At 71.1% G+C, this 57,671-nt stretch carries 45 protein-coding genes, 1 tRNA gene and 4 pseudogenes (2 of these 50 running past the window's edge); 28 read left to right on the top strand and 22 right to left on the bottom strand.

Annotated features, from left to right (window positions below; translation table 11 throughout):
- Positions 1–804, bottom strand: partial view of a LacI family DNA-binding transcriptional regulator gene (locus ACYVMZ_RS04850; protein WP_461075736.1) — the 5' portion only. The gene continues 249 nt to the left of window position 1, outside the view; only the first 804 of its 1,053 coding nucleotides appear in the window; it begins with the start codon at positions 802–804; the stop codon falls past the left edge of the window.
- A 251-nt stretch (positions 805–1,055) separates the two neighbouring features.
- Here ACYVMZ_RS04850 and recD2 point away from each other — a divergent pair, with 251 nt between their 5' ends.
- On the top strand, positions 1,056–3,335 hold the full coding sequence (gene recD2 / locus ACYVMZ_RS04845; protein WP_461075734.1) for an SF1B family DNA helicase RecD2: 2,280 nt from the start codon (positions 1,056–1,058) through the stop codon (positions 3,333–3,335).
- A gap of 251 nt (positions 3,336–3,586) precedes the next feature.
- A complete protein-coding gene (locus tag ACYVMZ_RS04840; protein ID WP_461075732.1) occupies positions 3,587–4,876 on the top strand; it encodes a citrate synthase in 1,290 nt (429 codons plus the stop codon).
- 545 nt (positions 4,877–5,421) lie between these two features.
- On the opposite strand, the gene ACYVMZ_RS04835 is transcribed toward ACYVMZ_RS04840, so the two are convergent.
- Positions 5,422–7,665 carry a heavy metal translocating P-type ATPase gene (locus ACYVMZ_RS04835; protein WP_461075730.1) on the bottom strand — a complete coding sequence of 748 codons (2,244 nt, stop codon included), beginning with the start codon at positions 7,663–7,665 and terminating at the stop codon, positions 5,422–5,424.
- Between the two features lie 151 nt (positions 7,666–7,816).
- Positions 7,817–8,056: a heavy-metal-associated domain-containing protein gene (locus ACYVMZ_RS04830; RefSeq protein ID WP_461075728.1), complete on the bottom strand. Its 240-nt coding sequence runs from the start codon at positions 8,054–8,056 to the stop codon at positions 7,817–7,819.
- A 382-nt stretch (positions 8,057–8,438) separates the two neighbouring features.
- On the opposite strand from ACYVMZ_RS04830, the gene ACYVMZ_RS04825 reads away from it, so the two are divergent.
- Positions 8,439–9,482, top strand: a complete 1,044-nt coding sequence (locus tag ACYVMZ_RS04825; RefSeq protein ID WP_461075726.1) for a zinc-dependent alcohol dehydrogenase family protein — start codon at positions 8,439–8,441, stop codon at positions 9,480–9,482.
- A 99-nt stretch (positions 9,483–9,581) separates the two neighbouring features.
- On the opposite strand, the gene ACYVMZ_RS04820 is transcribed toward ACYVMZ_RS04825, so the two are convergent.
- Positions 9,582–9,782 carry a helix-turn-helix transcriptional regulator gene (locus ACYVMZ_RS04820; protein ID WP_461075724.1) on the bottom strand — a complete coding sequence of 67 codons (201 nt, stop codon included), beginning with the start codon at positions 9,780–9,782 and terminating at the stop codon, positions 9,582–9,584.
- Positions 9,783–10,202: 420 nt separating this feature from the next.
- On the opposite strand from ACYVMZ_RS04820, the gene iolC reads away from it, so the two are divergent.
- From iolC to ACYVMZ_RS04780, 8 genes and pseudogenes are all read left to right on the top strand, one after another.
- Positions 10,203–11,153, top strand: a complete 951-nt coding sequence (iolC, locus tag ACYVMZ_RS04815; RefSeq protein ID WP_461075722.1) for a 5-dehydro-2-deoxygluconokinase — start codon at positions 10,203–10,205, stop codon at positions 11,151–11,153.
- Positions 11,150–12,031, top strand: a complete 882-nt coding sequence (locus tag ACYVMZ_RS04810) for a Cgl0159 family (beta/alpha)8-fold protein (protein ID WP_461075720.1) — start codon at positions 11,150–11,152, stop codon at positions 12,029–12,031. The genes iolC and ACYVMZ_RS04810 overlap by 4 nt, the downstream gene beginning before the upstream one ends.
- A gap of 40 nt (positions 12,032–12,071) precedes the next feature.
- Positions 12,072–12,185: pseudogene (locus ACYVMZ_RS04805) on the top strand (5-deoxy-glucuronate isomerase); the annotation flags it as partial.
- A 158-nt stretch (positions 12,186–12,343) separates the two neighbouring features.
- Positions 12,344–14,227 carry a 3D-(3,5/4)-trihydroxycyclohexane-1,2-dione acylhydrolase (decyclizing) gene (gene iolD, locus ACYVMZ_RS04800; RefSeq protein ID WP_461075718.1) on the top strand — a complete coding sequence of 628 codons (1,884 nt, stop codon included), beginning with the start codon at positions 12,344–12,346 and terminating at the stop codon, positions 14,225–14,227.
- Positions 14,228–14,241: 14 nt separating this feature from the next.
- A complete protein-coding gene (gene mmsA / locus ACYVMZ_RS04795; RefSeq protein ID WP_461075716.1) occupies positions 14,242–15,744 on the top strand; it encodes a CoA-acylating methylmalonate-semialdehyde dehydrogenase in 1,503 nt (500 codons plus the stop codon).
- 240 nt (positions 15,745–15,984) lie between these two features.
- Entirely contained in the window at positions 15,985–17,385 is a 1,401-nt protein-coding gene (locus tag ACYVMZ_RS04790) for an APC family permease (RefSeq protein WP_461075714.1), read from the top strand.
- Between the two features lie 113 nt (positions 17,386–17,498).
- Positions 17,499–20,162 carry a CocE/NonD family hydrolase gene (locus tag ACYVMZ_RS04785; RefSeq protein WP_461075712.1) on the top strand — a complete coding sequence of 888 codons (2,664 nt, stop codon included), beginning with the start codon at positions 17,499–17,501 and terminating at the stop codon, positions 20,160–20,162.
- A complete protein-coding gene (locus tag ACYVMZ_RS04780) occupies positions 20,159–21,031 on the top strand; it encodes an ABC transporter permease (protein ID WP_461075710.1) in 873 nt (290 codons plus the stop codon). The genes ACYVMZ_RS04785 and ACYVMZ_RS04780 overlap by 4 nt, the downstream gene beginning before the upstream one ends.
- Positions 21,032–21,594: 563 nt before the next feature.
- Here the strand turns inward: ACYVMZ_RS04780 and ACYVMZ_RS04775 are convergent.
- Positions 21,595–22,794, bottom strand: a complete 1,200-nt coding sequence (locus ACYVMZ_RS04775) for a S8 family peptidase (RefSeq protein ID WP_461076347.1) — start codon at positions 22,792–22,794, stop codon at positions 21,595–21,597.
- A 778-nt stretch (positions 22,795–23,572) separates the two neighbouring features.
- Here ACYVMZ_RS04775 and ACYVMZ_RS04770 point away from each other — a divergent pair.
- Positions 23,573–23,920 carry a hypothetical protein gene (locus tag ACYVMZ_RS04770; protein WP_461075708.1) on the top strand — a complete coding sequence of 116 codons (348 nt, stop codon included), beginning with the start codon at positions 23,573–23,575 and terminating at the stop codon, positions 23,918–23,920.
- Between the two features lie 566 nt (positions 23,921–24,486).
- Here ACYVMZ_RS04770 and ACYVMZ_RS04765 read toward each other — a convergent pair.
- Both ACYVMZ_RS04765 and ACYVMZ_RS04760 read right to left on the bottom strand, forming a co-directional pair.
- Positions 24,487–24,641 (bottom strand): annotated as a pseudogene (locus ACYVMZ_RS04765) (IS256 family transposase); the annotation flags it as partial.
- Between the two features lie 25 nt (positions 24,642–24,666).
- Positions 24,667–25,074: pseudogene (locus ACYVMZ_RS04760) on the bottom strand (winged helix-turn-helix domain-containing protein); the annotation flags it as partial.
- Positions 25,075–25,744: 670 nt separating this feature from the next.
- Here ACYVMZ_RS04760 and ACYVMZ_RS04755 point away from each other — a divergent pair.
- The 3 genes from ACYVMZ_RS04755 to ACYVMZ_RS04745 all read left to right on the top strand — a co-directional run bounded on the left by ACYVMZ_RS04755 (position 25,745) and on the right by ACYVMZ_RS04745 (position 27,600).
- Positions 25,745–26,131, top strand: a complete 387-nt coding sequence (locus ACYVMZ_RS04755) for a hypothetical protein (protein ID WP_461076345.1) — start codon at positions 25,745–25,747, stop codon at positions 26,129–26,131.
- A 210-nt stretch (positions 26,132–26,341) separates the two neighbouring features.
- Entirely contained in the window at positions 26,342–26,644 is a 303-nt protein-coding gene (locus tag ACYVMZ_RS04750; RefSeq protein ID WP_461075706.1) for a hypothetical protein, read from the top strand.
- Positions 26,645–27,387: 743 nt separating this feature from the next.
- The gene (locus ACYVMZ_RS04745) at positions 27,388–27,600 is read left to right on the top strand and encodes a hypothetical protein (protein WP_461075704.1); all 213 of its coding nucleotides are present in this window, start codon (positions 27,388–27,390) and stop codon (positions 27,598–27,600) included.
- A gap of 673 nt (positions 27,601–28,273) precedes the next feature.
- On the opposite strand, the gene ACYVMZ_RS04740 is transcribed toward ACYVMZ_RS04745, so the two are convergent.
- Both ACYVMZ_RS04740 and ACYVMZ_RS04735 read right to left on the bottom strand, forming a co-directional pair.
- On the bottom strand, positions 28,274–28,672 hold the full coding sequence (locus tag ACYVMZ_RS04740) for a hypothetical protein (protein ID WP_461075702.1): 399 nt from the start codon (positions 28,670–28,672) through the stop codon (positions 28,274–28,276).
- Positions 28,665–29,225, bottom strand: a complete 561-nt coding sequence (locus ACYVMZ_RS04735; protein WP_461075700.1) for a hypothetical protein — start codon at positions 29,223–29,225, stop codon at positions 28,665–28,667. Before ACYVMZ_RS04735 ends, ACYVMZ_RS04740 begins: the two co-directional genes overlap by 8 nt.
- Before the next feature lie 614 nt (positions 29,226–29,839).
- Between ACYVMZ_RS04735 and ACYVMZ_RS04730 the strand changes: the two genes are divergently transcribed.
- The gene (locus tag ACYVMZ_RS04730; protein WP_461075698.1) at positions 29,840–31,075 is read left to right on the top strand and encodes a glycoside hydrolase family 26 protein; all 1,236 of its coding nucleotides are present in this window, start codon (positions 29,840–29,842) and stop codon (positions 31,073–31,075) included.
- Between the two features lie 29 nt (positions 31,076–31,104).
- Here ACYVMZ_RS04730 and ACYVMZ_RS04725 read toward each other — a convergent pair whose 3' ends face one another.
- Genes ACYVMZ_RS04725 through ACYVMZ_RS04690 form a run of 8 tightly spaced genes read right to left on the bottom strand, consistent with a single transcriptional unit; the run spans position 31,105 to position 40,500 of the window.
- Positions 31,105–32,229, bottom strand: a complete 1,125-nt coding sequence (locus ACYVMZ_RS04725; RefSeq protein ID WP_461075696.1) for a GNAT family N-acetyltransferase — start codon at positions 32,227–32,229, stop codon at positions 31,105–31,107.
- Positions 32,226–32,882, bottom strand: a complete 657-nt coding sequence (locus tag ACYVMZ_RS04720) for a YveK family protein (RefSeq protein WP_461075694.1) — start codon at positions 32,880–32,882, stop codon at positions 32,226–32,228. Before ACYVMZ_RS04720 ends, ACYVMZ_RS04725 begins: the two co-directional genes overlap by 4 nt.
- Positions 32,879–34,054, bottom strand: coding sequence for a glycosyltransferase (locus ACYVMZ_RS04715; protein WP_461075692.1), 1,176 nt, complete (start codon positions 34,052–34,054; stop codon positions 32,879–32,881). The genes ACYVMZ_RS04720 and ACYVMZ_RS04715 overlap by 4 nt, the downstream gene beginning before the upstream one ends.
- Positions 34,055–34,063: 9 nt before the next feature.
- Positions 34,064–34,831, bottom strand: a complete 768-nt coding sequence (locus ACYVMZ_RS04710) for a polysaccharide deacetylase family protein (protein WP_461075690.1) — start codon at positions 34,829–34,831, stop codon at positions 34,064–34,066.
- Positions 34,815–36,458, bottom strand: a complete 1,644-nt coding sequence (gene murJ / locus ACYVMZ_RS04705; RefSeq protein WP_461075688.1) for a murein biosynthesis integral membrane protein MurJ — start codon at positions 36,456–36,458, stop codon at positions 34,815–34,817. Before murJ ends, ACYVMZ_RS04710 begins: the two co-directional genes overlap by 17 nt.
- Positions 36,455–37,813: an O-antigen ligase family protein gene (locus ACYVMZ_RS04700; RefSeq protein ID WP_461075686.1), complete on the bottom strand. Its 1,359-nt coding sequence runs from the start codon at positions 37,811–37,813 to the stop codon at positions 36,455–36,457. Before ACYVMZ_RS04700 ends, murJ begins: the two co-directional genes overlap by 4 nt.
- Positions 37,814–37,819: 6 nt before the next feature.
- Positions 37,820–39,292 (bottom strand): exopolysaccharide biosynthesis polyprenyl glycosylphosphotransferase, encoded by a 1,473-nt coding sequence (locus ACYVMZ_RS04695; RefSeq protein WP_461075684.1) that lies wholly within the window; start codon positions 39,290–39,292, stop codon positions 37,820–37,822.
- Entirely contained in the window at positions 39,289–40,500 is a 1,212-nt protein-coding gene (locus ACYVMZ_RS04690) for a glycosyltransferase (RefSeq protein ID WP_461075682.1), read from the bottom strand. The genes ACYVMZ_RS04695 and ACYVMZ_RS04690 overlap by 4 nt, the downstream gene beginning before the upstream one ends.
- A 381-nt stretch (positions 40,501–40,881) precedes the next feature.
- On the opposite strand from ACYVMZ_RS04690, the gene ACYVMZ_RS04685 reads away from it, so the two are divergent.
- The 4 genes and pseudogenes from ACYVMZ_RS04685 (at position 40,882) to ACYVMZ_RS04670 (ending at position 44,499) form a co-directional block, all read left to right on the top strand.
- Positions 40,882–41,154, top strand: coding sequence for a hypothetical protein (locus ACYVMZ_RS04685; RefSeq protein ID WP_461075680.1), 273 nt, complete (start codon positions 40,882–40,884; stop codon positions 41,152–41,154).
- A 933-nt stretch (positions 41,155–42,087) separates the two neighbouring features.
- Complete coding sequence (locus tag ACYVMZ_RS04680) at positions 42,088–42,510, top strand: tyrosinase cofactor (protein ID WP_461075678.1); 423 nt, start codon at positions 42,088–42,090, stop codon at positions 42,508–42,510.
- Positions 42,494–43,360, top strand: coding sequence for a tyrosinase family protein (locus ACYVMZ_RS04675; protein WP_461075676.1), 867 nt, complete (start codon positions 42,494–42,496; stop codon positions 43,358–43,360). The genes ACYVMZ_RS04680 and ACYVMZ_RS04675 overlap by 17 nt, the downstream gene beginning before the upstream one ends.
- A gap of 50 nt (positions 43,361–43,410) precedes the next feature.
- Positions 43,411–44,499, top strand: a pseudogene (locus ACYVMZ_RS04670) (IS630 family transposase).
- 259 nt (positions 44,500–44,758) lie between these two features.
- On the opposite strand, the gene ACYVMZ_RS04665 reads toward ACYVMZ_RS04670, so the two are convergent.
- The 3 genes from ACYVMZ_RS04665 to ACYVMZ_RS04655 all read right to left on the bottom strand — a co-directional run bounded on the left by ACYVMZ_RS04665 (position 44,759) and on the right by ACYVMZ_RS04655 (position 46,134).
- Entirely contained in the window at positions 44,759–44,884 is a 126-nt protein-coding gene (locus ACYVMZ_RS04665) for a hypothetical protein (protein WP_461075674.1), read from the bottom strand.
- A gap of 168 nt (positions 44,885–45,052) precedes the next feature.
- Positions 45,053–46,018 (bottom strand): D-2-hydroxyacid dehydrogenase family protein, encoded by a 966-nt coding sequence (locus ACYVMZ_RS04660; RefSeq protein ID WP_461075672.1) that lies wholly within the window; start codon positions 46,016–46,018, stop codon positions 45,053–45,055.
- Between the two features lie 40 nt (positions 46,019–46,058).
- Positions 46,059–46,134: transfer RNA gene (locus ACYVMZ_RS04655), tRNA-Arg, on the bottom strand.
- 321 nt (positions 46,135–46,455) lie between these two features.
- Between ACYVMZ_RS04655 and ACYVMZ_RS04650 the strand changes: the two genes are divergently transcribed.
- The 7 genes from ACYVMZ_RS04650 (at position 46,456) to ACYVMZ_RS04620 (ending at position 55,623) form a co-directional block, all read left to right on the top strand.
- Positions 46,456–48,063: a dynamin family protein gene (locus tag ACYVMZ_RS04650; RefSeq protein ID WP_461075670.1), complete on the top strand. Its 1,608-nt coding sequence runs from the start codon at positions 46,456–46,458 to the stop codon at positions 48,061–48,063.
- 183 nt (positions 48,064–48,246) lie between these two features.
- Positions 48,247–50,151, top strand: a complete 1,905-nt coding sequence (locus ACYVMZ_RS04645) for a YfjP family GTPase (RefSeq protein WP_461075668.1) — start codon at positions 48,247–48,249, stop codon at positions 50,149–50,151.
- A 275-nt stretch (positions 50,152–50,426) separates the two neighbouring features.
- Positions 50,427–50,897, top strand: a complete 471-nt coding sequence (locus ACYVMZ_RS04640; RefSeq protein WP_461075666.1) for a single-stranded DNA-binding protein — start codon at positions 50,427–50,429, stop codon at positions 50,895–50,897.
- A 265-nt stretch (positions 50,898–51,162) separates the two neighbouring features.
- Complete coding sequence (locus tag ACYVMZ_RS04635) at positions 51,163–52,572, top strand: Cys-Gln thioester bond-forming surface protein (RefSeq protein WP_461075664.1); 1,410 nt, start codon at positions 51,163–51,165, stop codon at positions 52,570–52,572.
- A gap of 275 nt (positions 52,573–52,847) precedes the next feature.
- Positions 52,848–54,512 carry an energy-dependent translational throttle protein EttA gene (gene ettA / locus ACYVMZ_RS04630; RefSeq protein ID WP_461075662.1) on the top strand — a complete coding sequence of 555 codons (1,665 nt, stop codon included), beginning with the start codon at positions 52,848–52,850 and terminating at the stop codon, positions 54,510–54,512.
- Between the two features lie 2 nt (positions 54,513–54,514).
- Positions 54,515–54,952, top strand: coding sequence for an acyl-CoA thioesterase (locus ACYVMZ_RS04625; RefSeq protein WP_461075660.1), 438 nt, complete (start codon positions 54,515–54,517; stop codon positions 54,950–54,952).
- A complete protein-coding gene (locus tag ACYVMZ_RS04620) occupies positions 54,949–55,623 on the top strand; it encodes a hypothetical protein (protein ID WP_461075658.1) in 675 nt (224 codons plus the stop codon). Before ACYVMZ_RS04625 ends, ACYVMZ_RS04620 begins: the two co-directional genes overlap by 4 nt.
- A gap of 169 nt (positions 55,624–55,792) precedes the next feature.
- Here the strand turns inward: ACYVMZ_RS04620 and ACYVMZ_RS04615 are convergent, their stop codons facing one another.
- Complete coding sequence (locus tag ACYVMZ_RS04615) at positions 55,793–56,206, bottom strand: globin (protein WP_461075656.1); 414 nt, start codon at positions 56,204–56,206, stop codon at positions 55,793–55,795.
- Between the two features lie 98 nt (positions 56,207–56,304).
- Here ACYVMZ_RS04615 and ACYVMZ_RS04610 point away from each other — a divergent pair, with 98 nt between their 5' ends.
- Positions 56,305–57,291, top strand: a complete 987-nt coding sequence (locus tag ACYVMZ_RS04610) for a methyltransferase domain-containing protein (protein WP_461075654.1) — start codon at positions 56,305–56,307, stop codon at positions 57,289–57,291.
- 3 nt (positions 57,292–57,294) lie between these two features.
- Here the strand turns inward: ACYVMZ_RS04610 and ACYVMZ_RS04605 are convergent, their stop codons facing one another.
- Positions 57,295–57,671, bottom strand: the 3' end of a protein-coding gene (locus ACYVMZ_RS04605; protein ID WP_461075652.1) for an FHA domain-containing protein. Its footprint extends 931 nt past the window's final position; the window shows 377 of its 1,308 coding nt (coding positions 932–1,308); the start codon falls outside the window, past its right edge; the stop codon is at positions 57,295–57,297.

Raw genomic sequence — 57,671 nt, 5'->3', positions numbered from 1 at the left:
CGCGATGTCGTCCGGAACGCGCAGCCCGCGCGCGCGGATCGCGTCCAGCGCCCCCAGGGCCATCAGGTTGTCCGCGGCGAAGACGACCTCGGGCGGCTCGGGCAGGTCCAGGAAGCCCTCGGTGACCCGGCGGCCGCTCTCGGCCTGGAAGTCGCCCTGGCCGATGTATGCGGCCGGGAGGGCGAGGCCGTGGGCGCCGAGAGCCTCCCGGAAGGCCTCCACGCGCTCCCGGCCGGTCGTGGTCGCCGCCGGGCCCGCGATGATCGCGAGCCGCCGGTGCCCGAGCCCGTACAGGTGCGCCACGAGGTCCCGCACGGCCGCCCGCCCGTCCGCCCGGACGACCGGCACGTCCACGCCCGGGATCCACCGGTCCACGAACACCATCGGCGTCCCCCCGCGCGCGGCGTCCAGCATCAGCGGCGAACCGCCGTCGGTGGGGGAGACCAGCAGACCGTCGATACGGCGGTCCAGCAGGGTCCGTACATGGTGGTCCTGGAGGCCGGGCCGCTCGTCGGCGTTGCCGATGATGACGCTGTAGCCGAGCGCGCGGGCCTCCTCCTCGACGGAGCGGGCCAGCTCGTTGAAGTAGGGGTTCATCACGTCGCTGATGACCAGGCCGAGGGTGTGGGTCTGGTCGGTGCGCAGGGAGCGGGCGACGGCGTTCGGGCGGTAGCCCAGGGCCTCGACGGCGGCCAGCACGCGCGTGCGTGCCTCGGCGCTGACCGACGGATGGTCGTTCAGGACGCGCGAGACCGTGGCGACGGAGACACCCGCCTCGGCAGCGACGTCCTTGATGCTCGCCATCGCCGCTCCACCTCCTTGTGGAATCGATGCGCGGATCGTCGGGAATCGATCCGCGGGTCGTCGTGGAATCGTTTACATCGACGACACGGAGGATTGGAATCGATTACACCCGCGTTAATCAAGCCCTCAACGACATCCCGAGACCGGATCGTGACGAACCTCCGGCCCGCAGCCGCGTCGGCCGAGCGCCGCCGGGCCGCCTTGTCCACAGGTCCCGGCCGCCTGTCGGTGCCGGGCGGTACCGTCGGATCATGTCCAACCAGGCGGGGAGTCCCCCACAGGCGGGGAACGGGGAGCGACGACTGGCCGTACTCGAAGGCGTCCTGGAACGCATCACGTACGCCAACGAGGAGAACGGCTACACGGTCGCGCGCGTCGACACCGGCCGGGGCGGCGGCGACCTCCTCACGGTCGTCGGCGCGCTGCTCGGCGCCCAGGTCGGCGAGTCCCTGCGCATGGAGGGCCGCTGGGGCTCGCACCCGCAGTACGGCAAGCAGTTCCTGGTCGAGAACTACACGACGGTCCTGCCGGCCACCGTCCAGGGCATCCGCCGCTACCTCGGCTCGGGCCTGGTCAAGGGCATCGGACCGGTCTTCGCCGACCGCATCACCCAGCACTTCGGCCTGGACACCCTGAAGATCATCGAGGAGGAGCCCAAGCGGCTCATCGAGGTGCCCGGCCTCGGCCCCAAGCGCACCAAGAAGATCGCCGACGCCTGGGAGGAGCAGAAGGCGATCAAGGAGGTCATGCTCTTCCTCCAGACCGTCGAGGTCTCCACGTCGATCGCGGTGCGCATCTACAAGAAGTACGGCGACGCCTCGATCTCCGTCGTGAAGAACCAGCCCTACCGGCTGGCCGCCGACGTCTGGGGCATCGGCTTCCTCACCGCCGACAAGATCGCCCAGTCCGTCGGCATCCCGCACGACAGCCCGGAGCGCGTCAAGGCGGGTCTGCAGTACGCGCTGTCGCAGTCCACCGACCAGGGCCACTGCTTCCTGCCCGAGGAGCAGCTGATCAAGGACGCGGTCAAGCTGCTCCAGGTCGACACGGGCCTCGTCATCGACTGCCTGGCCGAGCTGGCCGGGCCCCCGGAGGACGGCGAGGACCCCGGCGTCGTACGGGAGAAGGTGCCCGGCCCGGACGGCGGCCCGGAGCCCGTGACGGCCGTCTACCTCGTCCCGTTCCACCGTGCCGAACTCTCCTTGTCCGCCCAGCTGTCGCGCCTGCTGCGCACCGAGGAGGACCGTATGCCGGGCTTCCGGCAGGTGGACTGGGGCAAGGCCCTGGGGTGGCTCAGGGGGCGTACGGGGGCCGAGCTCGCCCCCGAGCAGGAGGCGGCCGTCAGGCTGGCGCTCACCGAGAAGGTCGCCGTGCTCACCGGCGGCCCGGGCTGCGGCAAGTCCTTCACGGTCCGCTCGATCGTGGAGCTGGCCCGCGCCAAGCGGGCGAAGGTGGTGCTGGCCGCCCCGACCGGCCGGGCCGCCAAGCGCCTGTCCGAGCTCACCGGCGCCGAGGCCTCCACGGTCCACCGCCTGCTGGAGCTCAAGCCCGGCGGCGACGCCGCCTACGACCGGGACCGGCCGCTGGACGCCGACCTGGTGGTGGTCGACGAGGCGTCCATGCTGGACCTGCTGCTCGCCAACAAGCTGGTCAAGGCGGTGCCCCCGGGGGCTCATCTGCTGTTCGTCGGGGACGTGGACCAGCTGCCCAGCGTCGGCGCGGGGGAGGTCCTGCGGGACCTGCTGGCCGACGGCAGCCCGATCCCCGCCGTCCGCCTCACCCGGGTCTTCCGCCAGGCCCAGCAGTCTGGCGTGGTCACCAACGCGCACCGCATCAACGCCGGGCAGCACCCGGTCACCGACGGCATGAAGGACTTCTTCCTCTTCGTCGAGGACGACACGGAGGCCGCGGGACGGCTCACGGTGGACGTGGCGGCCCGGCGGATCCCGGCCAAGTTCGGGCTCGACCCGCGCCGGGACGTGCAGGTGCTGGCGCCGATGCACCGCGGCCCGGCCGGCGCGGGCACCCTCAACGGCCTGCTCCAGCAGGCCATCACCCCCGGCCGCCCCGACCTGCCCGAGAAAAGGTTCGGTGGACGTGTGTTCCGTGTCGGCGACAAGGTCACTCAGATTCGCAACAATTACGAGAAGGGCAAGAACGGTGTCTTCAACGGCACCGTGGGCGTGGTCACCTCGCTCGACCCGGTCGACCAGCGTCTGACGGTGCTGACGGACGAGGACGAGGAGGTTCCGTACGAGTTCGACGAGCTCGACGAGCTGGCCCACGCGTACGCCGTGACCATCCACCGCTCCCAGGGCAGCGAGTATCCGGCGGTCGTCATCCCGGTGACCACGGGCGCCTGGATGATGCTCCAGCGGAACCTGCTGTACACGGCGGTCACCCGCGCCAAGCGGCTGGTCGTCCTCGTCGGTTCGCGCAAGGCGATCGGACAGGCGGTGCGCACGGTGTCGGCGGGCCGGCGCTGCACGGCACTCGACTTCCGGCTCGCACCCCGCCCCCTCGGGGACTGAGCACCCTGGAGACAGGCCTCACGGACGCTACGCGACTGACATCCCAAAAAATGATCGATCAAACGAGTCGCAAAGGTCACAAGGCACTTCCAGTTGGGGAACGCAACGGGCAGGATGAGCAAGTTGGCGGCACTGAGTGCCGCCAGTAGGCCCGATGGTCGACCCCGAGTGCACTCTCCTGAGCCAAGTGGGGGATGGTAGAGACAGTCAGGGCACCTCGAAGATGAGGCACAACGTCGGTGAGGGAAGACGTGAGCGACAACTCTGTAGTACTGCGGTACGACGGCAACGAGTACACCTACCCGGTGATCGACAGCACCGTCGGTGACAAGGGCTTCGACATCGGCAAGCTCCGCGCCCAGACCGGTCTGGTGACGCTGGACAGCGGCTACGGCAACACCGCCGCCTACAAATCCGCCATTACCTACCTGGACGGCGAGGCCGGCATCCTCCGGTACCGCGGCTACCCGATCGAGCAGCTGGCCGAGCGCTCCACGTTCCTGGACGTCGCCTACCTGCTGATCAACGGCGAGCTGCCGACCGTCGACCAGCTCACCGCGTTCCGGAACGACATCACGCAGCACACCCTGCTGCACGAGGACGTCAAGAACTTCTACAAGGGCTTCCCGCGCGACGCCCACCCGATGGCCATGCTGTCGTCGGTCGTCTCGGCGCTGTCGACGTTCTACCAGGACAGCCACAACCCGTTCGACGAGCGCCAGCGCAACCTCTCCACGATCCGTCTGCTCGCCAAGCTCCCGACGATCGCGGCCTACGCGTACAAGAAGTCGATCGGCCACCCGTTCGTCTACCCGCGCAACGACCTCGGCTACGTCGAGAACTTCCTCCGCATGACCTTCTCCGTCCCGGCGCAGGAGTACGAGCTCGACCCGACCGTGGTCTCGGCCCTGGACAAGCTGCTGATCCTGCACGCGGACCACGAGCAGAACTGTTCGACGTCCACGGTCCGCCTGGTCGGCTCCTCGCAGGCGAACATGTTCGCCTCGATCTCCGCCGGTATCAACGCCCTGTGGGGCCCGCTGCACGGCGGCGCCAACCAGTCCGTGCTGGAGATGCTGGAGGGCATCCGCGACTCCGGCGGCGACGTCGACTCCTTCATCCGCAAGGTGAAGAACAGGGAGGACGGCGTCCGCCTGATGGGCTTCGGCCACCGGGTCTACAAGAACTTCGACCCGCGCGCCAAGATCATCAAGGCCGCCGCGCACGATGTGCTGTCCGCCCTCGGCAAGTCCGACGAGCTGCTGGACATCGCGCTGAAGCTGGAGGAGCACGCGCTCTCCGACGACTACTTCGTCTCGCGCAGCCTCTACCCGAACGTGGACTTCTACACCGGCCTGATCTACCGGGCCATGGGCTTCCCGACCGAGATGTTCACGGTCCTGTTCGCCCTCGGCCGGCTGCCGGGCTGGATCGCCCAGTGGCACGAGATGATCAAGGAGCCGGGCTCCCGCATCGGCCGCCCGCGCCAGATCTACACGGGCGTGGTGCAGCGGGATTTCGTCCCCGTCGAGGAGCGTTGATCTCCTAGCCGGCACCGGGCCTGCCGAACGGCAGGCCCCAGGTACAGCAGAAGGCGCCCTGGCGCCGGTCCCCCCACGGGCCGGCGACCAGGGCGCCTTCCCATGTCCCGGTGCGGATTCCCCCCACGGGATCCGGCCGGGCGTCTGTGAGGACAGCGCCTGAATCGCTGTGAGCCAAACGAGCAAAACTCGTCGCACTCGGGTACTGCTGTGCGGTCTGCCGGGACAGCGCACGTCGGGAGGGCCGCTCAAAGCTTCCCGGTGCACGTGTCCCGGCAACGCATCTCTGAGGAAGTCCCCCAAGACATCCCCAGATGCCAGGAAGCGCCCCCCAAGACGCTGCCCGACATCGCCAACTTAGACCTTCGAACCCCTTCGATGGTTACGTTCATATCACTGTGATCTGCGTCTCTTGCATATGTCCGTTAGGTGCGCAAGAGCCCGGATACACCGAACGAGGCTCAAGCGTAAGGATGATGCGCGAGGCTTGTGAAGAGCTTATGTGAGGGTCGTACCGGACTCCAGAGGGGCTCCCCCTGCAAACCTCAGCGAAACGCCCGGAGCCGGAGGCTGTTCGTCACCACGAACACCGAGGAGAACGCCATCGCGGCGCCCGCGATCATCGGGTTCAGCAGCCCGGCGGCGGCCAGCGGCAGCGCGGCCACGTTGTAGCCGAAGGCCCACACGAGATTGCTCTTGATCGTCGCCAGGGTCTTCCGGGACAGCCGGATCGCGTCGGCGGCCACCCGCAGGTCGCCGCGCACCAGCGTCAGGTCGCCCGCCTCGATCGCCGCGTCCGTGCCGGTGCCGATCGCCAGGCCCAGGTCGGCGGTGGCGAGCGCGGCCGCGTCGTTGACGCCGTCGCCCACCATGGCGACGCACCGCCCCTCGGCCTGGAGCCGCCGTACGACGTCGACCTTGTCCTCGGGCAGCACCTCGGCGATCACATCGCCGGAGTCGATGCCGACGGTCCGGGCCACCGCCTCGGCGACCGCCCGGTTGTCCCCGGTCAGCAGGACCGGCGTGAGCCCCAGGGCACGCAGTTCGCGCACGGCCTCGGCGCTGGTCTCCTTGACCGCGTCCGCGACGGCGAGGACGGCTCGGGCCGTCCCGTCCCAGCCGACCAGGACGGCCGTACGTCCGCCGCTCGCGGCCTCGTCCCGGGCCCGGGCCAACTCCTGCGGGACCACGTCGAAGAGGCGCCCCACGGCCACCTCGCGGCCTTCCACGCGTCCGCGTACGCCCCGGCCGGGGACGTTCTCGAAGTGCTCGGCCTCCGGCAGCACCCCGACCCGCTCCTCGGCGCCCGCGGCGACGGCCCGGGCGACGGGGTGTTCGGAGGCGTGCTCCAGGGCGCCCGCGAGCCGCAGCACCTGCTTCTCGTCGACGCCCTCGGCGACGTGGACCTCCTGGAGCGTCATGCGGCCGGTGGTGACCGTGCCGGTCTTGTCCAGGACGACCGTGTCGACACGGCGCGTGGACTCCAGGACCTCCGGGCCCTTGATGAGGATGCCGAGCTGGGCGCCGCGCCCCGTGCCGACCATCAGCGCGGTCGGTGTGGCCAGGCCCAGCGCGCACGGGCACGCGATGATCAGCACCGCGACGGCCGCGGTGAACGCGGCGGCCGCGTCACCGGTGAGGCCGAGCCAGGCCCCCGCCGTGCCGGCCGCGATCAGCAGCACGGCGGGCACGAAGATCCCGGCGACCCGGTCGGCGAGCCGCTGCACCTCGGCCTTGCCGTTCTGCGCGTCCTCCACCAGCTTCGCCATTCGCGCGAGTTGCGTGTCGGCGCCCACGCGCGTGGCCTCGACGGCGATCCGGCCGCCGGCGTTGACCGTGGCGCCGGTGACCGGGTCCCCGACCGCCACGTCCACCGGCACCGACTCGCCGGTCAGCATGGAGGCGTCCACCGCCGAGGAGCCCTCCACGACCGTCCCGTCCGTGGCGATCTTCTCGCCGGGCCGTACGACGAACCGGTCGCCGACGGCCAGCCGGTCCGCCGGGATCCGCACCTCACGCCCGTCCCGCAGGACGGCCACGTCCTTGGCGCCCAGCTCCATCAGCGTCCGCAGGGCCGCTCCCGCGCGGCGCTTGGAACGGGCCTCCAGATAGCGGCCGAGCAGGATGAAGGCGGTGACTCCGGCGGCGACCTCCAGGTAGATCGTCGAGGCGCCGTCCGCACGGGAGACGGTGAGCTCGAAGGGGTGCCGCATGCCCGGCATGCCCGCGTCGCCGAGGAACAACGCCCACAGGGACCAGCCGAACGCCGCCAGCGTGCCGAGGGAGACCAGCGTGTCCATGGTGGCCGCGGCGTGGCGCGCGTTGGTCCACGCGGCCCGGTGGAAGGGCAGGCCGCCCCAGACGACCACCGGCGCGGCGAGGGTGAGGGAGAGCCACTGCCAGTTGTCGAACTGCAGGGCCGGGACCATGGCCAGCAGGACGACGGGCACGGCGAGCAGCGCCGAGACGGCGAGGCGCCGGCGCAGGGCCGACAGTTCGGGGTCTTCCTCGGGTGTTTCCCGGCGTGGCTCCTCCCGGGCGGGCTCCTCGGCGGTGTAGCCCGTCTTCACGACCGTGGCGATCAGGTCGGCGACCTCGGTGTCCACCGGGTAGGTGACCCTGGCCTTCTCCGTCGCGAAGTTGACCGTGGCGCTGACGCCGTCCATGCGGTTGAGCTTCTTCTCGACGCGTGCCGCGCAGGAGGCGCAGGTCATCCCGCCGATGAGCAGCTCGACCTCACGGACCTGCGGCGCCGTGTCCGTCGGTGCCCGGTCGGTGGTGCTGGTCATGTCCGTACTCCAGGAAGTGCAGGAACGCCGGGAACGCTGGAACGCCGGGAACGCTGGGAAAGCAGGGACCGCCGGGAAGCGGACCGGGCCGTACGGGCCGGTGCCGGCCGGTACGACCCGACATCACGCCACGCGGCCCGCCCGCGCCGGCTCAGGCCTTGCCGACGAGCTCGAAGCCGGCCTCGTCGACGGCGGCGCGCACGGCCTCCTCGTCGAGCGGGGCGGCGGAGACCACGGTGACATCTCCGGTCGCGGCGACGGCCTTCACGGAGCTGACGCCGGGGATCTCGGAGATCTCGCCGGAGACGGCACCCTCACAGTGTCCGCAGCTCATCCCGCTCACCTTGTAGACGGTGGTGACGGGGCCCTGGGTGTCGGTCTGGGCGGTCATGTCGTTCTCCTCGTCGAGGCATGCGGGGCTGAGGGGGCCCACGGGGGCCAACCAATCCAGACTATACCCCTAGGGGGTATAAGTCCACGACGGGCCCGTGATGGGCGGTGCGGGTCTCCTCGCAGTACCCGGCATCGGGTCGACCAGTGGTTCGAGGCAGCGGAAGACCGCGTTCTTCAGCTCCTGAACATACGCCTCGCGCTCGGCGCCCTCGCCGGCGAGGACGAGTTCCAGGTCGGCCTTGTGGATAACCCGATCCGTTGATCACTTGATCGGGAGCGGACCGGCTAGCGTTCCCCTGCGGAGCCGGAGACGCCCGGGGTCTATGGCGTCCGGAGCCCCGGACAGGAACAGACCGGACAGGAACAGAAGGGGGCCGCCGATGCGGGCCGTGGTGTTCGAGCGATACGGGGAACCGGCCGAGATGCGGGACGTGGCGGATCCCCGGCCCGCCGAGCACGGGGTGGTGGTGCGCGTCGAGGCGACCGGGCTGTGCCGCAGTGACTGGCACGGGTGGCAGGGACACGACCCGGACATCACCTTGCCGCACGTGCCGGGGCACGAACTCGCCGGTGTCGTCGAGGCGGTCGGGGAACGCGTGACCGGCTGGCGGCCCGGCGACCGGGTCACCGTGCCGTTCGTCTGCGCCTGCGGCAGCTGCCCGGCCTGCGCGGCGGGCGACCAGCAGGTGTGCGAGCGGCAGACCCAGCCCGGCTTCACCCACTGGGGCTCCTTCGCCCAGTACGTGGCGCTGGGCCACGCCGACGTCAACCTCGTCGCCGTCCCCGAGGAGCTGTCCTTCGCGACGGCGGCCTCGCTGGGCTGCCGGTTCGCCACGGCGTACCGCGCGGTGGTGCAGCGGGGCCGCGCCGCGGCGGGGGAGTGGGTCGCGGTGCACGGCTGCGGCGGAGTGGGCCTGTCCGCGGTGATGATCGCGGCGGCGTCGGGGGCCCGGGTCGTCGCCGTCGACGTGTCGCCCCAAGCCCTCGATCTGGCCCGGAAGTTCGGGGCGGCACAGTGCGTGGACGCGTCGCGCACCGAGGACACGGCGGCGGCCGTCCGTGACCTCACCGGCGGCGGCGCCCACCTCTCCCTGGACGCCCTCGGCTCACCCGCCACCTGCGCCGCCTCCGTCAACGGCCTGCGCCGCCGGGGCCGCCACGTCCAGGTCGGCCTGCTGCCCTCGTCCACGGGGACGACCCCCGTGCCGATGGCCCGCGCGACAGCCCTGGAGCTCGAACTCCTCGGCAGCCACGGCATGGCCGCGCACACCTACCCGCCGATGCTGGAGCTGGTCCGCGCGGGCGTGCTGCGCCCCGACCTCCTGGTGACGTCCACGATCCCGCTGGACGCGGTCCCCTCGGCGCTGGCGGCGATGGCGACGGCACCGGGGGCGGGGGTGACGGTCATCGAGCCGTGGCGCTGAAGGCCGTACGACGACCGTGCCCCACTCGCCGGGAGTGGGGCAGGTGAGCCCGTGGGCAGCGGGGGACGGAAGCCGGCAGCCGGAGGCCGGCGACTGGGATCAGTCCTCTCTGCGGCCCCGCTTGCTGGGCCTGGACGCCACCCAGGCGCGGATCGTGTCCGCGTACCAGAACAGTTTGCCGCCCTCCACGTGGTCGGGGGGCGGCAGTAGCCCGTGCTTGCGGTACGACCGCACGGTGTCCGGCTGCACCCGGATGTGTGCCGCGATCTCCTTGTAGGACCAGAGCACTCGGTCGGTCATGAGTTGCACCTCCCTGCGCGCACCGCGGCGGCGGCCGGGGGCGGCCGTCCGGGGGAGCCGGGCGCTGCGCTGGCGATCACCAAGCCATGTGCCCGGTGAACGACGCAGGGCGACGGGAGGGCAGGGGCTGCGCGAGGGGTGTGACGGAAGACCCGCGTACACGGGACATGTGTGACACGAAGAGGGCATTTGTGACAAAGGTGAGGCAAAGGCGTATGCCGGTCCGTCGGCGGGGCGCGTTGACGCGGCCCGCCAACGGACCACAGCCCGACGGTCTGACGGCACGGCGGACGGCGGAAGGACACCCCACGCTTCCGGAAAGCGCTGTCACGATGTGGTCCGAATGTCCGGACAAAACATTGACAGGGCTTCGCGTCCGGGACTACAAAGCCGGGGAGAGCCGACACCGAAGGGAACGCGATGGCGTACGACCTGATCACCATGGGGCGGATCGGCGTGGACCTCTACCCGCTCCAGACGGGCGTTCCGCTGCCGCAGGTCACGTCCTTCGGCAAGTTCCTCGGCGGCTCGGCGACGAACGTCGCGGTCGCCGCGGCCCGCCTCAGCCGCCGTACGGCGGTCATCACGCGCACCGGTGACGACCCGTTCGGCACCTACCTGCACGAGGCCCTGCGCGGCTTCGGCGTCGACGACCGCTGGGTCACGCCGGTGCCCGGCCTGCCGACCCCGGTCACCTTCTGCGAGGTCTTCCCGCCGGACGACTTCCCGCTGTACTTCTACCGGCAGCCCAAGGCGCCCGACCTGGAGATCGACGCCCATGAGCTCGACCTTGACGCCATCCGCGACGCCCGGATCTTCTGGATGACCGGCACCGGCCTGAGCGAGGAGCCGAGCCGTACGGCGACCCTGGCCGCCCTCGCCCACCGCGCCAAGTCCGGCACGACGGTCTTCGACCTCGACTGGCGCCCCATGTTCTGGCGTGACCCCGACGAGGCCCGCCCCTTCTACCGGGAGGCCCTGCGCCACACCACGGTCGCCGTCGGCAACCTCGACGAGGTGGAGGTCGCCACCGGGGTGCGAGAGCCCCACGCCGCCGCCCGGGCCCTCCTCGACGCGGGTGTCGAACTCGCCGTGGTCAAGCAGGGCCCGAAGGGCGTCCTGGCCGTCAGCAGCGGGGGCGAGCAGGCCGAGGTGCCGCCCCTGCCGGTGAACGTCCTCAACGGCCTGGGCGCCGGCGACGCCTTCGGCGGTTCGCTGTGCCACGGCCTGCTCGCCGGCTGGGACCTGGAGACGGTCATGCGGCACGCCAACGCCGCCGGCGCCATCGTCGCCTCCCGTCTGGAGTGCTCCTCCGCGATGCCCACCCAGGACGAGGTGGAAGCCGCGCTCACCGCGGGAGCCGTCACGTGACCGTCGACATCGCGGAACTCGTCCGCACCCGCGCCCGCCGCCCCGAGGCGATCGCCGAGGCCGCCGCCCGCCGCACCCGCAGGCCGCTGCTGGGCGACACCGGCCGGCTGATGATCGTCGCCGCCGACCACCCGGCCCGCGGCGCCCTCGGCGTCGGCGACCGGCTCCTGGCCATGGCACACCGCGCCGACCTCCTCGAACGCCTCTGCCTGGCCCTGTCCCGCCCCGGCGTCGACGGCGTGCTGGCCACCGCCGACATCCTCGACGACCTGCTCCTCCTCGGTGCCCTGGACGGCAAGGTCGTCATGGGATCCATGAACCGCGGCGGCCTCCAGGGCGCCTGCTTCGAGCTCGACGACCGTTTCACCGGCCATCGCCCCGAGGACATCGAGCGCCTCGGCTTCGACGCCGGCAAGCTGCTCCTGCGCATCGACTACGCCGACCCGGGCTCCCTGACCACCCTGGAGTCCACCGCCCGCGCGATCGACGCGATGGCGGCCCGCCGGCTGCCCGTCTTCGTCGAGCCGTTCCTCAGCCGCCGCACCCCCGAGGGCAGGGTCGTCAACGACCTGTCCGCCGAGGCCGTCACCAAGTCGATCGCCATCGCCTCGGGGCTGGGCGGCACCTCGGCCTACACCTGGCTGAAGGTCCCGGTCACCGAGAACCCCGACGACATGGCCGAGGTCATGGCGGCCTCCACGCTGCCCGTCGTCCTCCTCGGAGGGGAGGTCGGCGACGACCAGGCCGCCGCGTACGAGAAGTGGCGCGGCGCCCTCCAACTGCCCACCGTGCGCGGCCTGGTGGTCGGCCGGTCGCTGCTGTACCCGGCGGACGGCGACGTGGCCGCCGCCGTGGACACGGCCGTGGGACTGCTGTGAGGGCGGCCGCATGACCGCCACCGTCCCACCCCCGGGCAGCCCCCGCGCCGCCCGGCCCCAAATCGCCTCCGGCGCGGGAGCCCCCTTCGCCCTGGCAGGAGCGAAGTGCGAGCGACGACTCCCCGCCCGCCACGGCCCCGCGCCGGAGGTCCCCCGCCCGAACGGTCACGGCGCGTACCGAAGCCCGCACATCGAGCTTCCTTGCGCGGACCGTCGAGACATGCGGCACGGTGGAGCCGTACGGGAGTTGCGGATCCGCGTCCACCGGATCCGCTTCCACCCGGACCACTCAGAACGCGCAGGGGGTTACCGATGACCTCAACGACGAGGCTCACGGTCGCACAGGCACTCGTCCGCTTCCTGTCCGCCCAGTACACGGAGCGGGACGGCGTACGGCGCCGACTGATCGGCGCGACCTGGGGCATCTTCGGCCACGGCAACGTCGCGGGCATCGGCCAGGCCCTCGTCGAGTACGCGGACGTCATGCCCTACCACCAGGGCCGCAACGAACAGGCCATGGTGCACGCGGCGGTCGGCTACGCCCGCCAGTCCAACCGGCTGTCCACCCACGCGGTGACCACCTCCATCGGCCCCGGCGCGACGAACCTGGTCACCGGCGCCGCCCTGGCGACCATCAACCACCTCCCGGTCCTCCTGCTCCCCGGCGACGTCTTCGCCACCCGCCCCGCCGACCCGGTCCTCCAGCAGCTGGAGGTGCCGTACGCGGGCGACGTGTCGGTCAACGACTGCCTGCGCCCGGTGTCGAGGTACTTCGACCGCATCACGCGTCCCGAGGCCCTGATCCCGTCGGCCCTGCAGGCCATGCGCGTGCTCACCGACCCCGTCGAGACGGGCGCCGTCACCCTGGCCCTCCCGCAGGACGTGCAGGCCGAGGCGTACGACTGGCCGGAGGACTTCTTCGCCGAGCGCGTCTGGGTCGTACGACGTCCGGGCGCGGACCCGACGGAACTCGCCGAGGCGGTCCAGGCGATACGGGCGGCGCGCCGGCCGCTGGTCGTCGCGGGCGGCGGCGTCCACCACAGCCGCGCCGAGGAGGCGCTCGCCGAGTTCGCCGAGACCACCGGCATCCCGGTCGCCTCCACCCAGGCCGGCAAGGGCTCCCTGCGCTACGACCACCCCCAGGACGTCGGCGGCATCGGCCACACCGGCACCGCGACGGCCGACGAACTCGCCCGCACCGCCGACCTGGTGATCGGTATCGGCACCCGCTACACGGACTTCACCACCGCCTCCGGCACCCTGTTCACCGGCGAGAACGTCCGCTTCCTCAACCTCAACATCGCCCCCTTCGACGGCCACAAGCTCGCCGGGATGCCGCTGGTCGCGGACGCCCGCAGCGGTCTGCAGGAGCTGACCGAGGGCCTTCAGATGCACGGCCACCAGGTCGCCGACTCCTACGCCCGCGAGTACACCGAGGACAAGGAGCGCTGGGAGCAGCGCGTCGACGCCTGCTACGAGGCCGACGAACCCGACGTCCGGCCGACCCAGCCGCAGGTCCTGGGCGTCCTGGACGCGCTGGTCGACGAGTCGGACATCGTCATCAACGCGGCCGGCTCCCTCCCCGGCGACCTGCACAAGCTGTGGCGGACGCGCTCGTACGACCAGTACCACCTGGAGTACGGCTACTCCTGCATGGGCTACGAGATCCCGGCCGCGATCGGCGTGAAGCTGGCCGCGCCCGACCGCCCGGTGTGGGCGCTGGTCGGCGACGGCACCTACCTGATGATGCCGACGGAGCTGGTGACCGCCGTGCAGGAGGGTATCGCCATCAAGGTGGTCATCGTCCAGAACCACGGGTACGCGTCCATCGGAGGCCTGTCCGAGACGGTGGGCGGCGAGCGGTTCGGCACCGCGTACCGGCACCGGTCCGACGACGGCACGTTCACGGGCGCGCCGCTGCCCGTGGACCTCGCCGCCAACGCGGCCAGCCTCGGCATGCGGGTGCTGCGCGCGAAGACCGTTCGGGACCTGCGGGCGGCGCTCGCCGAGGCGCGGGCCGCCGACACTCCCACATGTGTCTACGTGGAGACCCAAACGGCAGACACTGTGTCGGGCGCGCCGCCCGCCCAGGCCTGGTGGGATGTTCCCGTGGCCGAGACCGCGACACGGCCGTCGGCGGTCAAGGCACGTGAGCTGTACGAACGGCACGTCTCCACCCGACGCCGCCATCTGTGAAGGAGTTCCCCGGCATGACGAAGATCGTCAACCACTGGATCGGCGGCAAGACCGCCGAAGGCGCCTCGGGTACGTACGGGCCGGTGACGAACCCGGCGACCGGCGAGGTCACCACCAAGGTCGCGTTCGCCTCCGTCGACGAGGTGGACGCGGCGGTCGCGGCGGCCAAGGAGGCCTTCGCCACCTGGGGCCAGTCGTCCCTGGCCCAGCGCACGTCCGTCCTCTTCACGTTCCGCGCGCTGCTGGACGCCCACCGCGACGAGATCGCCGAGCTGATCACCGCCGAGCACGGCAAGGTGCACTCCGACGCCCTCGGCGAGGTCGCGCGCGGCCTGGAGATCGTCGACCTGGCGTGCGGCATCAACGTGCAGCTGAAGGGCGAGCTGTCCACGCAGGTCGCGAACCGGGTCGACGTGGCCGCGATCCGGCAGCCGCTGGGTGTCGTCGCGGGCATCACGCCGTTCAACTTCCCGGCGATGGTGCCGATGTGGATGTTCCCCATCGCCATCGCGTGCGGCAACACCTTCGTGCTGAAGCCGAGCGAGAAGGACCCGTCGGCGTCGATCCGTCTCGCCGAGCTGTTGGCGGAGGCGGGTCTGCCGGACGGCGTCTTCAACGTCGTCCACGGCGACAAGGTGGCCGTTGACCGCCTCCTGGAGCACCCGGACGTCAAGGCCGTCTCCTTCGTCGGCTCGACCCCGATCGCCCGCTACATCCACACCACGGCCTCCGCGAACGGCAAGCGCGTCCAGGCCCTGGGCGGCGCCAAGAACCACATGCTGGTCCTGCCCGACGCCGACCTGGACGCGGCGGCGGACGCGGCCGTCTCGGCGGCCTACGGCTCGGCGGGCGAGCGTTGCATGGCGATCTCCGCGGTCGTCGCGGTCGGCGCGATCGGCGACGAACTGGTGGAGAAGATCCGCGAGCGCGCCGAGAAGATCAAGATCGGCCCGGGCGACGACCCGGCCTCCGAGATGGGCCCGCTGATCACCAAGGCCCACCGCGACAAGGTGGCGTCGTACGTCGAGGGCGCGGCGGCCGAGGGCTGCGAGGTCGTCCTGGACGGCACCGGCTACACCGTCGAGGGCCACGAGGACGGCCACTGGATCGGCATCTCGCTCCTCGACAAGGTGCCGACCAGCGCGAAGGCGTACCAGGACGAGATCTTCGGCCCGGTGCTGTGCGTGCTGCGCGCCGAGACGTACGAGGAGGCCCTGGACCTCATCAACGCCTCGCCGTTCGGCAACGGCACCGCGATCTTCACCCGGGACGGCGGCGCGGCCCGCCGCTTCCAGCTGGAGGTCGAGGCCGGCATGGTCGGCGTGAACGTCCCGATCCCGGTCCCCGTCGGTTACCACTCCTTCGGCGGCTGGAAGGACTCGCTCTTCGGCGACCACCACATCTACGGCAACGACGGCACGCACTTCTACACCCGCGGCAAGGTCGTCACCACCCGCTGGCCGGACCCGGCCGACGCCCCCGCGGGCGTGGACCTGGGCTTCCCGCGCAACCACTGACAGCCCCGAAGAGGCCGTCCGCTATGCGGACGGCCGCATTTTTTTACGGACGGGCCCTGCGGTTCCCGTAGGGCGCCAAGAAACCCGATCTGACTGACCTGTTGTGGCCAGATGGATATTGAGAGCGCCTTGTAACTGCGGATTCCGTAGGTAAACGACCATTGACGTAACGGTTTTCGTCGGGGTTCCATGCAGCGCAATCCCGCTGCACCAGTCGCACGAGTCGATCGGAACCGCCGCATGACCGACACGCTCCGCCCTGTCGCCACCGACGTCGCCGAGGCAGAGGACCACAGTCCCCGGAAGCTCAAGCGTTCCATCGGCGTGGTCGGCGGCACCCTGCTGACGCTGTCGTGCGTGACGCCCGCCTCCACGCTGTTCGTGGTCGTCCCCGACCTCTTCGGCTCGCTCGGCACCGCGACCGCCCTGACGATCGCCATCGGCTCCCTCCTCTGTGTCGCCGTCGCGTTCTGCTACTCGGAGCTCGGCACGCTGATCCCCAGCGCGGGCGGCGAGTACGCGATGGTGTCGACGCTGGCCGGGCGGCTGGCGGGCTGGCTGGTGTTCGTGCTGTCCCTGCTGGTCGTCATGATCGTTCCTCCGGTCATCGCGATGGGCACGGCCGACTACCTGGCGCCGGTCGTGCACCTCGACCCGTCGGTCGCGGGCGCCGGCGTCATGCTGCTCGCCACCCTGGCCGGTCTGCTCGACCTGCGCGCCAACGCCTGGATCACTGGCGTCTTCCTGGTCCTGGAGGTCGTGGCCGCGGCCGTGGTGGCGGTGCTGGGCTTCGCGCACGCCGAGCGCGGCCCCGGCAGCCTGACGTCGATGCAGGTGGCCGGGGTGGACGGCGGTACGGACACCGTGACGGCCCTGCTGGTCGTCTCCGGGCTCGCCATCGCCCTCTTCGTCACCCAGGGCTTCTCGACCGCCGTCTACCTCTCCGAGGAGCTGGAGAACCCGCGCCGCACGGTCGCCCGCACGGTGCTGGCCACCCTCGGCATCTCCGCGGTGATCATCCTGGTGCCGGTCATCGCCATCACCCTGGGCGCCTCGGACCTCCAGGAGCTCACCAGCGGGGACATCGGCGGCATGGTCACCGCCTGGTCCAACTCCGCCGTCGGCACCTTCGTCAGCCTCTGCGTGGCCCTCGCCATCGTCAACGCGGGCATCGTCATGGTCATCCAGAACTCGCGCGTGCTGTTCGCCTCGGCCCGCGACAAGGCCTGGCCCGAGCCGGTGAACCACCTCTTCGCCAAGCTCGGCCGCTTCGGCTCCCCTTGGGTCTCCACCCTCGCGGTGGGCGTGCCCGGCGCGGCCCTGTGCTTCGTCAACCTGGACACGCTGTACGGCGTCACGGGCGTCTCCGTCACCGGCATGTACCTGCTCGTCGCGGTCGCCGCCCTGCTCGCCCGGCGCGGTACGCACCGGCACGCGCGCGCGTGGCGGATGCCGCTGTGGCCCGCGGCACCGGTCCTGCTGATCGCCGTCCTCACGTACATCCTGAGCCGACAGGAGACGGAGTACCTGCTGTGGACCGGCGGCATCACGGCCGCCGCCACCCTGTACTGGGCGCTCTACCTGCGCCCGCGCCGCGCCACCCGCTGGCTGGTGACCGTCCCGGAGGACGCGCGGGTCTGAACCCGGTACCACGAACGCGGTAGGGAGCGGCAGCCCCGTACTCCCCTGGGAGGGGCATGGGTTCAGTCTCCGGTCGACACGTCATCGACAGGTTGACCCTCTACCGTTGACGCATGGATCTTCGACTGCCCGGATGGCGAGGGCTGCTTCGGGGGCCGCGACGGCTGGGCGCCGCCGCGGCCGCCGTCGTCGTGCTCGCCGGTGCCGGTACGTGGACGGTGGGGTCGGCCGTCGCCTCCGACGACGCGCCCCCGGTGCACCGCGCCGACCGGGTCATGTCCGTCGGCGACGGAGTGCGCATCGACACCTCGTACTTCACCTCCGGCCCGGGCGGCCGCCGCCCCGCCGTCCTGCTGGGGCACGGCTTCGGCGGCAGCAAGGATGACGTACGGCAGCAGGCGGAGGACCTCGCCCGGGACGGGTACGCGGTCCTGACCTGGTCGGCGCGCGGCTTCGGCAGGTCCACGGGGAAGATCGGGCTGAACGACCCCAAGGGCGAGGTCGCCGACGTCTCGAAGCTGATCGACTGGCTCGCGAAGCAGCCCCAGGTCGAGCTCGACAAGCCCGGCGACCCGCGCGTGGGCATGGCCGGGGCCTCCTACGGCGGCGCGATCGCGCTCCTCGGGGCGGGACACGACGACCGGGTGGACGCCATCGCCCCGGCGATCACGTACTGGAACCTCGCCGACGCGCTGTTCCCGAACGGCGTGTTCAAGAAGCTGTGGGCCGGCATCTTCGTCAACTCCGGCGGCGGCTGCGACAGATTCGAGCCCGCGCTGTGCCGGATGTACGAGCGGGTCGCCGAGTCCGGGAAGCCGGACGCGGCGGCGCGCAGGCTGCTCGAGGAACGCTCGCCGTCCGCCGTCGGCAACCGCATCAAGGTGCCCACGCTGCTGATCCAGGGCCAGTCCGACTCCCTCTTCCCACTGGATCAGGCCGACCAGGCGGCGAAGGCCATCCGCGCCAACGGCGCACCGGTCGCCGTCGACTGGATCGCCGGCGGACACGACGGCGGCGACATGGAGACGAGCCGCGTCCGGGCCCGCGTACAGGCCTGGTTCGACCGCTACCTGAAGGACGACAAGGGCACCGCCACCGGTCCCGCCTTCCGGGTCACCCGGACCCTCGGCACCGGCTCCGGGGACGGCGAACCCCGGCTCAGCGGTGTGACCGACGACCGCTACCCCGGCCTCGAGAGCGCCCCGCGCGCCATCTCCCTGACCGGGCGGCCCGAGCAGCGTCTCGGCAACCCGGCCGGGGCCTCCCCACCCGCCGTCTCCGCCCTGCCCGGCCTCGGCGCCGCCGGCGGCCTGTCCCAGCTGTCCTCGCTCGGCATCGGCGTGTCCCTCGACTTCCCCGGACAGTTCGCCGCGTTCGAGTCGGCGCCCTTCCGTGACGACACGCAGATCACGGGCTCCCCGACGGTCACGATCCATGTGAAGTCGACCGGCGACGACGCCGTGCTCTTCGCGAAGCTCTACGACGTCGGCCCCGGCCGCTCGCAGCCGGTGCTGCCCTCCCAACTGGTCACGCCCCTGCGTGTCGAAGGTGCCAAGGCAGGCAAGGACGTCCGCATCACCCTCCCGGCGATCGACCACGAGGTGGACGACGGCCACCGGCTGCGCCTGGTCCTGTCCTCGACGGACCTCGGCTACGCCTCCCCGGTGACCCCGGCGACGTACACGGTCTCCCTCAAGGGCGACCTGGAGGTCCCCACCCCGCTCGCCGGGACGAACACCCAGGGCCCGCTGCCGGCCTGGGTGTTCTGGATGCCGCTCGCCGGTGCGGCCGTGGCGCTGGCGCTGGTGCTGACCGGCCGGCGCCGCACGACGGCCCCCCCGCCCGATCCCGCGCTGGCCGAGGTGCCGTTGCAGATCACCGGCCTGACCAAGCGGTACGCGAAGTCGGCCGACCGGTACGCCGTCAAAGACCTGTCCTTCCGGGTGGAGCAGGGCCAGGTGCTGGGCCTGCTCGGCCCGAACGGCGCGGGCAAGACCACGACCCTGCGCATGCTGATGGGCCTGATCACCCCGGACGGCGGCGAGATCCGCGTCTTCGGCCACGCCGTCCGGCCGGGCGCCAAGGTGCTCTCCCGGGTCGGCGCCTTCGTCGAGGGCGCGGGCTTCCTGCCGCACCTGTCGGGCCGCGAGAACCTGGAGCTGTACTGGCGGGCCACCGGCCGCCCGCCCGAGGACGCCCACCTGGACGAGGCCCTGGAGATCGCCGGCCTCGGCGACGCGCTGGCCCGGGCGGTGCGCACGTACTCCCAGGGCATGCGCCAGCGCCTCGCCATCGCCCAGGCCATGCTCGGCCTGCCGGACCTGCTCATCCTCGACGAACCGACCAACGGCCTCGACCCGCCCCAGATCCGCGAGATGCGCGAGGTCATGATCCGATACGCGGCCGCCGGGCGCACGGTCATCGTCTCCAGCCACCTCCTGGCGGAGGTGGAGCAGACCTGCACCCACCTGGTCGTGATGGACCACGGGCAACTCGTCCAGGCGGGCCCCGTCGCGGAGATCATCGGCTCCGGCAACACCCTCCTGGTGGGCACGGCCACGCCCGTCGAAGAACCCGTCGTCGAGAAGGTCGCCGCCCTGCCGGGCGTCGCCTCGGCCGTCCGCACCGACGAGGGCCTCCTGGTCCAGCTCGACGCCGACGGCACCCCGCAGCGCCTGGTCGCCGAACTGGTACGCCTGGACGTACCCGTGGCGTCGGTCGGCCCGCACCGCCGCCTGGAGGACGCCTTCCTCACCCTGATCGGAGCCGAAGCATGAGCAAGCTCGCCGACCGGGCCGAGCCCGTCGAGGTCGCCGACGGCTACCGCGCGGGCCGCACCCTGCCCTTCCGCGTGGAGCTGGTCCGGCAGCTGAAGCGGCGCCGCACGATGGTCATGGGCGGTGTCCTGCTCGCCCTGCCGATCATCCTGCTCATCGCCTTCCAGGTCGGCGGCGACCCGGGCGGCGACAACAATCGCCTGAACCTCATCGACACGGCGACGGCCTCCGGAGCCAACTTCGCCGCCGTCAACCTCTTCTCCGCCGCCGGCTTCCTCCTCGTCATCCCCGTCGCCCTGTTCTGCGGCGACACGGTCGCTTCGGAGGCCAGCTGGTCGTCCCTGCGCTACCTGCTCGCGGCCCCCGTACCCCGGGCCCGGCTTTTGTGGTCCAAGCTCGCCGTCGGACTCACCCTGAGCCTGGCCGCGCTGGTCCTGCTTCCGATCGTCGCCCTCGTCGTCGGCACGGCCGCCTACGGCTGGGGCCCGCTCCAGCTGCCCACCGGCGGCACCCTGCCCACCGGCACCGCGGCCCAGCGCCTGCTGATCGTCGTGGTGTACATCATGGTGTCCCAACTGGTCACCGCAGCCCTCGCGTTCTGGCTGTCGACCCGGACGGACGCACCGCTGGGCGCGGTCGGCGGCGCGGTGTTCCTGACCATCATCGGCAGCGTCCTCGACGAGGTGACGGCCCTCGGCGACTGGCGGCACTTCCTGCCCGCGCACTGGCAGTACGCCTGGCTCGACGCCGTCCAACCGCAGATGCAGTGGACGGACATGATCCAGGGCACGTCGATTTCCGTAACGTACGCTCTCGTGCTGTTCGCCCTGGCCTTCCGAGGTTTCGCCCGAAAGGACGTCGTCTCCTAGGTCAACGGAGGATCACCCACCGGTCTCCGACCGGACGAGGGCTCGGTACGAGCCGTACCGGACACGAGGCTGCGCGGCGCGCTGCCTACCGCGCGGCAGCGGTGCCCGACGTGTGGAGCCCTGACCGCAGGAACGCGTAGTCGCGGTGTCGCCCAGCCTGTATGACGCCAACGGGCAGGCCGGTGCCAGGTGGCGGGATAACGAAGATCGCGGAGTTGGTGTTGTTCCGGGCGATGTTCGCTCGCACGTCGGTGTTAGTGGAGTCGAAGACGGCCAGCGACGAACCGTCCTGCTGGGAGATGTGCCCCTCGATGTCGACGTCGTTGACAGCTGCCGGTGTCCCTCCGGTCAGTGTGGTCGCGGAGGAGCTGTCTCGCTTGCCGCCGTACCGGAACTGGTGGCCCCGGCCCGACGGATGCTGACAGGCGACAAGAACACACTTCGGCCGCGACGTGGAGCACCGACTGGCCCAACTGCCCGTCCGGCTGCTGCGACTGGCCCGCTGACAGCCAGTAATGCGATCACTGACCGCCTTCGACCGCTGACCCCTTAAAATCGATCATCTAGGGTACGAGTCTGAGGAGCCTGTTGGGTGAACCGGTTCCGACGCTTCTCAGGACTCCGGTCGTGGCCCCGTTGACGAGAGCGCTGCGTACGGTTGCCGGACTGGCGGTGGGGTGCGAGGTGAGGTAGACGGCCGCGGCTCCCGCGACATGAGGGGCCGCCATCGAGGTGCCGGAGAGCGTGGCCGACGCCGTGTCGCTGGTGTGCCAGCCGGCGGTGATCAACGAGCCGGGGGCGAACAGATCGAGCACGAAACCGTAGTTGGAGAAACTGGATCTGTAGTCATTCCAGGTGCTGGCTCCCACGGTGAGGGCAGGACCCACCCGGGCGGGTGAGAAGTAGGCGGCATTCACGTTGGAGTTGCCGGCGGCCACCGCATAGGTGACACCGGAGGCGATGGAGTTCCTCACCGCGGTGTCCAGCGCCGTGCTGGCGCTGGCGCCCAGCGACATGTTGGCGACCGAGGGCCTGACGCGGCGCGAGGTGACCCAGTCGACGCCCGCGACGACGTTGGAGAGTGTGCCGGCCCCGCTGTTGTTCAGCACCCGAACCGACACGATCCTGGTGCGTTTGGCCACGCCGTACGTCCTGCCGGCGACCGTGGTGGCGACGTGCGTTCCGTGACCGTTGCCGTCGGAGGCGGTGACGTCACGGTCGACAAAGTCATAGCCGTGTCTGGCGCGCCCGGCGATCTCCGTGTGAGTGATGCGCACTCCCGTGTCGATCACGTACACGGTCGCGGAACCGCCCGCCGTATCCGGATAGGTGTATGTCAGGCTGCGCGGAAGGCGGGCCTGGTCGATCCGGTCCAGGCCCCACGGCGGGTTGATCTGGGTTGCGTCGAGGCGGACCTTTTTGTCCTGCTCGACGAACGCGACGGCCGGGTCCTCCGCCAGACTCCTCGCTCCGGAGGCGCCGATACGGATGGCGTAGCCATTGAGCGCGGCGTCGTAGGTCTGCTCCACCGTGGCGCCGTACTTGGCTGCGAATAGTTCTCCTTCTGCCGATTTTGCCCTGAACCCGGCGGAGTCCTTCAGTACGACGATGTAGCTGTTGTCGATGGAGTCGGCGGAGTCCTCGTCCAGAATCTTTCCGGCGGCCGGATTGGCTTTGGCGGGCAGGGCGGTACCGCACCCGATGGCGGCGGCCGCGACCGCCGCGGCGACCGCCGCGACGATCCGCCGCCGGGCAGTGAACATCTCTCGCATCCTGAAGAGCCTTCCTCGGGGACCCGTGACGCTGCTGCTGAAGCTGTCGATCATAGGATGACCAGACGATTCATCATGGAAATGCGCCATCAGAACTTTTCACCCTGAATAGTCAACAGCCACCACGTATGGGTGAATTGCACGCCGGAGCGTCTCAAGGACTGCTCCATGGCTGACCGGCTGAGCGCGCGAAGCCCATCAGCCTTCTACTGACCCCGCGCGCCCGAAACCCTTCAGGAACCGTCGGACCCCACGCCTGGCAGGAGGTCGCAGCCTGGGCAACGAACCGTTGGAACGGGCGCTGATGGCCTCTTCGGTGCTCTGGGCGAACCTTTGAGCCCTTTCCGGTCTGGCAGTGGTGACCGCGGGTTGGACCGGGTAGGCGCGCGGTGGCGGCGCTGAGTGCGGGCCGTCGCCCTGGCACATCCACGGTGCGGCGACACCTACTTGCTGCCGGTTCGGCATTGCGACCGCGTACCGCTGCATACGCGCCGAGGTTCAGATGGCCACGAGGCGACGGCGGCGTACGCGGCCGAAATCGACGCAGTGTACGGAAGCTGACGCTCCCGCACAGGCAGGCACGGGGGGCGCGAACATCGGTCCACCCGAGTGGCGGACCCGGTCATCAGCTGGAAGCGCGCCGTGTTGCGGGGATCGTACGAACCGTGGTCACATCTATCCCGAATGGCGCTTAAGGGAAATTTGGGCGCCGCGATTGAGAGGCCGACCGCCTAAGGGCGGTCGGCCCGATGGACACCCAGGAGAACCAATGCCTCATCGCATGCTCCGTTCGGCGGCCACCGTGCTGCTGGCTTCCGCACCGCTCGTCGCCGCCGCGCCCGCGCAGGCCGCTCCCCAGCAGGACTTCCCCTGCGGCGTCAGCCTCAACACGGTCAGCAACAAGGTGATCACTGCGGTCAGCGTCGGCGTTACCTGCGAGCAGGAGCGGACTGTCAGTGTGCACATCGCCGATGGCGACGGCACCGTGCTTGCGAGCTTGGAGAAGACCGTTGAGGCCGGTGTCGAAGAGACCTTCACCGTCACCTTGCCCAGAACCCCGGAGGTCTGCGCCACGCTGGAGACCGACGGTGCGAGCACCCAGATCGGCAACTGCTGACGGCGCTCCCTCGTCGGCAGCAGTCTGACGGATACGGTCGCCGCCCATTCCGCGATCCGCAGGGTCTGGGTGGACGGCGGCCACCGCCGGCACATCGTCGGGCATGCCCCGGCATGGGTATGGACCTGGAAGCGGAGTCGAACTCCGCGCGTTCTACAAGGCCATCAGCGACGAAGTCGCCCGTGCCCATGATGGGAAGTGGACGCATCACCGGCTCCCACCCTGCCTACAGTCACTGACCACTTCAGACCAGCATCCCGGCCCGCACTCGCCCGTCCCGCAGTAGCCGCAGCGTCTCCGGCTCCCCGGACCAGCACCCCTGCAGTTGAGGCCGAAGACCTCGCACGTAGCCCGCGAGCAGGCCGTACACGACCTGTCGTACACGCCCGGCGGCACCCTCTCGACCGGCCCCGCCTCGTCCCGCGCCGGGCAGGCGGATGAGCTCTCCGCGATCAGCCGACTCGCAGCCGAATGCGCCGTAGATTTGTGTGTCAATTCAACGGCTGATCTGGTTGTTGAGGTTCCGTTGATGGCGCGTCCACGAACGGGAGAGACACGGTGGAGCGGCCCGTTCTCTCGGTCGGATCGTGCTTCTCGTAGCCGACATGGTCGGTGATCTCGCCCTCCAGCGCGGACTCCAGCACTCGCTTGGTCAGCTGCTGCAACAGCCCAGTTCTCCGGTCAGCTGCAGGCCCTCGCTGCGGGCCCGGTCGACAAGCATCGCGGACGAGCTGTTCGTCCGACGCGGCCCGGAATTCGAAACAGAGGCAGGCGCCCAGGTCCGCCGCCGTCTTCTTGTGACAGGCCACTGCTCGTCCTTCCGGGCGGCGATCTTTTCCTCGTCGCGCTCGGTGGCCCTGCGGGACGGGACCTGCACGCTGCAGCCGATGCGGTGCAGCGGCTCCAGCCCGGCCAGGGCGTACTCGACGCCGAACCGGTGGCGAACGACCTCGGCGATCCTCGCCGAAGTCCAGCACTGGTCGCCAGGCGATGGCGGACGGGCCAAAGTCCAACGCGGCTTCCAGCGGGCATAGTCGTACCGCACCGAGCTTGCCGCGGGTACCGCCGGGCCCTTGGAGGTCAGAGCAGCCCGCAGCCAACGCCCGCCGCCAGCGGTTCGCCGACCTATGCGTCCTCCTGAACCGCCGGGCCACGACCGTCGGGATACCTCATTCCGCCGCACAGCGCAGCCCACGACAGCCGTCACGGCCCCATGTAACCTGCGTCCTTAAAGATCTCTAGCGGCCCTCCTACAGGACTGCGAAGAACCGCTGCTGGGCACTCGAAGGAATCGGCAGCTACAGCGCCGTCCTCGCCGCCTTCTTGAGGACGCTGGTGAACGCGGCGTCGAGGTTTGCCGCCCCAAGCGCCCGCCGGTCCATGGAGGCCGCAAGACGTACATGCTCGAGCCATCCGCGCGGCGAGTGAGGCCCTGGGCCACCGAGCACGTCATCCAGCCCTTGAGCCGCGGGGAACGCGAGGCGCTGCGCTGCTATCCGCGCCGGAATGACTTCCGTGCCGAACAGCGTCGCCGTGGCCGACCGCAGCAGGTCGCGCGCTGTGCCGGCCTCCGTGATCGCCCCGCGCCGTCCGGCGAGAACCGCATGACTATCCGCGCTGCGTTCTACCGCCCAGCGTATCGGGCACCTCCAGGCCGAGGCCGCCGAGTTGGAGAACCAACTCCTCCAGCTCATCCGCAATTGACCGTCCGGCTCCTGGACTTGCTCGGCGTCGGGCCGAACGCCGCAGCGCAGATCCTTCAGTCGGTCACTTTCGGGCCGGTTCCGTTCCGAGGCCGCCTTCGCCTCCTTCGCATGTGTCGCGCTGATCCCGGCCGCCTCGGGCCCGACCGTCAGGCACGGGCTGAAGCGGGGCGGCGACCGCCGGCTGAGCCGTGGGATGCGCAAGATCACCCTGATCAGGATGCATTTCGATCCTGCCATGAAGACGTACATCGCCCGCCGCATCAGCGAGGGCAAGAGGCCCCGCGACGACAGCGATGCCTCAAGCGGCTTGACAAGACATGACAGCCTCGGGGCTTCCAACTGGCCTTGTCAGCGAAGCGTTTGTGCTGCCGGGGTACCACAGAGCCCTGCCCTCACCGACGGGGATTCGGTCGCAGCTCGAGGCACCTCGGCCCGATGCCGGGACCACGACCGAATGATCCCCATCGAGCGCGCATTCGATCGGTGGTTCGAAACGAAACGGTGATTCAACTCTGTTGCGCAGCCGGTGTGTCATTACTCCATTGGGTCATTGGTGAGGCGTGACCTGGGGATTCTGCACTTCGTATTACCTGCCCCAGGGGGCCATGTGGATGAAGTTCCGGAGCCACAAGCATTCCAAGTGGTGCCTGCTTCGGCGTTGAGGCAATATCGGTTTCGTTCTTCCAACCGGGAAGAGACAGAACGGAGATATCAAATGCGCAAGACCATGAAGCGGGGTGCTGCGTCGACCCTCGCGGCGGTGGCCCTCCTCGCGGGTTCCGCCTCGGCTGCCAGCGCCGTCGAGGACGTGCGCGGGAGCGACGACTCGGGCATTGTCATCGTCAACGAGAACGACAACACGAACAGCAACACCAACGAGAACACCGCCACCGCCACCGCCACGGTCACCCTTCCGCCCCCCGCGCCGGCCCCGGCTCCGGCGCCGGCTCCGGCGGCGGCCGCTGGCCAGCAGGCCGTCGCGCCGACCCTCCTTGGTGTCCTCGGCCTCGGCCTCTGATATTGGGTTGAGCCCTACGGAGTCGGCTTGTGATCGTTCGAGTCCAGTTCGGCGGTCACCCGATTCTCTTGGGGATCGTTACCCTACCTGAAAGCGTCTTTCCCTGACGGGCGGATGGGGTGACATCCTCATCCGCCGGGGGAGAGGTGCTTCGCTCGGGCGGCCGCAAGCCACGGCGAATGCGCGGCATCGAGCCGCGCATTTCGCTGTTCGGCGGTTGCCGGAGTAGTGACGGGGTGGGCTGAGCCCTCTGAAGCCGGGTTGTGCCGTGCCATAAAGCCGGTGATTCATGGCTGGCCAGCGCACGCGTGTTGCGGGGTCTGCATGCCGGTGATCACATCTTCCCGAAGGGGATCTAAGAACATTTAGGTTCCTGGAACAACGTAGGGCCGACCGCCTATGGCGGTCGGCCCTATTGCTATCCCGGAGGGCAGATACCTCACCGCATGCTCTGTTCGGTGGCCACCGTGCTGCCGGCTTCCGCGCCGCTCTTCCCCGCCGCGCCGACACGGGCCGCTCCACTGCAGACATTCGCCTGACGCCGTCGTCCAGAGGGTCAGCCCTCTATTGGGCGGCCGACCGGGTGTGGCCTGTGCGCTCGGTAATTAATATCAGCTGTAGTACAGGGCCATATGGATGAACTTCCGGGCTCTTGGGCATTTCAAGTTGTGTGGCCTTCGGCGTCGCGGCAATATCGGTTCTGCTTCGTCCAGTGGGGAAGAAGCAGAATGGAGATATATCAAATGCGCAAGACCATGAAGCGGGGCGCTGCGGCGACCCTCGCGGCGGTGGCCATCCTCGCGGGTTCCGCCTCGGCTGCGAGCGCCTGCGGGGACAAGAAGGACGACAGCGTCGACGACATCGTCATCATCAACGAGAACACCAACAGCAACACCAACACCAACACCAACACGGCCACGGCCACGGTCGCGGTCACGCTGCCCCCACTGGCCTGAACGACCTGAGTCCTGGGGGGCTTTGACCGTTCGACTACAGTTCGGCGGTCAGGGCCTTTCCTGTCGATTCCCTTGGGGATCGCAGCCCGACAGAAGGCGTCTTTCTCTGACGGGTGGGTGAGGTGACATCCTGATCCGCCTAGAGAGAGGCGCTTTCTGTTTCACCAGCTATTGATCAACCGTGACATCACATAGCTGGCGATCATGGCAGTCGTTGATCGAGAGCCGGCGCCCTGTCGGCTGCGGCCATCCATTCCGGTGGCCGCTCTTTCTTTTCCGTGGCCGGTGAGCTCGTCCAACGCGTTCGAACGCATAGGTGCAGGGCGGCGAAGATGGTGAAGTCGTCCCGAATATCGTCCGATCAGTGCAATTCGTATCAGTCGCCGTACAGGGCCGTTCGGATTAAATTCAATCACTGCTCGTCCGGAAGAGTGTCACCTGCTTGATGGAGGGTTTACTGCCGATGCAGTATCGGTTCCACCCGGAGGAATGTGCATCGCATCGCGCCTCGGAGGGAATATGGCTGATATGATCATCCTGCCGCGTTGTCCGGAAACCGGGAAAGCGTCGTTCCGTACCGATTCCGAGGCGAGGGGCTGGCTGATCAAGCAGCCGTTGTTGGAGAAAATCCCTGACCGCATCTACCGATGCTCGGACTGTCGGTACTGGCACTTCACCGGTTCTCATCACTGGACCAGCCAGAAGATCCAGCGGAGGCGGAACTACGGGAGGCGAGAAGCCATCCCAGGTCGCAGCCGTAAGAAGAGAAGGAATCGCTGACGCGATGCGGTGCGATCTGTTGCACGCGATCCCGCGCGATTCCGGCTTGCGGTTTCCACTTTTCTTCGAACAGGAAGACGACTAGATTGAGAAAGAACCTGAGCAGGGGAATGGTCGTGGCTGCCGCCGCGACGAGCATCCTGCCCTTGTACGGCATCACGGCGTTCGCGGACACGCAAGCCGAGGTGTCCGTCACCGCCGCTGACAAGCCCAACGACATGAGTGCCGCGACCGACCCGCCCGCCGGGAGCTCCTTCACCAGCGGCCCGAACCCGCGCGGATCGTCAGGCACCCCGCACGTCGCTGCCCAGAGCGATGACCGCGGGCCCGGCGGCCTTGAGAACCACACCGATCGCGTCGATGTCGACGTGCCCGGTTCCCTCAGTGACAGTGGGTACGGCGACAGTGCCCCCAGCAGTGCCCCCAGCAGTGAAAGCGGGTACGGCGACGAGGTCGGGGCCGAGGCCGACGGTAGCTATGGCGAAGATGCCGGCAGCGGTCAGGCCGCCGGCAGTGGTGAGGTCGCCGGCTCCGGTGAGGCCAACGGCAGTGGTGAGGCCGCCGGCAGTGGTGAGTCCACTGACAGTGGTGAGGCCATCGGCTCCGGTGAGGCGGTCGGCAGTGGTGAGGTCGCCGGCAGTGATGAGTCCACTGACAATGGTGAGGCCGTTGGCTCCGCTGAGGTCACCAGCTCCGGCCAGGATGGTGGCTACGGCGAGGATGCCGACAGTGGCGAGGATGCCGGCAGTGATGAGGATGCTGGCTACGGTCATGACGATGGCTATGGCGAGGATGCCGGCTCGGGTCATGACGATGGTTACGGTGGGGACGCCGACTCCGGTCATGACGGTGGCTACGGTGACGACACCGGCTACGGCGACAAACCGTCCACGAAGCCGCCCACGTCTCCGCCGCCCACCCACAGGCCGCCGGCGACGAAGCCACCCACATCGTCGCCTCCCACCACTACTCCGCCGGCCGAGGAGCCGCCTCGGCACTCCGAGCCCCCGGCGAAGCCGCCCGTCTCGCCACCGGCGGAACCGCCCCAGCTCCCCGAGACCGGCCTCGACAAGCAGGCCATCGTGGCTTCGGGGGCCGCGGCGCTGCTGCTGACGAGTGGCGTGATCCTGTACCGGCAAGGCCGGGCCGCGTCCCGTCGGTAGTGCTCTGCTACGGGTGCCGGACGTGCCGCGTCCGGCACCCGAGTGCTTTCCCGGTCCCCAAGGCCGACCCCTCCATGCTCCGGTCGCGTGTCGCGTACGGCCGCTGGCCCCGTGGTGAAAGGGATCGGGGGCACGGCGAATTCACTGCGCTTTCCTCGATCACGGCTCACTCGTGCGGGTGGTCAGGGGCTGCCAAGGCACAGGGCACATGTGACTGATCAATGCATTGGCTTCGGACAAGCGGGTGGCAGTCCGCGCGGTTCGGTTGCCGCCGATGCGCGGAGAAAGGGGCAGCCATGGCCGCTCAGCAACGGCGTCGCAGAAGATGGCCTCTGTATGTCGCGGCCGGGTTTCTCGCGTTGGCCGCCCTGGTACCGGGAATGGGACACGCCGTGAACGCCGGGGGCCAGAAGGCCGCCCAGACGCCTGTGCCGACAGCGGCCGTGCCGACAGCCACCGTCGTCCCGCCCGCACTGCCCGTGCCGGCCGTACCGCTCGCCCCGCAACCCGCCTTCGGGGCCTACCTCCACTACGGATCGCTCGGCGTGGCTCGTACGGCCGGGCTCAGCCGGTGGCTGAACGGCGCCCAAGTGCGCGTGGGGCGCACCTATCTGCCGGGTGACCTCTGGAGCAACATTCAGGGCGAGCCCCGCTTCCTCGATGCCTGGGCGGCCTGGCGTCGGGAGAGGCAGGACCGGATGCTCGTCCTCAACGTGCCCATGATGGAGCGCAATGAGGAGGGCGTGTCCGATGCCGAGGTGGGTGCGCTGCTGCGGCGGGGTGCGGCCGGGGAGTTCGACGGACACTACCGCCGTCTGGCCGGGCGGCTCGTCGCGTTGGGGGTGCCGGACACCGTGCTCGTGCTCGGGTGGGAGATGAACGGGACGACGTACACCCATCGGTGCGGGCCGGACCCTGAGGCATGGAAGACGTACTGGAACAGAATCGTCACCGCCATGCGTTCGGTGGCGGGGCAGCAGTTCAGGTTCGACTTCGCGCCGAGTCGCGGGCGTGACGCCATTCCCTGGACGGAGTGCTATCCGGGGGACGCCACGGTCGACGTCATCGGCATGGACACGTACGACCAGCCGCAGGGGCTGTCCTTCGAGGGACAGGTGACCGAGCCGTACGGGCTGCGGGAACACGTGGACTTCGCGAAGGAACACGGCAAGCCGATTTCGTATCCGGAATGGGGCCTGTTCCGCAACGGCGACAACGCGGAGTACATGCGGCGCATGCTCGCCTGGATCGACGAGCACAAGCCGCTGTACCACACGATCACCGACTACTGCCCGCACGGCGTGTGGCAGTGCCGGCGGAATCCGCAGGCGGCCGAGGTGTACCGGTCCGCGCTCTCCGGCCCCACCGGGCCCCTGCCGCTCCCGCTGCCGACGCCTGTGGCGACGCCACAGCCCGCACCGGTGCCTCCGCCGCCCCCGAACTGCTCGCCACTGGACCTGGGAGACTGGGCCGAGTACTGGCTCGGTGGGAGGATCTGCGTCCGTTCCGACTGGTGGTCGCGGATCTGGTGACCCGCCGGTCCGAGGGGGCGGCGGGAGGCTCAGGTCCTGCCGCCGACCTGCTCCTGCCACCAGCGCACGAGTTCTCTGCCATGGCTGCGTGCGGCGACCTCGCAGACGACCGCCGACAGCAGCGGCGCGGTACGCCGCCGGGCCATCAGCAACCGTTGGTTTCTGACGGGTTCAGGATCCCATTGGCGCTTGTACGGCTCGCTGCCGCGCAGCAGGCTGAGCGTGCCGCGCTCCCCGGTGGCGGTGTACCGGGCGCAAGCCTCCATCAGCATCACGGCGATGTCCGCCTTCCGCTCGCGCAGCACCGGATGGACGCCGGACAGATAGCAGCCCGCCAAGCGCGGAGACAGCAGCGTCAGGTCGACGGCCACCAACTCGCCGTCCAGCAGGAACTCGGTGATCATGGCGTCGCCGGCGCGCACCATCGGGCCGGCCGCGCGCACGAGGTGCTCAGCGAACCGCTCGCGGAGGTGCTCCGGTGTCACCCGGCGGCCCTGCCACTGCAGCCGGTGCAGCGCGAGGAGCCGTCCCAGGGCCGCGTCCGCCTCGTCGGGGGACACGATCCGGTCCGCCACGCCCAGCGCGGTCAGCTTGCGCAGCTTGGCCCGCGCCCGCCGGGCCCTCGGGGTGGGCAGCTGGGCCGCCAGCTCCTGCAGAGGTACGGCGGGCAGCTCCATGCAGAGCGAGTCGGGCACCCGGCGTCGCGGTCCGCGCCAGTGGTCGTAGATGCGCTCGACCGCGCCGCCCGGCCGTACTTCGCGGAAGTCGATCAGCGCGGTGCGGGCAGCCGCCGACAGTGCTTCGGCGAGTGCGGCCGCTGCCCGCTCGGCGTGTTCGTCGTCGAGCAGCACGTCCCCGAAGTCGGAGATCGCCCCGCCCAGTGGGACCAGCCGGGGCAGCGGAGGCCCGAGGCGCATCAGCGGCGCGACCGCCCGCAGTTCGTTGCCGTCGCGCACCAGCACCAGCCGCAGCCGGCCGGGCCTGCCGTACGACGTCCACCACGAGTGCAGCCAGGCGTGGCTCTGGAACGGCGTCGCCGCACCGCACCTGCGGTACAGCCGTTCCCAGGCCGGGCCCAGTGCGGTGAACTCCCGCTCGTCCGTGCACAGTTCGGCCCGCAGGGTGCCTGCGCAGGCCTGCAGCGCCGTGCTCACCGCTGTCCGTGCCCGTCGGTGGTGGCGCGGCGCGGGCGGACCAGCAGCGCGAGGCCGCCCAGCAGGCCGCCCGCGCTCGCGCCCACCAGGCCGGTCAGCACGGGGGACGCCGAGGACGGTTCGGTGGGCCTGACGGCCCGGGAGAACTGCTGGAGCTCGACGTGCGTGGCGTCCTTGGCGTGGTGGGCGTGCCGGGTCAGCGCACGGGTGACCGCGTTGGCCATGTCGACGGCGAGATCGGGGCGTGCGGCGGTGGCCGTCACGGCGACCATCGGCGCGTCCGGGGAGGTCGCCGACCGCACGCTCTCGCGTAGCGTCCGCGCCGGCACGCCCGCCCCCACCTGGGCGTCCCCGAGCACCGCGAGCTGTGTGGCGACGCGGCCGTACGCCTGGGCGAAACCGAGCGCCGCCTGCGGGTCCGACTTCGAGGTCGGTACGGCGAGGACGTAGGCCGTGGCCGAGTACGCGGGCGGCGTGAGGGCGCCGTAGGCGCCGCCGGCCAGGGTACCGGCGAGGGCGCCGGCGGCGAGTAGGGACCACGGCGGCAGCGCTCTCGGGCGCCTCAGTACGGGGTGCCGGCGGGCCGGGACTGTCGGGTTTGCCGGGGGTGCCGGAGGCGTCTGGGCTGTCGGATATTCGGTGGTGGAGGTCATGAGAAGGTCACTTCCAGAGGTGACGGTGACGAGCGGGAAACGGCGGCCGCGTACACGTCCATGAGCCGTGCGGCGGTGCCCGTGATGCAGTAGTGGCGGGCGGCGGCGGAGACGGGGCGGCTCGGCGGACGAGACCGCCCGGCCTCGGTCAGGGCGCGGGTCTCGGTCAGGGCGCGGGCGAACGCGTCCGCGCCGCCCCGCACTCTGCGGGCCTCGGCGGCGAGGCGCGGCGGGAGGTCCTCGACGGCCGGACAGGAGGCGTACAGCACCGGCAGCCCCGCCGCCAGGCCCTCCACGACGGCGAGGCCGAAGGCCTCCTCCGGGCTCGGTGAGGCGAGCACGTCCATCGCCGAGGTCAGCGACGGCAGATCGAGTCCGCGGATACCGTCGGCGTCGTACGGCCGTTCGCCGGCGAACAGCACCCGGTCGGTCACTCCGGCCTGCTGGGCGGTGCGCCGCAGCACGTTCTCCTCCGGGCCACCGCCGACCAGCAGGAGCCGGTAATCGCGGGGGAGCCGAGCCAGGGCGCCGATCAGGACGCCGAACCGCTTGCCCGCGGTCAGCCGGCCGATGCCGCCGACGACGTACGCGTCCTGTGGCAGTCCTAGACGGCGGCGGGTGTGCTCGCGGCTGACCGGGTCGAAGCGGAAGCGGGCCACGTCGATGCCGTTGGGCACGACCTCGATGCGCGGCTCGGGCACACCCCAGTGCCGGAGCCGGTCGGCCACCGTGGGCGAGACCGCGACCGTGGCGTGGCCCAGCCGCTCGCTGGCCAGGTACAGCGCGCGCACGCCGGCGGTCAGGGCGTGGCCCTCCAATTGGGTGCCGCCGAGGGAGTGTTCGGTGGCCACCACGGCCCGGACGCCCGCCAGGCGCGCGGCGATCCTGCCGTACACACAGGCCCGGTAGAGGTGGGTGTGTACGAGGTCGTAGCGGCCGGACCGGATCAGGCGGACCAGACGGGGCAGGGCGGACAGGTCACGGTTGCCGGACATGCCGAGGTGGATGACGCGGACACCATCCGCCGTCAGGCTCTCGGCGACCGGGCCGGGGTTGGTGAGCGTCACGACGTCGCAGTCGACGGGCAGGTGGCGCAGCAGTAGCCGGAGTTGCTGTTCGGCACCGCCGACGCCGAGGCCGGTGATGATGTGCAGGGCCTTCAGCCCGGGCATGGCGGAGGCTCACACTCCCTCGACGGGGTGGCGGCGCAGGAGGCGCTTGAGGCGCAGCCGCCAGACCGTGTCCCGTTCGCCGATGTGGACGCGGGGGATGGCGAGAAGGCCGGACAGGTCACTGGGGTCGGTGGCGCAGGCGTAGCTGTAGCCCGCGTCCCGTACGGCGTCGACGGCGCGGCGGTCCGCCCATCCGTACGGGTAGCAGAAACCGTGGATGTGAGCACCGGTCAGCTCGCGGAGCGCTGCTCTGCTGTCCCTCACCTCGGCGCGGAGCAGGGCGTCGTCGGCCCGGGTCAGGTCCACATGCGTGAGGCCGTGCGAGCCGATCTCGACGCCCTCGGCGGCGGCGTGCCGGATGCCCTCCGCCGACAGCAGTGGCTTGCGCGGACCGCGCGGGTCCCAAGCGTTCTCGCCGCCCAGCCTGCCTGGCAGCACGAACAGGGTGGCGCCGCAGCCGTGGCGGCGCAGCAGCGGCAGGGCGTGCGTGAGGAAGTCGGCGTACCCGTCGTCGAAGGTCAGTCCCACCAGGTCCTGTGCTTCTCCCCGGGCGCGCGCGGCGAGCAGCTCGTGCACACCGACGCCGCGCAGGCCCTGGCGGCGGAGCCAGCCGAGCTGCCGGTCCAGGCGGCCGGGTGAGACGGTGACGCGGTACGGGTCGTCGGAGCAGTCGCCGACGGAGTGGTACATCGCCACCCAGGGGGGCTGGCCCGGTCTGCGCCGGGGCCTGTCGGGACCGGGGGCGGTGGAAGGATCGTGGTCAGCGGAAACGATCATGCGGAAGCCTCCGGGTGACGGTGCGGAGTGCGGAGCGCTGCTCGCCCGGTGTCCGGGCGAGCAGGAAGAAGACGACGGTCGCGGCCGTGCCGCCGGCCGCGAACCCGAGGGCGGGGGAGTCGACGAGGTTCGCGCAGAACCCGCCCACGCCACAGGCGACCACCGCCGCGCGCAGCGGCCTGCCCATCGCGGCCAGCAGCGGCCGGATGCGGATCGGCACGCCGCACGTCTCCATGCCGTACAACAGGATCAGGGCGGTGAGGGTGATGCCGCCCGCGTTGGCCGCGGCGATCCCCAGGACGCCCCACGAGCCGGCCGTCACCGCGCCGATCCACGAGGTGGCGACGATCCCGGCGGTCATCGCGGCCACCGGGTACCAGGTGGGCCGCCCCGCCGCGAAATACGACCGGACGAGCGCGCCCACCAGGGCGTGGCCGAGCAGCCCGAGCGCGTACACGCGCATGACGGCGGCGGTGGCCGCGGTGTCCTGCGCGGTGAACGCGCCTCGCTGGAACAGGACGTGGACGAGCTGCGGGGCACAGGCGATGACGACCGCGGTGCCGAGCAGCACGAAGGACGACACCGCCCGGAGGTCGCGCTCGACGCGGTCGCGGGCCCGCTCGGTGGCGCCCTCGGCCAGCGCCCGCGACACGACCGGGAAGGTGACCGTGCACAGCATTAGGGCGATCACCATCGGCATCTGGGCCACCTTCTGGGCGTAGTTCAGATGCGAGATGGCGCCGGCGGGGAACGAGGAGGCCAGGAAACGCTCGACGAGGACCTGGGACTGGCGGCACAGGGCGAAGAGCAGGACGGTGACGATGAGGGCGAGCTTCATGGTGTGCCGGGATGCCTCTCCGGCTGCCGCGGCTGTCTTCGGGGCTGTCGGCGTGCGGTGCAACCGTCGTAGCAGCGACGGCAGTTGGGTGACGACCATGAGTGCGCCGCCCACCGCGACGCCGACCGCCGTCGCCCGTACGCCCCAGCGTGCGCCGAGGACGAACATCGCCGTGATGATGGCCCCGTTGTAGGCCACGTAGATGGCCGCGGGCGCGACGAACCGGCGGTGCGCGCGCAGGGCCGCGCTGCAGTAGCCGGCGAGGCCGAAGGTCAGGACGCAGGTGCCGGTCAGCCGGGTGCAGTCCACAGCGAGCCCGGGGTCCGGGAGCCCGGGCGCCAGCACCTGGACCAGGTACGGCGCCCCCCAGACGACCAGGGCCGACGCCACGGAGAGCGCCAGCGCCAGGCGGGGCAGCGTGCGGCGGACCAGGGCCCGCACCGGGTCGCCGGTGTCCTCCCGGGCGCGGCGGGCCAGGACCGCGCTGAACGCCGGTACGAGCGCGAAGGCCAGCCCGTCCTCGATCAGCAGCGTCGCCGCGAACTCCGGCACGGTCCAGGCGACCAGGAAGGCGTCCGTCTCGCTCCCCGCTCCGAAGAGGTGGGCCAGCACCTGGTCCCGGCCGAGGCCCAGCAGAGCACCGGCCAGGGAGAGAGCGACGGTGACGAGGGCGGCCCTGGCGAGGAAGCCCTGCGAGACGGGCCCGGCGCCGCTGGTCTCCGGGCCCTCGGTGCCGGCGCGCGCCAGGGGGACGGTGGCGTCCCCGGCCCGTGGCGGGGTGACGGTCATCGTGCCGCGGCCTCCTTGGGGACGGCCGGGTCGGGACCTGCCAGCGCCCACCACGCCGACAGGCCGAGACAGACGGCGGTGAGCACGGTCGACGGGCCGCCGATGTCGGCGTACGCGAAGTTGACCAGGTGCCAGACCAGCAGGCCCCAGGCGACGAGCGCGCAGTCGAGCCCGGGATCCCTGGCTCGCCGGGCCCGAACCAGCCTGCGCAGCCCCAGCACCAGCAGCGCCAGCCAGCTCCCCGCCAGCGCCAGCAGCCCGATCAGCCCCTGCTCGCCCAGCACCAGCAGGTACATGCTGTGCGGTGACAGCAGCGGCTGCTTCCGGTACGCCGCGCCCGCGCCCTCCGTGTCGCTGCCCGACGACAGCGCCAGCGAGGCGTGCCCGTCGCGGTGCTCGGGGAAGCCCTTGAGGCCGATGCCCGTCAGCGGCCGCTCGCGCCACATGCCGGCGGCTGCCGCCCACAGGGCGTACCGGTCGGAGACCGACTGGTCGGGAGCGTCGGCGACCTGCCCGATGCTGCTGAGCCTCTCCTGCAGCAGCGCGGAGCCGACACCGAACCCGCCGACGAGGATCACGGCGACGGCGGCCACGACCGCGCCCACCCTGACCGCGCGTCGCAGGCCCACGAGGACCAGCTGCGCCGTACAGGCGAGGGCCGTCGCAATCCACGCGCCCCGGCTGAAGGACACGGCCAGCGGCACCACCAGCAGCAGCGCGCACAGCAAGGCCCACACCCGCCCCCAAGCTCTCGGCTCCGCTCCAGCAGGCAGGTGCCCCCTCCGTACCGGTGCGGAGCCCAGCGCCAGCCCCACCGCGCACACCAGCCCGAAGGCGACCACGGTCGCCATCCCCATGATGTCGCCGGGGCCGAAGGTGCCGACGGCGCGGATCTCCCGGCCCATGTACGAGGCGCCGGTCCCGGTCGCGTACTGGTGCACCCCGACGGCTCCCTGCCACACCGCGAGCGCCACCATCGACCAGGCCAGCAGCCGGACGTCTCGCCGGTCGCGGACGAGCAGCAGGACGGCGGCCGGGACGAGGACGAAGATCTGCAGATAACGCGAGAAGCCCGTGACCGCCGTGCCCGGTACCGCGGCTCCCGCTGCCGCGACCGCGATCCCCACCACGGGCAGGCCCAGGACCACGGCGGCGGTGGGCGACAGGGGGCGTCGCCGGTGGTACAGAAGACGTACGGCGCAGCACAGTACGACGGCACCGGAGGCGGCGTCGGCGGGGGTCGCGCCGCCCTCCCCGCCCGGCGCGACGGGCAGCGCGAGCAGGGCGATCATCGCGACCACCGGCAGGACGGGTGTCAGCCCGCGCGTGTTGGGCAGGGCGCATGCGTGGCTCACCGGTGTTCAGCTCCCCGTCGGCCGGACCAGCGTGGCGGCGGTGCGTAGCAGGATGCAGACGTCCTGCCACAGCGACCAGTCGTCGATGTACGCGTTGTCGAACCGGGCGCGGTCCTCGATGGAGGTATCGCCGCGCAGCCCGTGGATCTGAGCGAGCCCGGTGAGACCGGTCCGCATGCGGTGGCGGGCGGCGTAACCGGGGTAGGTCTGGCTGAACACGGCGACGAAGTACGGCCGTTCGGGGCGCGGCCCGACCAGGGTCATGTCGCCCCGGAAGACGTTCCACAGCTGGGGCAGCTCGTCGAGCGAGGTGCGGCGCAGGAAGCGGCAGAAGCGGCTCATGTTCCGCTCGCCCGCCACGCTCCAGCGGGTCGCCGCCTCATGCGGGTCGGCCGGACGATGGGTGCGGAACTTCAGCAGCGTGAAGGGGCGGCCGTCCCTGCCGACGCGCTCCTGGCGGAAGACGACCTGGGGCCCGTCGCTGACCCGCAGCACGACCGCGCAGAGCAGCAGCACCGGGCCGGCGAGGAGGAGCAGGAGCCCGGAGACGAGGACGTCGAGGCCCCGCTTGGTGGGGCTGTCGGGGCGTCGGCCGACATTCAGGCGACGACAGGAGAAGCCCGCGATCCGCTCGCAATGGGATCGGCGGCGGGGCGTGCGTCCGGCCTCGTCGTACGCCGTGTCCCTGGCCCGGTCGGGTGCCGGCAGGTCCGCGTCGACCTCCCACAGCACGCAGCCCGCCTCGGCGAACTTCCTCAGCAGCGCGGCGCGTTCGCCTGCGGGGCCCACGATGAGCACGGCCCGCACGTTGTTCTGGATGACGGCCCGCTGCGCCTCCTCGTCCGTGCTGAGCACCGGCAGCCCCTCGCCGCCGGCCCCGCCGTCGGACAGGACACCGACCGGCCTGAGGCCGCACCCGGGGTGGCGCAGGAAGGCGGCGGCCACGCGCGGGGCGGTGGCGGCCGGGCCGACGACGAGGGCCGCGGCGGGATGGCGGGCCAGCGTCCGGCGGCGGTGCCAGTGCACCGCGCCGCGGCCCGCCCAACTCGCCGCCGACTGCAGAACGCAGCCGGTCAGCAGCGTACGGACGGACAGGGCATGTGTGGGGGAGAGGGCCGCGACCATGGCCGCGAGCGCGCACCAGCTCACCGCGATCCGTGCGCAGACGGCGGGGAGTTCGGCCAGGACGGCGGGCACGGCGGCGGGGCGGTACAAAGCCGCCCGGGCGTTCAGACAGAGGACGGCGAGCAGCAGGGGCGCGGTCACCAGGGGATGCGGGAGTGCGGGGGCGGCGGTGAACGCGGCGGCCGCGTCCGCGGCGAGCAGGGGCAGCCCGGCGGTCCGCCGCCTGGCGGTCCGCCGCCCGGCAGGGAGCCGCAAGCCGCCGACGGCGCCGCGCGGGTGGATGACCGAGACGGGCGGGAACCCCTGCTCCGCTGGCATGCCACCAGGGGGAGGGACGGTACGTTCGGCGGTCACGAGCGGATCGTCTCCCTGCACTCGGTGGTTTCCACGCGGTGGGCCACCGTGCGCCGGACGCCGAGCAGTTCGTGGTAGAGGTCCGCGACCGCCTCGGCCGACGTCCGCACGTCGTGCGCGTCCAATACGTGGCGGCGCCCCTCGGCTCCGAGCGACTCGCGCAGCAGCGGGTCGAGCAGCGTCCTGGTGAGCGCATCGGCCAACGGGCCCGGCCGGCCCGGGGGCACCAGACAGTGCGTCGTGTGACCGGGCGGCAGACTCTCACGTGCTCCGGCCACGTCCGTGACCACCACGGGACGCTCGCACGCCATCGCCTCCAGAGGGGCGAGCGCCATGCCTTCCCAACGGGACGGCAGCACCACCAGGTCGGCGGCCTGGTACCAGGGGACGACATCGGCGACGGCCCCGGTGAACAGCACGCCCTCGGGCGCGTGGTGCCGCAGCGGCCGCTCCTGCGGCCCGTCCCCGACGAGCGCCAGCCGGGCTCCGGGCACCCGTCGCAGCACCGAGGGCCACGCCTCGAGCAGCACGTCCTGCCCTTTCTGCCGGCACAGCCGCCCTGCGCAGACCACCAGCAAAGCGGCCGGATCAAGGTCGACGAGCGGGGCCAGGGCCGGGCGTACGGCGGCGACGGCAGCAGGGTGGAAACGCACCGGATCGATGCCGTTGGGGATCACCCGCCAGTGGGCGCGCACCCCGGCGCGTTGGCCTCTAGCGCGCTCGGCCTCGCTGACGCACACCACGCGGGTGGTCCAGCGTGCCGCCCGCCGTTCCCACGCCGTGGCGACCGCCGCGGTAACGCCGCTGACCGCCTCGAACGACCAGGCGTGCGGCTGGAACACCGTCGGGATCCGCCCCCGCACCGCCATCCGGGCCGCGAGTCCGGCCTTGGCGCTGTGCGCGTGCAGCACGTCGGGCCGCACCTGTTCGACGACGCGAGCGAGCCGAAGCACCTCAGCGGCAAGCGACGGTCCCGGCACCCGTACGGCGGGCCAGCGCCGTACGTCCGCGCCCAGTTCCCGCAGTGCCTGTCGCAGGCCACCGTCGGGGCAAGCGACCGTGACGTCGAAACCGGCCGCACGCTGGGCGCGCACCAGTTCGGTGACCACTCCGGCGACGCCGCCGTCCACCGGCTGGGTGACGTGGAGGACGCGGGGTGAGGGGCTCAGCCGCGTCGTGCGTGACGGCCCGGAAAGCCGGCCGGCCATCACCGTGCGGCACAGCCTTGAGGACGACCGTCCTGCTTTGAGGGGCCGTCAGGCAGGAGGGTCCTCCCGAATGCCGTGGTGGAAAGACATTGGGAGTGACGCATGGCCGGCGTTGCTCCTTCACGGGAAAACATAAGGTTGTCGGCTGGTTCGACGCGTGACTCTATCCCGACATTAAGGGCATGCAGGATGAGACATGCGCACATATGGAAGTGCCATTCATTCGTCAGGCGTACCGTCCGGTCGTGGCGACTCCCGGCCTGGTTGCGGGTCTTGCGCCGAATGTGGAGGGGCGGCGGGCGTCCCGGTCTGCGGCACGTCTGACCCGTGGCGACTCCTCCTCGCGGCGAAGCTTCCGCTATGCAGAGTGCTCTGACTTCAATGCCCGCTCTCTCGGCACAGCGCCTCGCGTCGTCCGCACTGTGCGCTACCCTCGCGCTCGGCGTCGCGTCTCCCGCTGCCCTGGCTGCAGACACGACGCGTGACCACACTCCCGAGGCGGCCCCCGTCGTCGACGTGGCCACCCTCCAGACCCAGGTCCAGCAGCTTGGCTACATCGGCACCGTGGTGCCGCCGGTCACCGCGCTGATGGACGCCGCGCTCAAGGCCGAAAGAGGGTCAGCTTCCCGCCACGAGGGCTGCCGAGCTCGGTGACGCCGCCAGGGCCACCACCGCCGCACAGACGAACTCGACGGCTCCCGCCAATCCCGCGGCCCCCGTGGTGCCGAGTGCCCCGTCGGTGTCGACGAACCCGGCGTCCGTGTCGTTGCCGCCGATGGGAACCCCGGTACGTGACAACGAGAAGGCGGCCGCCGAGACAAGGCAGGGGCTGGTGGATCTGCAGGCACTCGTGGATGCCCTGCTCACGGCCCTCACCTCCGGCAACCCGGCCGCCGTCCTGCCCGCGATCACGGACTGGCGCAGGAGCTCGTGGCCACCATCTCCGGCCTCCTGGGCAACCTGCCGGCCCTGCCTGGCCTGCCGGTCCCGGTGCCTTGCTGAGCACGGGCAGGTGCGCCTGAGGTGAAGCAGGCACACGGCCCGGACGTCGTACCGGCCCTGCTAATGCGAGGATGAGAAAGGCGGATAAGACATGCCCTTCATTCGGGTGACCTTCGGTGTGGGCCGCCGCATTTTTCTGCGTGCGGGAGTTTCCGGTCAGTCCGGGGCTCGTTGAAGGCGGTGAAGTAATTCCCGCTCAAGGCCGCCGGCCTCACCGGAGACGTGACCGAGGTCAGGAAGCATGTCGACCAGTAGCTGGCGGACTACCGGCCGGAAGTGCTCGACACGGAGAAGGGCACCGACTGCAGGGGCAGGGCTGAGCGCGACTCCTGCGCCGATCCCACCGCGCATGGGATCGGCCCGTCGAGTGGGTGCCACGTGGACCGCCTTTTCAGGGCGAGGAGGAGACAGGCATTGGGAACCGACAAACCACCGCAGCCACAACCAGCGCGCTCCGCGGTGCCCACGACGGTCACACCCGCGACTGCCGGCTCCGCGCACCCCGCGAAGTCGCCCGCCGTCCACCGCGCCAGGGCCACGGTGCGACGCCGTGGGCTATGGGGGCTGTTCGCATCGGCGTTCACGGTGGCTCTCGCTCCGGCCCTGGTGGCGTCGGGGGCAACCTCGAGGGCGTCGGGATCGGCGGGGAAGGCGCCGGGACAGGCCGAAGACGAGGGACGGTTCGACGAGACGTATCGCGGGCGCCGCATCGCAGGTGTCAGGTACGACGCCGGGCGGCCCGGGGAGGACGGCCCGAGCGCGTGGCGCGTCACCGTGGACGGGCGGCCGCTGCATCTGATGCGGCGGGCGGACGGCGGCTGGATGAGCATGGTCGACCACTACTGCTCGTATCCGACTCCGCTCGCCGCCGCGCGCGCGGCCGTCGACGAACTCGGCCCCACGGCGCGGCTGGGCGCGCCGGAGGACGGGGGCAGCATGAAGGACAGCCGTCCGCCGAGCGGGGGCAAGGGAGTCGAGGGGGATCAGCACCATGGTGTACACGCGTAAGGACGTCAGCACCCTCACCCGGTCCGAGCGGCGCCGGTTCGTCAACGCGCTGCTCGAGGTCAAACGGCGTGGCGAGTACGACGAGTTCGTGCGCACGCACATCGCGTACTACGTCGCCGACGGTGAGCGCGGGCTGCGTGCCGCCCACATGGCACCCTCCTTCCTCCCCTGGCACCGCAGGTTCCTGCTGGACTTGGAGGAGGCGCTGCGTCGCGTGGACGAGTCGGTCACCGTGCCGTACTGGGACTGGACGCGCAACCGCACCCCCACGGCCGTACCGTGGACCGAGGACCTGCTCGGCGGCACCGGACGCCGGTCCGATCGGCAGGTCATGACCGGCCCCTTCGCCTACCGCAACGGCGAGTGGCCCATCAGGGTGGGAATCACCGAAACCGCGTTCCTCACGCGTGACCTGGGCCGCTCCCGTGACCCGATCGCCCTGCCCACGGCCGGCGATGTGAAACGGGCCCTCGACGACCCCGTCTACGACACGGCCCCCTGGAACTCCACGTCGACCAAGGGGTTCCGCAACAAGCTGGAGGGGTGGGGGCGAGGCCGGGGCGCCGTTTCCTGGCTCACCCACAACCGGGTCCACCGGTGGGTCGGCGGCCACATGGTCGGCGGCGCCTCCGTCAACGACCCCGTCTTCTGGATGCACCACGCCTTCGTCGACCTCCTCTGGTCCCGCTGGCAGCGGCGGCACCCGGGCGCCCGCTATCTCCCCGCGAAGCCGCTCGCCCGGGGCGACGCCCAGCGCGGCCGGATCGTCGCGCGGCACGAGAGGCTGCCGCCGTGGGACGTGACCCCCGGCGAGCTGGAGGACCACAGCGGGATCTACCGGTACGCCTAGTGTCTTGAGTCGGGAATTCGCTGCGTAAGGTGGTTCGGCATGATGGCCGGATGGCGAGGTCGGGACGGCCGAAGGCCGAGCTGGTGCTGACCGACGACGAGCGTGAGACATTGGCCCGCTGGGCCAGGCGCCGGACGTCTTCTCAGGCGCTGGCCCTGCGGTGCCGGATCGTGCTGGAATGCGCGACAGGTGCCACGAACAAGGAGTTGCAGACCGGTTGGGCATCGAGGCACACACGGTGAGCCGGTGGCGGGCCCCGGTTCGTGCGGGACCGGCTGGAGGGCCTGACCGACGAACCGCGTCCGGGCGGACCGCGGAAGATCACCGACGCCCAGGTTGAGGATGTGGTCGTCAAGACGCTGGAGACCATGCCGAAGGACGCCATGCACTGGTCGACGCGGTCCATGGCCAGGGAGGTGGGCCTGTCGCAGTCGGCCATCGCGCGGATCTGGCGGACCTTCGGCCTCAAGCCGCACCTGGTGGACACGTACAAGTTCTCGAAGGATCCGCAGTTCATTTAGAAGGTCCGTGACGTGGTCGGGCTGTATCTCGCTCCGCCCGAGCATGCGCTGGTTCTGTGTGTGGACGAGAAGACGCAGATCCAGGCTCTGGACCGGTCGGCGCCGGTGCTGCCGATGATGCCGGGGATGCCCGAGCGCCATACACATGACTATGTGCGCGGAGGCGTCACCACCCTGTTCGCCGCGCTGAACACCGCCACCGGCGAGGTAATCGGCCAAATCCACCGCCGGCATCGCGCGGTGGAGTTCAAGAAGTTCCTGATCCGGATCGACAAGGAGGTGCCCGACAGGCTGGACGTCTACCTGATCTGCGACAACGCCTCGACCCACAAGACCCCTGCCATCCAGCGGTGGCTGACCGCGCATCCCCGCTTCCACGTGCACACGCCGATCGGCTCCTCCTGGCTCAACCAGGTCGAGCGCTGGTTCGCGCTGCTGACGACCAAGCAGATACGGCGAGGTGTCCACAAGAACGTCCAGGCCCTGGAGAAGGACATCCGCACCTGGATCAAGACCTGGAACGAAGACCCGAAACCCTTCGTCTGGACGAAGACCGCGGACGAGATCCTTGAACGCCTCGCCGGATATCTGAACCGAATTCCCGACTCAGGACACTAGTCGCACGACACCGCACCGGACGTCCGCCGCTGTCGAGCCCCACGTCGCCGGCCGCGGCCGAGCACAGGCCCGGGACCGGCCCGCATCGGCCCGGTTGCGGACCTGCCCGCCTCGACCGTGCACCGCAATCCTGGGCCGGCACGGCCTGAACACCTGGCCTGGCTCGACCGCCCCCGGCGGGCTGGTTTGCCGCGCCATGAACGGGCCCGGCCGGGCGAGCCGATCCAAGCCGGGCAGAGAACGCCCGTCCAGTGATCGGTTATTGCTGCATCCACTCGCCGTCGACGACCACTCCCGCCTGGCCTGCAGCCAGCCCCTGGCCGACGAGCGCGAGGAGACCGCCGTCGGCTTCCGGCAGCTCGCGAACGCGTTCTTCACCGCTCACGGCGTCACGTCGAACGCGTCCCCACCGACAACGGCTCCTGCTACGAGTCCGAGCTCTTCCCCCGAGCCCCGGCGGACTTCCTCCACGCCTGCCACCACCGCCACCGCCACACCGCACTCGGCGGACCCCCACCGATCAGCCGCGTCGACAACCCGCAGGCCGATCCACCTAGCCCGGCGAGAGGACTCGCACAGGCGAACCGGCCAGGTAGGCCCGGATGTTCTCGACCGCCTGGCCGTAGTACGTCGCGTAGTTGGCGCGGGAGACGTAGCCGAGGTGCGGGGTGGCCAGGAGACGGGGGGCCGTGCGCATCGGGTGGTCGGCGGGCAGCGGCTCGACGTCGAAGACGTCGACGCCGGCACCGGCGATCCGGCCCTCGCGCAGGGCGGCGAGCAGGGCGTCCTGGTCGACGATCGCGGCACGCGAGGTGTTGATCAGGTAGGCGGTCGGCTTGAGCAGGCCCACTTCGGCGGGGCCGAGCAGGCCGCGGGTGCGGTCGGAGAGGGCGAGGTGGACGGAGACGAAGTCGCTGCCGGTCAGCAGGTCCTCCTTGGTGGGGGCGAGCTCCACGCCGACCTCGTCGGCGCGCTCCTTGGTGAGGTTCTGGCTCCAGGCGCTGACGTGCATGCCGAAGGCGAGGCCGACCTGGGCCACGCGGCTGCCGATCTTTCCCAGGCCGAGCAGTCCGAGGCGGCGCCCGTGCAGGTCCGCGCCCACGGTGCTCTGCCAGGGGCCGCCGGCGCGCAGGGCGGTGCTCTCCTCGACGATGCCGCGGGCCAGGCCGAGGAGCAGGGCCCAGGTCAGTTCGACGGGCGGGGTGGAGGAGCTGGCCGTGCCGCAGACGGTGACGCCGTACGCCTCGGCCGCCGCGTAGTCGATGACCGAGTTGCGCATGCCGGAGGCCACCAGCAGCTTCAGGCGGGGCAGGCGGGCGAGGAGCGAGCCGGGGAAGGGGACGCGTTCACGCAGGGTCACGACGATGTCGAAGTCGGCGAGGGCCGCGGCCAGGGCGTCCTCGTCGTCGATGTGGGTGCCGAAGGGGACGACTTCCACGCGGTCCGCGACCGGCGACCAGTCGGCGGCCTCAGTCGCCACGTTCTGGAAGTCGTCCAGTACAGCGCAGCGCAGCCGCACGCCGGTCCCTCCCCATGGCCATTCCGCCCGTCCGTGGCGGTGGCGCCCCCGGCAGGACTCGAACCTGCGGCCAAGCGCTTAGAAGGCGCCTGCTCTATCCACTGAGCTACGGGGGCCTGGTGTGGTGGCCTCTGTCCTGGTGCCCGGGTGTGGGCTGAACCCTGACGTTGCCGGGGACAAGGATAGGGCTCCCGCATCCTCGTCCCTGTTGCTTCGCCTCCGTGGCTCGATGTGGAGGTTCGGTGAAGCGGTCCTGATAATCGCAGGCAGGTACGAATCGTGCACCGCTTTTGGCGTCTCGGGCATCGGGTGTTGTGCACTCGTTATGCCTGGAGCGTGCCCCTGTCCCAGTAGTCCTTTCCGTCCCTTCTGTTCCGTCGGCGCGCAGACATGCTCATATGCTTCAGAATTCGCCTAAAATTGGGCATTCTTCGCATGTGGTGACCTTGGACGTACGGCCTCAGCTGCTCGACGCACTCTCCGCCCTGCGCGACCGTGTCGCCGCCGCACGCTTCCCGCTGCCCCTGGCGGGGGCCCCACGCGCGCGTGCCAACCGCGACGAACTGCTCGCGCAGCTCGACGACTACTTGGTGCCCCGCCTGAGAGAGCCTGAAGCGCCCTTGCTGGCCGTCGTGGGAGGTTCCACGGGGGCCGGGAAGTCGACGCTTGTCAACTCCCTCGTGGGACGACGGGTGAGCGAGGCGGGCGTGCTGCGGCCGACGACCCGGACGCCGGTGCTGGTCTGCCATCCGGAGGATCATCACTGGTTCAGTGGGATGAGGGTGCTGCCCGATCTCACGCGCGTGTGGGTGCCCCACCAGGAGCCGGCGGACGACCTGCTGCTGCCCGGTGAGAACCCCGCGCGCGTGCTGCGGATCGAGACCGCCGACACACTGCCGCCCGGCCTCGCCCTCCTCGACGCGCCCGACGTCGACTCCCTGGTCGCCGACAACCGGATCCTCGCCGCGGAGCTCGTCTGCGCCGCCGACATCTGGGTCATGGTCACCACGGCCGCCCGGTACGCCGACGCCGTGCCCTGGCACCTGCTGCGCACCGCCAAGGAGTACGACGTCACCCTGGTCACCGTGCTCGACCGCGTGCCCCACCAGGTGGTGGCCGAGGTCTCGCGGCAGTACGGCGCCCTGCTCACCAAGGCCGGCCTCGGCCACGTACCGCGCTTCACCGTGCCCGAGCTGCCCGAGTCGGTCTGGGGCGGCGGGCTGCTGCCGGCCACCGCCGTCGCGCAGCTGCGCTCCTGGCTCGTCCACCAGGCGCAGGACCCGGCGGCCCGGCAGCACGTCATGGCCCGTACGGCCTACGGAGTCCTGGACTCCCTCAAGTCCCGGATGCCCGAGCTCGCCAGCGCCGCCGCCGCGCAGTACGCGGCCTCCCTGCGGCTCACCGCCGCCGTCGACAGGGCGTACGACAGCGAGCACACGCGCGTGCGGGGCCGGCTGCAGGCCGGGGCCGTACTCGCCGGGGACGCGCTCAAGCGGTGGCGCGCCTTCCCGCTCGACTGCACCGCCGGCGAGCTGCTCGACGCCCTCGTGGAGAGCCTCAGCGCGCTGCTGCTGTGCGCGGTCGCCGCCGCCGACGAGCGCGTCAACGACGCCTGGCGGCGCGAACCGGCGGCGGACGCCCCCGAGCTCACGGACCACGACCCCGCCCTGGAGAGCGCCGAGCACCGCATCGGGCTGGCCGTACGGCGGTGGCGGCGCGAACTCGAGGAGTACGCCGAGGAGGAGGTGCGCGAGCTCGGCCGGAGCCCCGCGCCCGACCCCGAGATGGTCGCCGCCCTGGTCGCCACCGCGCTGCTGGGCGGTCGTCGGGGCCGTACCGCCGGGGAGGGGCTGGCCGAGCGGATCGGCGCACACGGGGCGCTGCGGCTGCGCGACCGGGCCGGGCGGCTGCTCACCGAGCACGTCGACCGGGTCATGAACGCCGAGCGCGAGCGCCGTCTCGCCCCGCTCGACGCGCTCGGCATCCAACCGGAGCCCCAGGCCGAACTGATCGCCGCGCTGTCCGTACTGCAGAAGGAGAGGTGACCGGTGACCGCCGTCACTGACCAGGACCACACCGAGCACCACGAGCACAGAGACGGGCTCTCCAGGGCAGCGGCTTCCGGAAACGGGCGCCCTGAGGAGACGGCTTCAGATTCAGAGGAGAGCTCCGGCGCGCCCTCCGAGACGGGTGCATCGGAAGGCGAGCGCGAGGAAGGAGGCGCGGCCGTGGGCGACCGTACCGAGGAGCACGCGGGCAGGGCGAACACCGACGCGCACGCGCGCGTGCCGGACAGCGACGGGCACGCGCGTGGGCCGGACGCCGACGCCTCCCGCCGTACGGAGGAGAGTCCCGCACGCCGTACGGACGGCGGTCCCGCCGGTCGTGTGGAGTCCTCCGCTCGTGCGGAGTCCTCCGGTCGTGCGGAGTCCTCCGGCTTCTGGGACGACGGGCTGATCGCGCGGCGCGTGACCGAGACGGCCGGCGCCGAGCAGTTCGCCGTCGTGGACAGCAGGGCGCCCGTCGCACCGGCCGTGACGCCCCTGACATACGAGGGGCCGTTGCGGTCGCGGCTGGACGCGCTGCGCGAACTGGTGGGGCTCTCTCGCACCCGGCTCGACAGCAGGACGCTCTCCGAGGCCGGCCGGGTCCTCGATGAGGCCGCCGCGCGGCGCAGGCTCTCCGGGCAGCACACCGTCGTCGCCATCGCGGGCGCGACGGGGAGCGGCAAGTCGCAGCTGTTCAACGCGCTCGCCGGGGCGGCCATCTCGGAGACGGGCCTGCGCCGGCCGACCACGGCCGCACCCATCGCGTGCAGCTGGAGCGACGGGGCGGCCGGCCTCATCGAGCGGCTCGGCATCCCGCCCCGGCTGCGGCGACGACCGTTGCAGGCCGGGGACGCGGACTCCCAGCTGCGCGGGCTGGTCCTGGTCGACCTGCCCGACCACGACTCGGCGGCCGTACAGCACCGGGAGCAGGTCGACCGCGTCCTCGCGCTCGTCGACGCGGTCATCTGGGTCGTCGACCCCGAGAAGTACGCCGACGCCATGCTCCACGAGCGTTATCTGCGGCCGATGGCCGCCCACGCGGAGGTCATGTTCGTCGTCCTCAACCAGATCGACCGGCTGCCCGGCGAGGCCGCCGAGCAGGTCCTCGACGATCTGCGGCGGCTGCTCGACGAGGACGGCATCGCGCTCGGGGAGTACGGCGAACCGGGCGCGACCGTCATGGCGCTGTCCGCGCTCACCGGGGACGGCGTCGGCGAACTGCGCGAGGCCCTCGGCCAGTTCGTGGCCGAACGGGGCGCCGCGGCCCGCCGGATCTCGGCCGACGTGGACATCGCCGCAGCGCGGCTGTGGCCCGTCTACGCCACCCGGCGGCGCACCGGGCTGAGCGAGGAGGCACGGGAGGAGTTCTCGGCGCGGCTCGCGGACGCGGTGGGCGCCACCGCGGCGGGCGAGGCGGCCGAACGCGCCTGGCTGCGCAACGCCAACCGCGCGTGCGGGACGCCGTGGCTGCGGCTGTGGCGCTGGTGCCAGGACCGGCGCGAACCACCCACCGGACGGTTCCCCCTGCGTGCACCGGCGGACGAGGAGGCCACGGCCCGCCAGCGGGTCGAGCAGGCGGTGCGGACGGTGGCCGACCGGGCCTCGGCCGGGCTGCCCGCGCCCTGGGCGCAGGCGGTGCGGGAGGCGGCCGTACGCGGCTCCCAGGGGCTGCCCGAGGCACTGGACGAGCTGGCCGCCCGCGCGGGACTGCCGCCGGGGCGTCCGCCGCGGCCGGGCTGGTGGCCGGTGGCGGTGCTCGCCCAGGCGTCGATGACGATCATTCAGTTCGTCGGAGGCCTGTGGCTGCTGGGCCAGATCATCGGGTTCATGTCGCCGAACCTCGGGGTGCCGGTGCTGCTGATGGTGATCGGCATCGTCGGCGGCCCGCTGATCGAGTGGAGCTGCCGGATGGCGGCCCGCGGCCCGGCCCGGCGGTACGGGCTGGAGGCGGAACGCCGCCTACGGGAGGCGGCTGCGGGGTGCGGCAGGGCGCGGGTGCTGGATCCGGTGGCGGCGGAGCTGCTGCGGTACCGGGAGGTGCGGGAGCAGTACGGGCGGGTGATCGGGGCGGGGGCCGGGGGATGACCCGAGGGTAGCCCGGGGCAGGGGTGACCTGCGGTCGGGACTCGGGTCACTCGTTCGGGTGGCGGAGTTTTCCACAGGTGGGCGGTGGTCCACAGCGCTCAGCGGGCTCGGCCCGGCGGAGGCAGTCTGGCCTCGCGGCGATCGCGACGGACGCGGTCGCTGTGACAGCGGCGGTACGTGAGACGTGCGGCCGCCGCGGCAGACGCAGCCGTACGGGACGGGCCCGTACGCGTATCCGGCCCAGGCGGGCGGCCCGGGCGAGGGAGGGGTTCGCGATGAACGAGACGATGGTGTGTGCGGTCGGCAGGGTGGCGACGCCGCCGGTGTACCGGGAGCTGGCGTCCGGACCGTCGGCGAGGTTCCGGCTGGCGGTCACCGCGCGCTACTGGGACCGCGAGAAGAGCGCGTGGACCGACGGGAACACCAGCTTCTTCACCGTGTGGGCCAACCGGCAGCTCGCCACGAACGTGGCGGCGTCACTGTCGCGGGGGGAATCCGTCATCGTGCACGGCAGGCTGAAGGTGCGTACGGATGTGCGCGAGGGTCAGAACTGGACCTCGGCGGACATCGACGCCGTCGCGATCGGCCATGACCTCACGTGGGGCACATCGGCGTTCCGGCGCACCAGCAGGCCGGAGACGGCAGCCGCCGCACCGGCGCAGCCCGAGCCCAACTGGGAGACGCCGGCCGGGGAGTCCACTGAAGCCGAGCCCCAACAGCGGCCACAACCAGCGGCGGTGACGTAACGTCAGCCCCTGCCGGGCGAGGCTGACCGAACTGCGGCTTATCGGCGAGTGCGTACCTGCCGACCACGGGTGGATTTGTCGATAAGCCCTGCTCACGAGCCGTCTCCGCGATAACGATTCCGAGTCGGATCGGGCTGCCGACGGCCTCACCGGGAAGCGCGCTGCGCCGCGTCCCTAGGATGCCGGGCATAGCTCTCGGAGCTGCGAGATTCTGCTGGTGGGACCGTCCCCCCACGTCAACGGGTCCTGCTCGAAGGGGAATTTGGTGATTGCTGCGTTCTCTGCGTTGTCCGCGCGCAGGCGTGGGGCGGCCCGCCTCGGCGCCGCGACCCTGGTGTCCGGGCTCGTCGCCACCGGGATGATGGCCGAGGCCGGCCAGGCCGCCGCCGGGGAGAGAACGCAGAGCCACGGCGGGGCGACCGCCACCATAGGCGGGCTGAAGACGTACGGCGGCGCGGTGATACACGCCCCGGCCGGGGACCAGCAGGTGTCGGCCGGTCTGTTCGAGATGTCCGTCGAGGGCGGCGGCACCCTGCAGACGTACTGCGTCGACATCCACAACCCCACGCAGAAGGACGCCCGGTACCACGAGACCGCGTGGAGCGGCACCTCGCTGGGCGCCAACAAGGACGCCGGCCGGATCCGCTGGATCCTGCAGAACTCCTACCCGCAGGTGAACGACCTGGCGGCGCTCGCCAAGAAGGCGGGCGTGCGCGGCGCGCTCACCGAGCAGGACGCGGCGGCCGGCACACAGGTGGCCATCTGGCGTTACTCCGACGACGCGGACGTCGACGCCGTCGACCCGCAGGCCGAGCAGCTCGCGGACCACCTGGAGAAGAACGCCCGTGACCTGCCGGAACCCAGGGCGTCGCTGACCCTCGACCCGGCCGCGGTCTCCGGCCGCCCCGGCGAGCGGCTCGGCCCGGTGACGGTGCGCACCAACGCGCGCGGCGTGACGCTGTCGCCCCCGGCGGACGCCGCCACCAGCGGCGTACGGATCGTCGACGGGAACGGCAAGGCGGTCACGGCGGCCGGGGACGGCAGCCAGGTGTTCTTCGAGGTGCCGGAGGATGCGCCGACCGGCACGGCCGAGCTGACCGTGCAGGCCTCGACCACCGTGCCCGTCGGCCGTGCCTTCGCCTCCGAGGGCCGCAGCCAGACGCAGATCCTGGCCGGCTCCAGCGCGTCGACGGTCTCGGCGACGGCGAGCGCGACCTGGTCCAGGAAGGGCGCGACCCTCGCGCTGTCCGCGGCGAAGAACTGCGCCGAGGGCGGCGTGGACCTCACGGCCGTCAACGAGGGCGACGAGCCGTACACCTTCGAACTGGCCGGGACCGAGCACACCGTCCCCGCGGGCGAGTCCCGCACGGTGACGCTCCCGCTGCCGGAGGACCGGGCGTACGACTTCACGGTCCGGGGCCCCGGCGGCTTCGAGCAGCGGTTCACCGGCATGCTCGACTGCCGGACGCAGAGCAGCGAGGGCGGCACCACCACCCAGACCCTCACCGAGCCGAGCCCCGCCGTGCCGGCCGGCGCTCCCACCGACACCAACCTCGCCGACACCGGCGCCTCCAGCGCCACCCCGCTGATCGCCGGCACGGCGATCGCCCTGGTGGTGATCGGCGGAGCGGCCCTGCTGATCGTGCGCCGCGGGCAGTCGCCGACGGGGGAGTGAGCGGGGCCGGGCGGGGCGGGGCCTTGGCAACGCGACAGTGAGTACCCAGGCGGTCACGTCCTCCGGGGAGTGATCGTGCTGGGCCGTGCTGGGGGCCGTCCAGGCCCCCGAGCCCGACCACCGATCACCGACAGTGACATTCGAGCCACCGCCCCTACCCTCGAAACCCCAGGTCAGAGGCCCTCGCCCATACTGGTTTCCCCCCGGGGGTAGCAGTCGGGCAAGATGGGGTGTATCTGCCCACTGCCAGATTTCAAGCTGCCGGACGGTTTCTCTTGGCTGAGTTCATTTACACCATGCGCAAGGCGCGCAAGGCGCACGGCGACAAGGTGATCCTCGACGACGTCACCCTGAACTTCCTTCCGGGTGCGAAGATCGGCGTCGTCGGCCCGAACGGTGCCGGTAAGTCGACTGTTCTGAAGATCATGGCGGGGCTTGAGCAGCCGTCGAACGGGGACGCGTTCCTGTCGCCCGGCTACAGCGTCGGCATCCTGCTGCAGGAGCCCCCGCTGAGCGAGAACAAGACCGTCCTGGAGAACGTCCAGGAGGGTGTTGCCGAGATCAAGGGCAAGCTCGACCGGTTCAACGAGATCGCCGAGCTCATGGCGACCGACTACTCCGACGCGCTGCTGGAGGAGATGGGCAAGCTCCAGGAGGAGCTCGACCACGCGGAGGCCTGGGACCTCGACGCCCAGCTGGAGCAGGCCATGGACGCGCTGGGCTGCCCGCCCGGTGACTGGCCCGTCACCAATCTCTCGGGTGGTGAGCGGCGCCGCGTCGCGCTGTGCAAGCTGCTGCTCGAGCAGCCCGACCTGCTGCTGCTCGACGAGCCCACCAACCACCTCGACGCCGAGTCGGTGAACTGGCTGGAGCAGCACCTGGCCAAGTACCCGGGCACCGTCGTGGCCGTCACCCACGACCGGTACTTCCTCGACAACGTCGCCGGGTGGATCTGCGAGGTCGACCGCGGCCGTCTCCACGGCTACGAGGGCAACTACTCCAAGTACCTGGAGACCAAGGCCGCCCGCCTCAAGGTCGAGGGCCAGAAGGACGCCAAGCGGCAGAAGCGGCTCAAGGAAGAGCTGGAGTGGGTGCGGTCGAACGCCAAGGGGCGGCAGGCCAAGTCCAAGGCGCGTCTCGCCCGGTACGAGGAGATGGCCGCCGAGGCGGACAAGATGCGGAAGCTGGACTTCGAGGAGATCCAGATTCCGCCGGGGCCGCGGCTGGGCAACGTGGTCGTCGAAGTCGAGAACCTCGGCAAGGCCTTCGGGGAGAAGGTCCTGATCGACGACCTCTCCTTCACGCTGCCGCGTAACGGGATCGTCGGTGTCATCGGGCCGAACGGTGCCGGCAAGACCACCCTGTTCAAGATGATCCAGGGGCTGGAGGATCCCGACTCCGGCACCATCAAGGTCGGCGACACCGTCAAGATCGCCTACGTCGATCAGAGCCGCGAGAACATCGACCCGAAGAAGACGCTGTGGGAGGTCGTGTCCGACGGGCTCGACTACATCAACGTCGGACAGGTCGAGATGCCGTCGCGGGCGTACGTGTCCGCGTTCGGCTTCAAGGGCCCGGACCAGCAGAAGCCGGCGGGTGTGCTCTCCGGTGGTGAGCGCAACCGGCTGAACCTGGCGCTGACCCTGAAGCAGGGCGGCAACCTGCTGCTCCTCGACGAGCCGACCAACGACCTCGATGTCGAGACGCTGTCGTCGCTCGAGAACGCGCTGCTGGAGTTCCCCGGCTGTGCCGTGGTCGTGTCCCACGACCGGTGGTTCCTCGACCGTGTCGCCACGCACATCCTCGCCTACGAGGGTGAGTCGAAGTGGTTCTGGTTCGAGGGCAACTTCGAGTCGTACGAGAAGAACAAGATCGAGCGGCTCGGGCCGGACGCCGCGCGTCCGCACCGCGCCACCTACAAGAAGCTGACCCGGGGCTGATCTTGCGGCACATTTACCGCTGCCCGTTGCGCTGGGCGGACATGGACGCGTACGGCCACATCAACAACGTGGTGTTCCTGCGCTACCTGGAGGAAGCCCGTATCGACTTCCTGTTCCGCCCGGACAAGGACTTCCAGCAGGGGTCGGTGGTGGCGCGCCACGAGATCGACTACAAGCGGCAGCTCGTCCACCGGCACGCGCCGGTGGACATCGAGCTGTGGGTCAAGGAGATCAGGGCGGCGTCGTTCACGCTCGCCTACGAGGTCAAGGACCCGGACCAGGTCTACGTCCGGGCCTCCACGGTGATCGTGCCGTTCGACTTCGAGGCGCAGCGGCCGCGCCGGCTCACCGCGGAGGAGCGGGAGTTCCTCCGGGAGTACATGGACGACGACGTCGACGGCGACCGCGACTCCGACGCGGGGGAGGCCGTCGCCGCATGACGGTGCTCCACCTCGCCGACGAGGGGGAGGCAGCGGACCTCGCCGCCTTCCTCTCCCGGCTGCTCCACTACGACCGTGGATCAGCGGTGCGCCTGCAGGCGGCGGGCACCGCGCTCGCCGTCTTCGGGCGGCCGCCGTCCTTCGAGGTGCTGGCCGTGCGCGCGGTACGGCTGGCGAAGCCGTACGAGAACGGGCTCGATGCCACGCTCGACGTGACCGTGTCCGCCGGTGAGCTGCTGGAGTCGGTGGACGAGCAGGGCGCCACGGCGGTCGTGCCGGCCGCGGTGACCGGGCCGCCGTGGGCAGGGGTGCTGCCGCCGCGCGGCGGCTGGCGGCCCGAGCCCGGGCTGCCGGGCCCGGACGAGCTGAGGGCTCTCGTCGCCGCCGCTGTCGCCGAATTCCGGTCCCGCACGCAGGAGTTGGCGCCGGAACGGCATACGAGGGCCGAACTCGACCGCATCGGGCGGGAGATCTGGTCCCGCACGGTCGGCGACACCCCGCTGCCGGTGCGGGCGGTGCACGCGGCGCAGTCGCTCGGGTTCCTGCGGCCAGAAGGCGCGGGTGCGATCGGGTTGTTCTCCTCCGGCGCGTGGCTCCGGCTGCGTACGCCGTACGGGTCGATCGCGGTACGGCGCGCGGGAGTCGGGGCGCTGGGCCTCAGCGTGCGTTGACCGCACAGACTGACCGTGCAGAGCTGACCGTAGGGACCCGAGCGGGTCGGGGAGCCCAGGGTGACCGGCGGCCCGTCGAAGGCCTCCCGTGCCTTCGTGCGTACGGCGGTGCCGACGGCCCCCCGCGCGTCCCGCAGGGCCGCGTCGCCGATCGCGCCGGAGTAGGGCGTCAGCCGGGAGTGTTCACCATCGAGGCCGCCGCGTACGTCAGGTAGTTCCACAGCGTCCGCTCGTGCTCCTCGGACAGGCCGAGCTCGTCCACGGCGACCCGCATGTGCTTCAGCCAGGCGTCGTGCGCCGCCCGGTCGACGGGGAAGGGGGCGTGGCGCATCCGCAGCCGGGGGTGGCCGCGGTTCTCGCTGTACGTCGTCGGGCCGCCCCAGTACTGGATGAGGAACAGCGTCAGGCGCTCCTCGGCGGGGCCCAGGTCCTCCTCGGGATACATGGGCCGCAGGATCGGGTCCTCGGCGACTCCCTCGTAGAAACGGTGGACGAGCCGACGGAAGGTCTCCTCCCCGCCGACCTGCTCGTAGAAGGTCTGCTCCTGAAGCGTGCCGCGCCGAATCTCATTCACGTCGTCCATGGTCTCAGACGCGGAGAACCAGGACTCAAGGCCTAGGACCACCGGCACCGGCCGCACGGCACCGGCCCGTCGGCGCCGACCGCTCGTACCGTGGAGGCATGGGCGGGCAAGCGACCGACAAGGATCTTGAGGCTCTCGCCGCCTCGGCGCGGGCCGCGCTGGTGCGGGAGATCGACGCGAGCGGCGCCTGGGCCGCCGACCCGGTGTGGCGGGAGGTGTTCGCGGCGGTGCCGCGGCACCTGTTCGTGCCGTACTACTACGTCGGCGCCGTCGGCGGCTACGAGCGCCGGTGGGGCGAGAGCCCCGACCCGCGGGCGCGCGAGCGGTGGCTGCGCGGCGCGTACGAGGACACCCCGCTGGCGACCCGGATGCGCGACGGCGAGCTGCTCTCCTCCAGCAGCCAGCCGTCCCTGATGGCGACGATGCTGGCCGAGCTGGGCGTGGAGGACGGCAACCGGGTCCTGGAGATCGGCACCGGCACCGGCTACAACGCCGCCCTGCTCGCCCACCGGCTCGGTGACGACGACCTGGTCACCACCGTCGACCTCGACCCGGAGATCACCGAGTCGGCCCGCCGGCACCTGGCCGCCGCCGGATACCACCCGGTCGTCGTCACCGGCGACGGCGCGCGCGGTGTGCCCGAGCGCGCGCCCTTCGACCGGATCATCGCGACCTGCGCCCTGCCCTCGATCCCGCGCGCCTGGCTTGCCCAGTGCCGCCCCGGCGGCCGGATCCTCACCCCGCTGGCCACCGGCCTGGTCCTGCTCGCGGTGCGCGACGCCGAGCACGCCGAGGGGCGCTTGCTGCACACACCCGCGTACTTCGTCCCGCTGCGCGGCACGGGCCGGCCCGGGCCGGAGGCGCCGGCGCTGGGCGGGGTGCCGCACCGGGCCAGGGAGAGTGACGCGTTCCGGTTCCTGCTCGCGCTGACCCGCGGCAGCCTCGACCCGCAGGAGGCGTACGCCCTGTGGGACCGCGAGGGCATGCCGCAGCGCGAGCGGTACGGCATCACGGTCAGCGGTGCACACGAGTGGGCGTGGCTGGACGACCCGGAGGGGCCGTACGCCTGGCCCCTCCCGGCCTGAGTCTCAGCCCCTGCGGATCGTGATCGTCGTCCAGGCGCCCACGTGCACCCGGTCGCCGTCCTGCAGCGGCACCGGCACGAACGGCGTGATCGGCTCCTCCGAGCCGTTGACCGTCGTGCCGTTCGTCGAGTTCTGGTCGACGATCGCCCAGCTGCCGTCCGGCTGCTGGACCAGCACCGCGTGCTGGTGCGAGACGCCCGGGTCCTCCGGCGGCACCGACAGGTCGATGTCGGGGGTGTCGCCGGTGGAGTGCCGGCGGCGGCCGATGGTGACCTGGTTGCCGGTGAGCGTGCGCTGCTGCTCGGGCGAGTAGGCGGGCAGGTTCAGGCCTGCGGCCTCCGGGCCGGAGCGCTGCATCATCGCCATGAAGTACTCGCGGT

Source organism: Streptomyces deserti (genome assembly GCF_054782695.1).
This window is presented reverse-complemented; position numbering and strand designations above follow the sequence as displayed.

Excerpts from the sequence above, each read along its gene's own strand:
- ACYVMZ_RS04830 (WP_461075728.1), bottom strand. The coding sequence starts at position 8,056 with ATGACCGCCCAGACCGACACCCAGGGCCCCGTCACCACCGTCTACAAG.
- iolD (WP_461075718.1), top strand. The coding sequence starts at position 12,344 with ATGACCTCAACGACGAGGCTCACGGTCGCACAGGCACTCGTCCGCTTC.
- murJ (WP_461075688.1), bottom strand. The coding sequence starts at position 36,458 with ATGACCGTCACCCCGCCACGGGCCGGGGACGCCACCGTCCCCCTGGCG.
- ACYVMZ_RS04750 (WP_461075706.1), top strand. The coding sequence starts at position 26,342 with ATGCGCAAGACCATGAAGCGGGGTGCTGCGTCGACCCTCGCGGCGGTG.
- iolC (WP_461075722.1), top strand. The coding sequence starts at position 10,203 with ATGGCGTACGACCTGATCACCATGGGGCGGATCGGCGTGGACCTCTAC.
- ACYVMZ_RS04720 (WP_461075694.1), bottom strand. The coding sequence starts at position 32,882 with ATGACCTCCACCACCGAATATCCGACAGCCCAGACGCCTCCGGCACCC.
- ACYVMZ_RS04770 (WP_461075708.1), top strand. The coding sequence starts at position 23,573 with ATGCCTCATCGCATGCTCCGTTCGGCGGCCACCGTGCTGCTGGCTTCC.
- ACYVMZ_RS04675 (WP_461075676.1), top strand. The coding sequence starts at position 42,494 with ATGGTGTACACGCGTAAGGACGTCAGCACCCTCACCCGGTCCGAGCGG.
- ACYVMZ_RS04715 (WP_461075692.1), bottom strand. The coding sequence starts at position 34,054 with ATGCCCGGGCTGAAGGCCCTGCACATCATCACCGGCCTCGGCGTCGGC.
- ACYVMZ_RS04820 (WP_461075724.1), bottom strand. The coding sequence starts at position 9,782 with ATGACCGACCGAGTGCTCTGGTCCTACAAGGAGATCGCGGCACACATC.
- ACYVMZ_RS04615 (WP_461075656.1), bottom strand. The coding sequence starts at position 56,206 with ATGGACGACGTGAATGAGATTCGGCGCGGCACGCTTCAGGAGCAGACC.
- ACYVMZ_RS04745 (WP_461075704.1), top strand. The coding sequence starts at position 27,388 with ATGCGCAAGACCATGAAGCGGGGCGCTGCGGCGACCCTCGCGGCGGTG.
- ACYVMZ_RS04730 (WP_461075698.1), top strand. The coding sequence starts at position 29,840 with ATGGCCGCTCAGCAACGGCGTCGCAGAAGATGGCCTCTGTATGTCGCG.
- ACYVMZ_RS04710 (WP_461075690.1), bottom strand. The coding sequence starts at position 34,831 with ATGATCGTTTCCGCTGACCACGATCCTTCCACCGCCCCCGGTCCCGAC.
- ACYVMZ_RS04790 (WP_461075714.1), top strand. The coding sequence starts at position 15,985 with ATGACCGACACGCTCCGCCCTGTCGCCACCGACGTCGCCGAGGCAGAG.
- ACYVMZ_RS04835 (WP_461075730.1), bottom strand. The coding sequence starts at position 7,665 with ATGACCAGCACCACCGACCGGGCACCGACGGACACGGCGCCGCAGGTC.
- ACYVMZ_RS04690 (WP_461075682.1), bottom strand. The coding sequence starts at position 40,500 with ATGGCCGGCCGGCTTTCCGGGCCGTCACGCACGACGCGGCTGAGCCCC.
- recD2 (WP_461075734.1), top strand. The coding sequence starts at position 1,056 with ATGTCCAACCAGGCGGGGAGTCCCCCACAGGCGGGGAACGGGGAGCGA.
- mmsA (WP_461075716.1), top strand. The coding sequence starts at position 14,242 with ATGACGAAGATCGTCAACCACTGGATCGGCGGCAAGACCGCCGAAGGC.
- ACYVMZ_RS04640 (WP_461075666.1), top strand. The coding sequence starts at position 50,427 with ATGAACGAGACGATGGTGTGTGCGGTCGGCAGGGTGGCGACGCCGCCG.
- ACYVMZ_RS04785 (WP_461075712.1), top strand. The coding sequence starts at position 17,499 with ATGGATCTTCGACTGCCCGGATGGCGAGGGCTGCTTCGGGGGCCGCGA.
- ACYVMZ_RS04775 (WP_461076347.1), bottom strand. The coding sequence starts at position 22,794 with ATGTTCACTGCCCGGCGGCGGATCGTCGCGGCGGTCGCCGCGGCGGTC.
- ACYVMZ_RS04620 (WP_461075658.1), top strand. The coding sequence starts at position 54,949 with ATGACGGTGCTCCACCTCGCCGACGAGGGGGAGGCAGCGGACCTCGCC.
- ACYVMZ_RS04825 (WP_461075726.1), top strand. The coding sequence starts at position 8,439 with ATGCGGGCCGTGGTGTTCGAGCGATACGGGGAACCGGCCGAGATGCGG.
- ACYVMZ_RS04735 (WP_461075700.1), bottom strand. The coding sequence starts at position 29,225 with ATGACCGGAGTCGGCGTCCCCACCGTAACCATCGTCATGACCCGAGCC.
- ACYVMZ_RS04685 (WP_461075680.1), top strand. The coding sequence starts at position 40,882 with ATGCCCGCTCTCTCGGCACAGCGCCTCGCGTCGTCCGCACTGTGCGCT.
- ACYVMZ_RS04610 (WP_461075654.1), top strand. The coding sequence starts at position 56,305 with ATGGGCGGGCAAGCGACCGACAAGGATCTTGAGGCTCTCGCCGCCTCG.
- ACYVMZ_RS04780 (WP_461075710.1), top strand. The coding sequence starts at position 20,159 with ATGAGCAAGCTCGCCGACCGGGCCGAGCCCGTCGAGGTCGCCGACGGC.